Origin of the sequence: Mycobacterium branderi (genome assembly GCF_010728725.1) — a bacterium.
GTDB classification, from domain to species: domain Bacteria; phylum Actinomycetota; class Actinomycetes; order Mycobacteriales; family Mycobacteriaceae; genus Mycobacterium; species Mycobacterium branderi.
Window position 1 is genome coordinate 157,495 of sequence record NZ_AP022606.1, and the last position, 55,984, is coordinate 213,478.

Here is a 55,984-nt window from a genome sequence, read left to right on the forward strand (position 1 = left end):
CTGGTAAGCCCACACGCGGATGGCGCAGGTGATGCCATGCGAAAGCACTATCGGATAGCCGTCTTCCGGGCCGAATACCTCGGTGTGCAGACGAGTGCCATCGGGAGCCCGCACCAAAACCTCGCGGCTCGGCGGCAATTCGACCGGTATTGGCGCGAACGAACGCGGCGGTTGTCGATAACTCATCGCCGCTCCCCTCCCGTGCGGGCCGCACTCCTGAGTCTACCGAGTGGGCCGGCGGCTTCCGGACACCAAAAGCCGGCGCCTAGGCGATCTGTCGGCGGTCGGCGTCCACCTTGCCGAACACCATCTGCTCGTCGATGCGCCGCACCCGATGGTCGATCACATCACGCAGGAAGTGGTGGCTGACCACCCATGGACGCCGGGTGCCCGACTTCGGCAGCACATCCAGGGCGCGCAACACGTAGCCGGCCTGCAGGTTCAGCGTGGGCTGCTCGGGCATGTCGGTGTCGCCGAGATGCGGATAGGCGTGCGTGTAGCCGTGAGTCCTCATGTACTCCAACAACTTTGCGACCGATTGCGCGGTCAGGTCCGCACCCAGGGTCCACGATGCGTTCGTGTAGCCCACACACCAGGCCATGTTGGGGACGTCGTCGAGCATGTGGCGCTTGTAGACGAACCGGTCATGCGGGTTGATCTTTTCGCCGTCGAGGCTGAGCGTGATTCCGCCCAGCGCCTGCAACTGCAGTCCCGTCGCAGTGATGATGACGTCGGCATCGAGGTGCCGCCCGGACTTGCAGACGATGCCGGTGGCGTCCATGTGGTCGATGTGGTCGGTGACGACCTCCACGCGCCCGTCGCTGATCAGCTTGTACAGGTCGGCGCCGACGATGAAGCACATCCGCTGATCCCACGGGTCATACGGCGGGGTGAAGTGGGTGTCGATGTCGTAGCCCTGCGGCAGATTGCGTTCGGCGATGCGCCGCAGTAGTCGCTTCATGTACTCCGGCGCCCGGCGCGACACCTCCCACAGCAGCACACCGACGAGTGCGTTGCGCCACCGGACGAGCCAATGGGCAACCTTGAGCGGCAAGAGCTTTCGGGTGAGGACTGCTGTCGGCTCGACCTTCGGCGCGGAGATCATGTACGACGGTGTGCGCTGCAACATCGTCACGTGCGCCGCCGTTTCGGCCAGGCTCGGGATCAGGCTGACCGCGGTTGCGCCGCTTCCGATTACCACGCACCGCTTGCCGGTGCAGTCGAGCGCCTCGGGCCAGTGTTGCGGATGGACCACCTCGCCGGTGAAGTCCTCGATGCCGGGGAAGGCGGGCCGGTAGGGGTTGTCGTAGTCGTAGTAGCCGGTGCCGAAGAACACGAACCGGCAGCGGTAGGTCTGCTCCTGGCCGTCCCGGTCGGCGCGGATCGTCCAGGTGTCGGTGCTCGAATCCCAGTCGGCCGAGCGGACATGGGTGTTGAACCGGATGTGCTCGGCGATGTGGTGCTTGCGCGCGGTGTCGGAAAGATACTGCCAGATGTGGGTGCCGTCGACGATCATCTCCGGCCGCGTCCAGGGCTCCCACGGGAAGCACAGCGTGTAGATGTCGCTGTCGGACCGCACACCCGGGTAGCGGAACAGGTCCCAGGTGCCGCCGAGCTGCTCCCGTCGTTCCAGGATCGTGAAGCGCAGCTGCGGGTTGCGCTCCCGGATCCGGTAGGCGGCGCCGATCCCCGAGATCCCGGCACCGATGATCACTACGTCGAAGAACGGGTCCATGGCAGTGGCTCCTCTCGCGTGACTACCAGACTAGGCCCGATGGTCCGGCTTCTCCTCGGGCTTTACAGCCCGCATCGGCGCCGGACTGGGTTCGATGGTCCGGCTTCTCCTCGGGCTTTACAGCCCGCATCGGCGCCGGACTGGGTTCGATGGTCCGGCTTCTCCTCGGGCTTTACAGCCCGCATCGGCGCCGGACTAAGTTCGTCTTGACGGAAAGAGGTGGCGATGCGCGCGGTACAGGTTTCCCGGCTCGACGGGCCGGAGGCGGTGCAGGTGGTCGAGCTCGACGAGCCCGGCGGTGACGGCGCCGTCGTCGTCGACGTCCATGCAGCCGGAGTGGCGTTTCCCGACGCGCTGCTGACCCGGGGGCTCTACCAGCACAAACCGGACCCGCCGTTCATTCCGGGCGGCGAGGCGGCCGGCGTGGTGCGCAGCGCCCCGGCCGGTGCGCCGGTGGCGGCCGGCGACCGTGTGGCGGCGTTGACGATGCTGTCCGGCGGCATGGCCGAGGTCATTGCCCTGCCGGCCGAGCAGGTGTTCAAGCTGCCGGACACGGTGTCGTTCGAGGCCGGCGCGGGGCTGCTGTTCAACGACCTGACCGTGCATTTCGCGCTGGCCGAACGCGGCCGGCTCCGTGACGGCGAGACGGTGCTGGTGCACGGCGCGGCCGGCGGCATCGGCACGTCGACGCTGCGGCTGGCGCCCGCCTTGGGGGCGGCGCGGACCATCGCGGTGGTCAGCACGCAGGACAAGGCCGACATCGCCCGGGCGGCCGGCGCCACCGATGTGGTGCTGGCCGACGGGTTCAAGGACGCGGTGCGCGAGCTGACCGGCGGGCGCGGCGTGGACATCGTCGTCGACCCGGTCGGCGGCGATCGCGTCACCGATTCGCTGCGGTCCCTGGCCCAGGGCGGCCGGCTGCTCGTGATCGGCTTCACGGGCGGCGACATTCCGACGGTGAAGCTGAATCGCTTGCTGCTCAACAACATTGATGCCGTCGGGGTCGGCTGGGGCGCGTGGGCGATGTCGCATCCGGGTTCTTTGGAGCGGCAGTGGTCGCAACTCGAGCCGCTGCTGGCATCCGGCGCGGTGCCGCCGCCGCAGCCGGAGGTTTATCCACTGGATCGGGCCGGCGAGGCGATCGCGGCGCTGGAAAACCGCACGGCCAAGGGCAAGGTCGTGCTGCGGATGCGGGATTAGACTCAGGCGAGGGTCGGGTGGCGGTGAGGTAGCGATGAACGTCATCAAAGTGCTCGTGGCTGGTGTGGTGAGCATTGGCGCCGTGGTCAGCGCGCCGGTGCCGGTCGCGTCGGCCCAGCCGTGTCCGGACGTCGAGGTGGTGTTCGCCCGCGGAACGGCCGAGCCGCCCGGCGTCGGCGGGGTCGGGCAGGCATTCGTCGACGCGCTGAACGCGCGGGCCGGCGGCAAATCGGTCAGCGTCTATCCGGTCAACTACCCCGCCAGCAGTGATTTCGGCGCCGGCATCGAGTTCGCCAGAACTTTCGTCGACGGGATTCGCGACGCCGGTGGCCACATCGAGTCGACGGCGGCGAACTGCCCTAACACCAGGATCGTGCTCGGCGGGTACTCCCAGGGCGCGGCGCTGGCCGGTCTCGTCACCTCGGCCGCGATTCCGAAAGAAGTGCCGGCCGAATACGCGTCATACGTGCCCAAGCCGATGCCGGCCGAAGTGGCCAACCACGTCGCCGCGGTGACGCTGTTCGGCACGCCGTCGAATCAGTTCCTCACCGAAAACGGCGCGCCGCCCATCAGAATCGGCCCGCTGTATGCGCCCAAGACGATCCAGCTGTGCGCTCCCGACGACACGATCTGCAATGGCGCGCCCAGCGCGCCACCCACCTTCGCGCATATGGCGTACCTGACGAACGGCATGACGGACCAGGCCGCAGATTTCGCGGTGAGCCACCTATAGATTTGCGGGGTGCTGGGACGACCACGGGTGGGCCGATTCCAGTTGGGACGCAACGCGAATCAGGACGTCTTCGCGGCCATAGGCGGCGGCCAGCTGGACGCCGATCGGCAGGCCCTCGGCGTTGCGGTGCAGCGGAAGGCTGATCGCCGGCTGCCCGCTCATGTTGAACGGCGGCGTGAACGCGGCGAACCGGCCGGCGCGGCGCATCGGCGCCGTCGGATGCTCGGGATCGTTCTCGAACTCGGTCAGCGGAAGCGGCGGCTCGGCCACCGTCGGGGTCAACAGCAGGTCCCAGCCGTCGGCCCACCACTGCTGCAGCGCCCGCCGGAATGTCCACACCGCGCCCTGCGCGGCGGCGTAGTCGACGGCGGTCAGTCGCTGCGCCTGCTCGGCGAGCGCCCAGTTCACCGGCTCGACGTCGTCCTTGGTCATCTCGCGGCCCAGTGTTTCGCCGAACCCGCGCACCGCCATCGCCATTCCCGTCGCCCACAGCGCCATGAACTTCTGGGGCAACGTGGTGTCGGCGAGGCATTGTGGCCACGCAGGCTCGACGATGTGCCCGAGGCCCTCGAGCATCGACGCCGCGGCACGCACGGCCGCGATGCAATCCTCGTGCAGGAAGTCGCCGCGCGGATGGACGTCGAGCAGGCCGATGCGTAGCCGTCCGGGGTCTTTACCGATTTCCTCGGTGTACGGCCGCTCCGGCGGCGGCGCAATGACGCTGTCGCCGATGCCCGGTCCGCGCACCGCATCGAGCAGGCCCGCGGTGTCGCGCACTGTGCGACTGACGCACAGCTCGACGCCTAGCCCCGCCTCGGCACGCACCGGGCCGACCGTGATGCGGCCCTGGCTCGGCTTGAGTCCGACGACCCCGCAGCACGACGCCGGGATGCGGATGCTGCCGCCGCCGTCGGAGGCGTTGGCGAACGGGACCATGCCGGCGGCTACCGCGGCGGCGGCACCACCGCTGGACCCGCCCGGCGTGCGGTCCAGTGACCACGGGTTGCGGGTCGGGCCCCAGGCCAGCGGCTGCGTGGTCGGCAAGCTGCCCAGCTCCGGGGTATTGGTCCGCCCGGCGATGACGAGGCCGGCCGCTTTGAAGCGGGCGACCAGCGTTGTGTCGGCGGTGTCGACTATGCGGGCTTCTTTGAGCGCGATGTTGCCGTTGGACAGCGTCTGGCCGGCGAAGCTGGTGTAGAGGTCCTTGAGCAAGAACGGGACGCCGCGAAAGGGGCCGTTGGGCAGGTTCGGATCGGCGGCCACGCGGCGGGCGTGGTCGAACCATTCGATGACGACGGCGTTGAGCGACGGGTTCGTCCGCTCGATCCGCTCGATCGCCGCCTCGAGCAGCTCGCCGGCTGTGACGTCGCCGTTGGCCACCAGCCTCGCCTGCTCCGTGGCATCCATCCAGCGCGTCTCGTCGGCAAGGCTGTTCATGGCTCACGGTTGTACCACGACGGGGGGCGCGCCAATGGCGCATGCGGCTCAGCGCCGAACAGCACGAACCTATTTTTGTGAGCGAGCGAATGCCGGAGCGACAAAGCGGCGCAAGATGGTCCGGTATCGCGCGAGGTCGACGTCCCCATCCCTGAGCCCTCGCATCATCATCAGCCCGACACTGGTCAACCACAGGTAGACGTCCGACCGAGGTACATCACGCGGCAGTTCGTTGTTGACGTAGGCGACGTCAAGGAAAGGGTCGAAAAACTCGGCCGAAACCAGCTCCGAATTCCGCGACTCGATGACTCGTTGGCCGAGGCCCGAACTCTCCGGGTCGACGATGTATCGCATCACGGGGTCGAGGACTGCCTCGCTCGCGGCATAAAGGAGTCCCTCAACGATCTGGTCCTGAAGGCTGGTCTGCCGGGACATGACTTTGTGTGCGCGGTCGCGCAGCATCCGTCCATGCCGAGTGATCAGCTCGATGAGTAGGTCGTCACGATCGCTGAAATAGCGGTAGATGCCCGGCCTCGACATGCCCACCTCGGAAGCAATGTCTTCCATGGTGGTCTTCCGGATGCCGTGGCGCTCGATGCAACGTTCGGCGCCGGCCAAGATCCGTTCGCGCGGATCGTTGTCCGCAGGGTCGGTCGACTGGTTACGCGCTCCTCGTGGCATGAGCTCATCGTACTAGACACCTGTGTCATCGTCTGACATCCCACGTATAGATGTCGCAGATCGTCGGCAGATATATATGGCTATGACCTTGACTTCTATTTACTGCGGCGGATAAGCTGACAAATAACGTAAAACGTCAGCCCGTCACACAGATGTCTTGGCTCACCCAGTCACCAGCGAGGGAGGCGCCATCATGACGATCAGTCGTTGCCGAGGGTCCTCGACAGACGGCGTCACTCCGGCGGGCGCTCCAGCAATTGCCGCACGGCGCCACGCCCTGCGAGCCGCGGCGGACGAGCGCGGCGTTCGGCTCCACGAGATGGACGTACCGGCAAGAACGGCCTAGGGCGGTAGCGATGTGGACCCTTATCACCAGCGACGGGCGGCGGCTAGCGAACATCCCATCGGAGGAAGACGCCCGCCGTACCGTCCATGCACTGGGAAGTACACAATGGCGCGGTCCTTTTTCTTGGGACGTGGTTGACAACGAAGGAAGTCGCTTCTCTGTCGAGATTCGACGTCGAAGCGGACGGGCCCGGCCATGATTGTCGGACGCAATCCGCGGACCCCAGTGATCGGCGATACGGTGCTGTCGCGGTCCCATCGTCGACGCGGTGTCGGCATCATCGTTGACACAGACGCGATTAGGTACAAGGTCTACTGGCGCGACGGGCGGGACACCCTCCGTTGGCACGCGCGCCACGAATTAACCATCCCGCGACTCGATTACGGACGGCGATGACTCTCACGCGTCCCATCTCAGCCTTCGGCGCCCTGAATCGGACGCACGAAAAGCCTTGGAGGGCAGTCCGATGCGATTCTGTATAGGCGACAAAGTTCGCGACGGTCTGCATGTCGGGACGGTGACCGACGTAGGCACCATGCTCATTCAAGTCAGGACGACTGCGGGTACGGCGCGGATGGTCTGTCCGTGGGAGCTCGTGAGGTTGCGCGGCCCATACGAGGGGCTCGGCTCCGACTTGCCGCCCGAGTGAAACACCGAGGAGTTGTGATCGCAGTGCGGAACATACAAGAAGCCAACCCAGCTGCAATCCCTACAATCACAGGAGCACCGGCCGTAGTCACCACCGTCGACGACGACGGCGGTTGGCGGATGAGCGTTTTCGGGGCTGACCGAGTAGAGATCTGCGGCGCGTTCAAACCTGTCGACCGTTCCTACTGGCTGATGTACGTCACTAAGCGGATCGTCGACGCCGTCGAACGGTCGCAAGCCACCTTGATCCCGCGTCGGATCCAGTTGCCTACCCAACAAGACGTCCGGCAGTGGCTCGAACTCATTGCCGGCCTGTATATGCAGGCGGCAGACCGGTGAACCAGCTAGACGTAAGGCGCGAGGCACTAGCGGCGAACGGGCATCACGTCTGCGGGACGCATTGCCCCACGGATATCGGATATTTTCGCCCGTCTCGTCGCGGCTACGTCGAGTTTGGCTCGCGCCAGGAAGAAGTTTGCGTGACCACGCGGGACGACGGACCCAGCATCGCTGGTCGGCTGGTGTCACTGATGTCGCGGCTGACCGTTAGGCCTGCTCTGGCACTGGGCAGCCATATACCCCATGTTCCCTGGCCCTTCGGTATCGTCGAATCTGCTTGCAGCGCCTTGGTTCCCGCCCCGAGCGCCGTCCGGACGACGGTGGCATTGCCTACTGCAACCGCGCAGCTACTCCGAGCGCCCGGCGTATTACCGGCGGATGACAGCCGACGAGTGGTGCTGTACTTGCATGGCGGCGCTTTCCTGGCCTGCGGAATGAACTCGCACAGCCGGATCGTTACCTCAATCTCCCGATATGCCGACTCGCCTGTGCTGGTGGTCAATTACCGGCTGATCCCAAAGCACTCCGTCGGGATGGCCCTCGACGATTGTCATGATGCCTACCGCTGGTTGCGACAAGAGGGCTACGAGCCGGAGCAAATCGTGCTAGCTGGCGATTCTGCGGGAGGCTACCTTGCCCTGGCACTAGCGCAGCGGCTACAGGCCGTCGGCGAACAGCCGGCGGCGCTGGTCCTGATCTCGCCGCTGCTGCAGCTGGCTAAGGAACCTAAGCAGGCACATCCCAACATCAAAACTGATGCGATGTTCCCGCCCAAGGCCTTTGACGCACTTGTCGCACTAGTCGCCAGTGCCAACGCCAAGCGCATCATCGACGGCAAGTCCGAAGAGCTCTACGAGCCACTCGACCACATAGAACCTGGCCTGCCGCAGACATTGATCCATGTTTCTGGATCGGAAGCACTTCTGCATGACGCTCAGTTGGCCGCCGCCAGGCTGAAAGCGGTGGGCGTACCTACCAAGGTGCACATCTGGCCGGGTCAGGTTCACGACTTCCAGCTCGTGGAGCCGCTGGTACCGGAGGCCACCCGCTCACTGCAGCTGATTGGTGAGTACATCCGTGCGGCCACATCACGAAACATGGTTCTCCAGGCCGAAGTTCAGGGAACCGACAGACGCCCACCCATGTTGTCCGTCTTCGCTCAGCGGCGTTATTGACGCCGGGTTCTGTTGTTGCGTTGGCGGAAAGGAGGTCCAGCGAGATGGCTCGTCACCGTCGAGTGCCTCCCACCGAGGAATCGTTGCGCCGCCCAGTAATTCGCGCGACGCGAATCCAATCGTTGAACGTTACTACGATCGCGCTTCTGATATTTGCTGGGGCCGTCGGCGCAGCGGTTCCACGATTCCTCACAGCCACAACGGCTTTGCACGGTACAACCGTTACCCCGATGGCGGCCGTTACAGGTGCCGGGAGTGGCCAGTCCGACCCAGCGGTGGTTGCGGTCAAGCGTTCGGCGATAGGTTTGCATGTCGCCACGACCACAGTCCCTGCACCACCCCCACCACCTATCGTAACGAATCCTACTGGCGCACTGGGTATTCCGACGACAGCGTTAGCCGCCTACCGCAATGCCGAGCACACGATGGCGGCGTCGGAGCCTAGCTGCGGCATCAGCTGGAGCCTGCTGGCCGGGATCGGGCGCATCGAGTCGGGACACGCCAACGGCGGTGCCACCGACGCCCACGGGACCGCGATCCGGCCCATCTACGGCCCAGCGTTGGATGGCACACTGCCCGGCAACGAGGTCATCGTCCAAACCAGCGCCGGCGGACAAACCAGTTATGCCCGTGCGATGGGGCCTATGCAGTTCCTGCCGGGCACCTGGGCGCGTTATGCATCCGATGGCGACGGCGATGGGGTGGCCGACCCGCAGAACCTCTACGACTCCACGCTGGCGGCGGCCCGATATCTCTGCAGCGGCGGGCCAGACCTGCGCGACCAGTCCCAGGTGCTCTCCGCGATTCTGCGCTACAACAACTCCATGCCGTATGCCCGCAACGTGCTGGGCTGGGCTGAGGCGTACGCCACCGGCGCGGCTCCGGTCGAGCTGCCACCGCTGACCGAGCCCGCGCCGCCGCTCGCCGATATGCATCTGGAGAATCCGCAGGGCATCGGTCCTAACCTGCCGCTCAATATCCATGGCTTGCCGTCCACCGATCCGCTGGCACAGATGCCCCTGATCGACATCGGTCAGCCCGCGACGGAAAGCCGGCCGCCGCTGTGGCCGCGGCAGTCATTGCCTCGGGAAGCGCCGAGCTGCACAGTAATCTGCATCGAGTCGCGCGGCCAGGCGCCGAAGCAGCCGCCGTGACCGGAACTACCGACCCGCGCTCATCGGCTCACCGCATCGCAATCGGCTCCAACAAAAAACCTGTAACAAACGGAGGCACGATCATGACCGTCAGCGCTAGCGAACCCATTGTCGCGCTGAACGCTCTGCGCTCCTGCCGTAGTCTGCTCCTCGAAATCAGGCGGGACGCACTCACAGCAGCGACGGCGTTATCGGGCGCCCGCGCTAACCGCGCTTGCGAACTCGCCGACAAGTTGGCCGATGCTCAGGCCCACTGCGAGCGCCTGGCCTTCATCGTCGAAGGCGACCTTCGCGCCGACGCCGCCACTCCGCCCACCGCTGGGCGGCAATCACCGGGCCGACCAGCGTTTCGCGGAAAGTCTTAGGGGAGGTTGGTTCGCCAATACAGTCCGACGAGAAAATCCGCGAGTTCGTCTGGCGTGACGTCAAGGAGTCCTTCCGCCCACGAGATCAGCAGTTCCGACGCGGCGCCCGAAACAGCGAATGCTCTCATACGCGACTCAACCGGGCTGCTCTCGAAGGGGCCCGGGTCGGTTCCTGACCATCTGAAAAAGTTCGCCGCAGCGCGGGTGAGGATCTCATTTCGACGCGAGCCGACCCGCCCGCCCCTACCAAGTGCCTCAACGAAAATGATCCGAATCATCCGAGGGTCGGAAGCTAAGGTATCCACCGCTGTCCGGAGCGCGGTCGAAACCCTCGCAATACTGTCATCGGGAGCTTCGACGACGGCGGCGTTGACGGCACACTCGACTGCGTCCATCGTGAGCTCGAGCACTGCGTCGAACAATGCTCCCAGATCGCTGAAGCTCTCGTAGAAATACCGCTCCGTCAGCCCGGCCTCAGCGATCACGTCTTTCGTCCGAACGGATTCGGAGCCGGGAGAACCGAACAAGTTCATACCGGCCTCGATCAGCTTTCGGCGTCGCTCAGCGACCCGCTCTTCAGCCGTCGCGCCGCCGTACACACGGCTCGTGCCCGAAGCCGGCATCTTCTCGCTCCTAATCGGTCACCTTTTTGACATAGCCTAGTGTCACCTCAGGTGTCCGATCGTAGCGACACCTCCAACAGCCTCCGTCGCGTAGAGCCACTCAGCATTCGGTTGGTGGCCATCCGACCCTGGACCAATCCACGCAAGCCCCAGGGGCTTGTCAGCCGCTGTTCCCGGTGGTGGCGGCTAGTGCTTTGAGCGCCCCGGCCCGGTCCTCCTCGAACGCCTGGTTCATTTGATCGACATTGAAGTTGACGGGTTTGTTGATTCCGGCGCGGAACTCGAAGTGCCTGATCAACTTTGGATCCACCGGCTGACCGTTGAACAGCTCGCCGGGTAGTGGGCTGACACGTTTGGCCGTCTTCTCCAATAGCGCCCGGTCCAACCCGTAGAAGTCAATGGCGTTCTCCCCCAAGATCGCTCGCGCCTCAACCTCGGGGACCGAACCCAACGTCGTACGAATCCAGTCGTGCGTGTTCGGCCACGTCCCCTCGAAATGCGGGAAATCACTACCGAACATCATCTTGTTCAGACCGACCTCATGGCGCACCGCCACGTCGCCATACCGCATCAGTGACGTCCCCACCGCGCAATGACGGGCCCAATACTCACTCGGCGTCAACTTCATCGAACCCGGCTCAGCCGCATGCGCCCGATCCAGATACTCCAACGTCGCCGGAACCCAATCAGCATGGATCTCCTGGAATGCGACCTTGAGCTTCGGGAATCGGTCGAACACCCCACCCCACATCAACTGCCACAACGGCCGACGTTCACCGAACGTCTCGAACAACTCGCTCAAAAACGAGTTCGTGCCGCCAGTCTCAGACTCGGCGTCCGGATCGAACTTGGGTAGCAGGCTGGGGTCGATCGCCGCCAACCCTTCCTTGTCCGCGGTGTCTGCTGCCCCGCCTTCGGTACGGCTGAACACGCTCCGCACCATTTCGACAACGCTACCCTGCGGGTTGCCGAAGCCGGCGTGGATGTGCACGACCATGCCGACGTCCTGGCACGCCGCCCACATCGGGTCCCACCAGGGGTCGTACAACGCCGGCAAATCGTCTGGCGTCCCCGGCATCATCGGCGGGAAAATCGCGTGGAATCCCGACTCCCGCGCTCGCACGATGTCAGCCACCCCGGCATCCCAGTCCGGCCACGGATAGATCAGCGGCACTCCCAACAAGCGCCCCGGAGCTTCCGAGCAGAACTCCGTCAAGAACCGGTTATGTGCACGGGCCCCCGCCACCCGCAACTCATGCGAACACCGCGAGTTCTGCACATCGCTGAATGGCACGAAACCTAGCGGCCCGAACGGATGCAAGAATTCGGCCACGATGCCCTCGGCCTCCACCTGCCGAAGTCGCCACACCGGATCGAAATAACCGATCTCGCCCGCTGCCGACACCACGCCACGCTTGTCGTAAATCTCGAGAGCGTCCGCTGGGGCTGGATACCCGGTCAGTTCGACGACTTTGTTGATAATCGCCACGTCAGCGAGGTAGTCACTCCATGAGTCGTGGTACTGCGGATCGAGATAGTCCTTGTACATCTTCGGCGGCAAAGACACATGCGAGTCCGCCGACACCATCGTCACCGGCCTCAACTCCGGGCGTGAGAGCGTGTCGGCGTCGGCATTCCGTACATCAAAACTGACCCGCATGATGAGCCGCCTTCCCTAATGCGATATATCTGACATATATACATGTCAGTTTGCTCCACGAAGCTCGTTCCGGTCAAGTACCCGTCCTGACTCAGAAGAGCCGGATGGCATCTGAGGAAAAGAGATCGATGCCGGGTTGCCCATCGGTGCCGATCGAACCCGCACCACAGTCATTGTGGATGCGCAGAATCGGCCACCAATGTCGGCGAGGGGCGGTAATCAGATGGTCCGGGTCAGGGACAGATATCGGTTTGCCTGCCATCGAGGTGGTGCCGACGACGCCAAAGCCTTGAAACGCCTGGGACGTCGCCGAAATCGTCGCCGAGCGCTTTTCGCATCGCCTCCGTGAAATTGGGATCCGTGTAGAACCGCTCGGACGCGACCAACCCGTCTTCGAAGGTGAGGATCGTCAGATCGTGGCTGACGACGTCGGGCTCAAAACAGTCGAAATGGACTGCGACCTCGATGATCATCGAGTTCGGCGCCGCACCTACGATCCGTTGATCGGCGGATAGGGGCTGAGGCCCGGCGTACATCCGTCGATACATCTCGCGAACCGCTTTTCTGCCCTCCAGGCGCCACCCGACGTTCATGAGTTCGTAGACAGGATGGGCGGCGACTGTTGCCATCGTTCCATCGAGATCCTGCTGCAATTCCATCAAACCGTGGCGGAAGAGCGCGGCCTGTAATCTCGCGACCTCCTCCGCGTCTACGGCGTCCAAACCTATCTCTGTGTGTTCCACAGTTTCCGACACAGTGTTCTCTCCTCGTTGACTTCTAAAGCCCAAGTTGCGCAGTGTCATGCATTTTTAGCGCTGGTCGCCAGCGCTTTGAGCGCCCCAGCCCGGTCTTCCTCGAACGCCTGGTTCATTTGATCGATATTGAAGTTGACGGGCTTGTTGATCCCGGCGCGGAATTCGAAGTGCCTGATCAACTTTGGATCGACCGGCTGGCCATTGAACAGCTCGCCATGCAGCGGGCCGATGCGCTTGGCCGTCCTTTCTAACAGCGCCCGGTCCAGCCCGTAGAAATCGATTGCGTTCTCCCCCAAGATGGCCCGCGCCTCAACCTCAGGAACCGACCCGAGGGTCGTACGAATCCAGTCGTGCGTGTTGGGCCACGTCCCCTCGGTGTGCGGGTAATCGCTGCCGAACATCATCTTGTTCAGGCCGATTTCGTGACGCACTGCCACATCGCCGTAACGCATCAGCGAGGTCCCGACCGCACAATGACGCTGCCAGTACTCCGTGGGTGTCAACTTCAATGGACCCGGCTCCGCCGCATGCGCACGTTCCAGATAGGCCAGCGCCGCCGGCAGCCAATCGGCATGAATCTCGGAAAACACCACCTTCAACTTCGGGAACCGGTCGAACACCCCACCCCACATCAACTGCCACAACGGCCGACGCTCTGTGAACGATTCGAAGAACGCCGACAAGAACGAGTTTTTGGTCTCGCTGTCGCCGGCGGGATCGAACTTCGGAAGCATGTCGGGGTCGATCATCGACACGTCATTCCCGTCCCCAGGCCCGCTGGTGTTGCCGAAGGCCTGCCGCGCCAACTCAGCAACCGCGCCCTGCGGGTTACCGAAACCGACGTGGATGTGCACCGCCAGGCCCAGGTCCTGACACGCCGCCCACATCGGGTCCCACCACGCGTCATAGAGCGGCGGCAAATCCCCCGGCGCTCCCGCGGTGTACGGCGGAAAGATTGCGTAGAAACCGCACTCGCGCGCCCACACCATGTCAGCGACCGCGGCATCCCAATCCGGCCACGGATAAATGAACGGCACCCCCAACAAGCGCCCCGGAGCCTCCGAGCAGAAGTCCGCAAGGAAACGGTTGTGCGCGCGCGCCCCCGCCATCCGTAACTCATCCGAACACCGCGAGTTCGTCACATCGATAAACGGCGCGGGACCGATCGGTCCGAGCGGATGCAAGAATTCTGCGGCGATTCCCTCGGCCTCCACCTGACGCAGCCGCCACACCGGATCGAAAAAGCCGACCTCGCCGGCGTTCTGCACTACACCGCGCTTGTCGTACACCTCGAGAGCCTCCGGCGGGAACGGATACCCCTGCAGATCCACGACCTTGTTGATAAGCGCCATGTCATTGAGGAAGTCGCCCCACGATCCGTAATACTTCGGATCCAGATATTCCTTGTACATCTTGGGCGGCAACGACACATGCGAGTCCGCCGAGACGATCGTGTATGGCCTCAATTCCGGACGCGACAGGGTGTTCGCATCAGCATTGCGTACATCAAAACTGGCTCGCATCGAGGACTCCTCCTCGCGTCGATGCATCTGACATAGCGTCATGTCAGCTTGCTGCGGCGGGAAGCGGGTGTCAAGCGTTATCCGTGATGTAGCGGGGTAACGTCAGCACCGCACGCAGGGGTTGCGCCGAGGAACCGCCGTAATCACCGCATTGTTAGAGCATCCGGATAGCTTCGGCGAGCAACTCAATTTGCCGAAACCAGTTCCCCACCAAGGTGACTGTCACCCGCTCAACTCCGGCCTCGCCTAGAGCGGCCAGCTCCTTGACGATCTCGGCCGGAGATCCGGTCGTCAACATCGCGTCGGCGACCTCGTACGGGAACCCATACATGCCAGCGGGGTCCGCCACGGCTTCCACAGCGGCGCGGCGATCGGGCATCGCCGGGTCGCCGGCGATCGAAGCCATCACAAACCCGGTGATGGTCGGCGTCGGCCGGCCCCTCCCCGCCGCCAGTTCCGTCAGCGTGTCGCGGACCCGAGCGATCTCGGCCGGCGGTAACGGCAGGCCGAACCAGCCGCCGGCGTCGACGGCCCGGTTCAGGGCCGGTGGCGATATTCCGCCCACCAGGATGGGTGGGACAGTGGCGCCGGGCAACAACCGGAATTCGACAGCATCCGGTCCCTGCGAAACACGGCCCGAGATCAGATCAGGGAGCGTCCGTAGGGCCGCATCGGTCAATCGGCCGCGCTCGCGTCGGGAAACGCCCACGGCCCCCCAAGATTTCGGGTGACGGTCCTCGCCGATACCGACACCGAGGATCACCCGGTCACCAGACAGGTACTGCAGCGAAGCGATCTGCTTGGCCACCCAGGCCACGGGACGCAGGGGAAGCACCATGACGCCGAAGCCCAGCTTGACCCGTTGGGTAGCGGCAGCCACCGAGGCAAGAACCGTGGTGCTCTCTAGGAAAGCCATCTGGCTGCCGGCAACCAATTGGTCGATCACCCACACCGATTCGAACCCGAGGCCCTCCGCCTGCCGGGCCGCGGCAATGACATCCTTGGGCACTTCCGCCGCCGGGCTAATGCTGGGCAGGAAAACCCCAATTTTCGGTCCAGACATGTTGTGCTCCTTGCCTTCTGGAAAGTCGTGGCGGATTAGTTGCAGGCCCGAAGCCGTCGACCGATTGCACCGGTTGTACAGAGCAGCCGGCGCCCAGCCCTGAGGTCCCGACGAAAGGTTAGCGTAATCAGACACTCAGCCATGTCAGATATGGTAACGTTCATCACACCTGCGGTGGGTGCCGATTTTCCGCACGAGCAGCCGTGGCGGTCAGGACCAGTCCTGCCGCGAATCTAGGTGTGGGAGGAAAGTAGTGACCGGATCCGTCGTCGCGCCGGAAGCGCGCCTGTCCCCAGCCCAGCGCCTTGAAGCCGGTCCCATGGTCGCCGACCTCGACACCTCGAAATGGCCGATGAAGCTTGATCCCGAACGCTACTGGTCGCAAGAATTCGCCGACCTCGAGCGCGACCGACTGTGGCCGCATGCCTGGCAGATCGCCTGCCACGAGTCTGAAATACCAGAGCCGGGTTACTGGTTCGAGTACACGCTGCTCGATCAGTCCTACTTGATCGTGCGCGGGAACGATAACGAGATCCGCGCTTTCGTTAACGCGTGCCGGCATCGTGGCAACGCGTTGTGCGAAGGGCACGGCCACTCCGCACGCTTGACGTGCCCGTTCCACCTTTGGCAATACGAACTCGATGGCCGCCTCCGCAGAATCTCCGACGAGAAGGAGTTCGGCGCCTGCGACAAAGCGAACCTTGCGCTGATCCCGGTCCAGACCGGCCTCTTCGGCGGATTCGTATTCATCAATCCGGATCACAACGCTCCGTCGCTCGACGACTATCTGGGGGATGACGTCAAGGCGCTGCTAGAGCCCTACCGGATGGAAGAGCTAATCCCGCTGGGCTTCAACGTAAGCCAGTCTCTGGCTGCGAATTGGAAGGTCGGCATCGAAGCGTTCATCGAGCAGTACCACGTGCACGCAATCCACCCCCAGGTCCTGACGACAAGCGACGACCAGCAGATGCACTACGGCTTCTTCGGCGACCACAACGTCTTCACCGTCGCCTACGCCGTCCCGAGCCCGCGCCTCGGCAAGGTCACGCCGGAGCGCATCGTCAAGGGTTTCGGTTCGATGGCCGAGGCGATCCAGGGCCCCGGCGCGCTAAACCCGATGGAAGAACTCGTCACGCCCTACCGCGACGAGGCCGGGAAAATCGCTTTTCCCCCGGGCATCTCGGTCCGGACCCTCTTCCAGCAGGCCAACCGGGCGGCGGCCGAGACCGATGGGCAAGACGTATCTGGCCTGACCGACAACCAGATGAGCGACGCCCACTCGTGGTTGCTGTTCCCGAACACAAGCATGGTTGTCCGCGCACGTGAAACGCTGCTTTTTCGGTTCCGCCCCGATCCCTCCGGCGACCCGAACCGCTGCATCTTCGACGTGGTCAACTATCAGTGGGTTCCCCCGAAGGATCGTGAAAAGCTTGCGACACCCCACAATTGGGTACCAGAGGACCACAGCCTCGGCCTCGTGCTTGACCAAGACAGGGAGCAGATTCCGCGTCAGCAGCGCGGCCTGCGCAACCGAGGGCTCAAGAAGGTCGTCTTCGCGCGCAACGAGGCCCGGATCGGCCACTTTCACCAAACGCTGAACCGATATCTCGGAATCGAGACGGCGAGTTAACGGTGCCATGAGCAAGGCCGGCCCGGATGTCGTGATCGTTGGGGCGGGTCACGCAGGTGGTTCAGCCGCCATCGCCCTACGGCAATACGGATTCACCGGACCCATCACCCTTATCGGCGAGGAGGTTTCCGTCCCCTATCAGCGCCCACCTCTGTCCAAAGCATGGTTGAAGGGCCAAGTCGATGCCGAGTCCCTGGCGCTGCGGCCGGCGAGTTTCTATCCCGAACACCACATCGATCTGCGCCTGAACCAGAAGGCGGTCAAGGTCGATCGCAAAACGAAAACCGTGCACACCAACACTGGTGGCACGGTCCACTACGAAAAGCTGATCCTGGCAACCGGCGCGCGAGCCAGGCCCCTGCAGGCGCCTGGCGCCGACCTCTATGGGGTTATGTCCCTGCGTAATTCGGTGGATGCCGAGATGCTGAAGGCCTCTTTGGGCAAGGGCAAACGCCTGGCGGTCATCGGCGGTGGCTACATCGGCCTGGAGGCAGCCGCTTCGGCGCGCGCCCTGGCCGCCGAGGCGGTGGTGATCGAGGTGATGCCCCGGGTACTCGCGCGGGTAGCCTGCGAACAGTTGTCGACCTTCTTTCAGGACTATCATCGCGACCGCGGCGTGAGGTTCGAGTTGAACGTGGGCGTCGCCGGGTTCGAGGGCGTGCGGGGTCGCGTCACCGGCGTCAAGCTGTCCGACGGACGGGTGATCCCTTGCGACGCCGCCCTGGTCGGCATCGGCGCCATTCCCAATGTGGAACTGGCGCAGGAGGCGGGCCTGGAATGCGCCGACGGCGTGGTCGTGGACGCGACGGCCCAGACCTCCGATCCTGACATCTTTGCGATCGGCGATCTGACCCGCCGTCCCATGCCGCTGTACGACTGCGACGTTCGTTTGGAGAGCGTCTCCAACGCCTTGGAACAGGCCAGGCAGGCAGCAGCAACCATCGTCGGCAAGCCGGCGCCACGGCCGGAAGTCACCTGGAACTGGTCTGACCAATATGACCTGAAACTCCAGATCGGCGGCCTTGCGCTGGATGCGGACTCGAGCCTGCTGCGCGGAGATCCCGCGAGCGGCACATTCGCCATTTTCCACTTGAAGGGTGACGTGATCCGCGCCGTAGAAGCGGTCAACGCCGCGCGGGAATTCATGGTCGGCAAGCAGTTGATCGCGTCGCAGACGCCGATTGTGCGTGAACGGCTTAGGGATACGACGGTTTCGATGAAAGAGATTGCTGCCCAAAGCGATCCGAGGACGGCGAGAGAGAGCACATGGCCAAGATCACCTATATCGAACACAACGGCACCGAGCATGCTATCGACGTAAAAGCGGGTTTGTCGGTCATGGAAGGGGCCGTGTTACACAACCTTCCTGGCATCGACGCGGAATGCGGCGGCGCTTGCTCCTGCGCCACATGCCATGTCTTCGTGGATGACGCGTGGCTGGCCAAAACCGGCGAGCGGACCGCCATGGAAGAATCCCTACTCGAGTTCGCCGAGGGTGTCGAGCCCAATTCGCGTCTGTCATGCCAGATCGAGGTCAGTGATGCCTTGGACGGACTGGTCTTGCGCATGCCCGAAAGCCAACAACACTAATTGCGCCCCGTTGACGACTCGGAGTCCGCTCTGAACCGAATTATCAGTCGGCCGACCGAGTCCCGGGGAAGACAACTTCGATACTCAGCACCTCCCAGCCGGGCGGCAGATCAGGCGGGATATCGAATTCCTGAATCAAAAACCTAGAAGTTGCTTCGTTCACGACATCGCGCCGTTCTTCGTTCGGAAGGTCCGCTGCATGAAAGCCGGGTCGATGATCATCCCGTGCACCTGTTGGTTGTGACTATGGCACAGCTGGTGGTAGGCAAACGATGTCTGCATCGCATTGACCCGCCCTTGGTTGTCCTGGGCGACGTTGACCGCCTCCTTGGCGAGTTGTAATGCAAACAACGGCTTTTCGGCGATCCGCGATGCCAGCTGTAACGAGAACGACTCCAGCTCGGCGAGGGGCACGACGTGGTTCACCATGCCGAGCCGATGCACCTCCGCAGCGGTGAGGAAGTCGGAGGTGAACAACATCTCCTTGGCCTTACGGACGCCAACTTCGAATGGGTGATTGAAGAATTCGGCGCCGGAAACGCCCATCGAGACTGTGTTGTCCTGGAACAGTGCATCGTCGGCGGCGACGATCAGGTCGCACGGCCACACGAGCATAAGGCCGCCGGCGATGACCTTGCCCTGCACGGCAGCGATGGTCGGCTTCGGGAGGTTGCGCCACCGCTCAGATAGCCCGATATACATCTCCTTCTCGAAAGCCATCTGCGATTCGGCACCGGCGCAACCAAAGCCGCACCACGTGCCGACGCGCTGATGGTCGGCCACCACTTGCAGCGCGTCGCGCTCGCGCAGATCGTGTCCGGCGGAGAAGTGCGGGCCATTCGCGGCGAGGATGATGACACTGACCGAATCATCCTGTGCGGCAAGGTCGAATGCGTCGTTGAGCTCGTACAGCATGCGCATACTCTGCGCATTCCTGGCCTCGGGCCGGTTCAGGACGATCCGGGCGATCTTCTCGGCCGGCTGCTCGTAGAGGAGCGTCTCGAACTCTGTCACGGTCAGCCCAGCCCGTCAGGACGACGCAGCCGGGAGACGATGTCGGCTGCGACGGCGGCGGCAGTGGAGGCAACGGTCTCGATGCGCTCGGGCGTAAGAGGCGGAACAAAGGCGCCAACCAAGCCCGTCGGTAGGTCGCTATGAGCTACAGGACGTCGGTGTGAGAACGTGTCGAACCCGGCCTTGCCGTGGTACGCACCCGAACCGCTCATCCCGATGCCGCCGAACGGTGCGGCGTGGTTGATATACGCCAACGCGAAGTCGTTACGCGAGACGGCACCCGACGTGGTGTTCAGGAGGAACCGCTGGAAATCGTCGGTGTCGGCGCCGTACCAGTAAGACGACAGTGGGTGTTCGCCGGCCGCGACGTAGGCAATAGCCTCGTCGACGTCAGAGTAAGTGTGCAACACCAGCACTGGACCGAAGATTTCCTCGGTATTGAGCTCGGCGTCGGCCGGGGTGTCGAGTAGCAGCGTCGGCGGGATGCGGCGGGATGTCGCGTCGGGCAGCCGGTCCTTCTCCTCCTCCGGCACGATCACGACCTCCACGGCGCCTTTGGATTTGGCGTCCTCGACGAGTCGGGTGATCCGCGCGTAATTCGCGTCGTTGACGATCGACACTACGTCGGGGTTGTCGACGAAGGTCGGAAAGTGCGTCAGCACCGCCTTCCGGTAGGCCTCGACGAAAGCCTGCTTGCCCGCCTTGGGGATAAAGGCGTAGTCCGGGCAGAGGCACACCTGGCCGTTGTTGACGAGCCGCGCGGCGGCGAGTCGTGTCGCAGCCTCGGCGATGTCGGCGTCGGGGGCGACGATCGCGGGGTTCTTACCGCCGAGCTCGAGCGTCACGGGCACGAGGTTCTTTCCGGCGGCAGCGGCAATGAGGCGTCCCACCTTCGGTGAGCCGGTGAAGAACAGGTGGTCGAACCGCAAGTCGGAGAACGCGGTGGCGGTCTGCAATCCGCCGTTGACGACGACGACCTCGTCGGGGCTCATCCGGGAGGCCACCGCACGGGCGAACACCGCTCCAGTGCGCGGCGTCATGTCGGAGAACTTGATCATGACCCGATTGCCGGCGGCGAGTGCTTCAACTGCCGGCACGAACACAAGCACGACCGGAAAATTCCACGGTCCGATCACTCCGACCACACCCTTGGGGCGCTTCTGGACGAAAGTCGGGATAGCACCGCCCATCGCCGGGGGCACCGGGGTAGGGGCCATCCACACCTCGAGGTTCTCTCGGGTGTTGGCAATCGTCTCCAGTCCGCCGAGGACGTCAAGCTCCATCGAGATGGTCGGAGGACGCCCGCCGAAGTCCGCGTCGAGCGCTTCGGCGAGTTGGTGGCCGTGCTCCAGGACGGCGGCGACAAAGCGGTCGATGCGATCGCGCCGCGTCGCGGCGTCGGGGATCGGGTCGAGGGCCTGGGCGGCCCGCTGGGCATCGAGCAGGCGTTGCAGTTCCTCGGGCGCGACGTCGACGATCGGTTCGGCGGTCATAGTCATTTGCTCAGCTCCTTCTGCGCAGGCGAACCATGCACTGCAATCTCTTTGGCCCACCGATAGTCGGCCTTGCCTGCCGGGCCACGGACCACCGCTTCGACGCGGACGATGGCCTTCGGCAGCTTGTACCGGGCGAGTCGCTGCTCGGCGTCAGCCAGCAGTTCCTCGTCGGTGGGGTTATGTCCTTCAAGCAGCTGTACGACTGCGACGATCTCGTTGCCCCACCGCTCGTTCGGCCGTCCGACGACGATGACGTCGCGGACCCCAGGGTGGGCGATCAGCGCGTCCTCGACCTCCTCGGCGAAGATCTTTTCGCCGCCCGAGTTGATGGTCACCGAGTCGCGACCGAGGAGTTCGATGCTGCCGTCGGCCCGTTGTCGCGCGCGGTCACCGGGCAGCGCCATGCGGCGGCCCTCGACCGTGGGGAAGGTGCGCTCGGTCTTGTCGCGGTCGCCGAGGTATCCGATCGGAATGGCACCGTGGCGAGCCAGCCAGCCGGTCGCGGGATCGCCCGGCTCGAGAATTCGTCGACGGTCCTCATCCACCACGCACGTGCCCGTTGCCGGCGTGAAAGCACCCGAGGTCGCCGGTGAGCCGCTTGTGCTCAGGTGCGACAACTGAGAGCCGGTCTCCGAGGAGCCCGCGACGTCGGCGATGACGACCTGTGGCAGGAGCCGCAAAATGCGGTCCTTGACCGATGCACTGGTAACCGCACCACCAACACCGACCAGCTGCAGGGAGCGTCCGTGGTAACCGCCGCGCTCGAACTCGTCGCACAACGGGGTCGCGAACGCGTTCCCCACGAGGTTCATGAGCTGCACGCCCTCCCGGTCGATCAGCTTCCATACCGACGCGGGGTCGAACCGGTCCACGACGTCCGGGAAAACAATGGTTCCCCCGCCAAGGACGCCGGCCAGGGCCATCCACTGGGCTGCGCCGTGCATGAGCGGAGGCAGTGGCAACACGACCGAGCCCGCGCTGGCAGCCACGAGGCCAACTCCCTCGGCCAGGGACGACACCTCGAACATCCCCGCCGGAAAGAATGCGCCCACGCCGCTTTCGAGGATCTCCGCCTGGGTCCACATCACACCTTTCGGCATCCCGGTCGTGCCGCCCGTATAGAGCAGGTAGAGATCATCGGGATCCGGCTCGGTCGGCGGAGCGTCGGCGCTGGCGGCCGCCAGGACATGCTCGTAGTCGAGTGCGCCAGGCAGCAACGCATTGCCGGATTCGTCGGCCACCTGGAGCAGTAGCGCCGGCTGCTCGCGCAAGGACGGGAGGACCGCGGCGAGTGTCGGTGCGAATCGCGCGTGGTAGATGATCGCGCGGGCGGAAGCGTCGTTGAGGAGATAGGCCAGCTCGGCTTCGACGTATCGATAGTTCACGTTGAACGACGCCGCGCGGGCGGCCGCAGCGCCCAGCATTCCCTCCAGGTACTCATTGCCGTTGTGCAGGTAGAGCGCGACGTGGTCCTGGCCCGACTCCCACGACTGCAACCCGGCGCGTGGCCGGTGGATCGTGATCCCGTGCGAGAGCAGGGTGTTCGCCAGACGATTGACTCGCGTCGCCACGTCGCGATACGTCAGCCGCCGTTTCCGGAACACGATGCAGTCGCGCTCGGGTAGCGCCGCAGCAACGCCGGCGAACAGCGCAGCGTGGTTGTATCGCATCAAATCTCCATCGACGGTGGACGATCGAAAGTCGCAGGCCCAGGCGACGCTGGCTGGGCGTGCGACTGGCATGTGGGCCGCGGCGTCACACGCAGCGGATGTCGACGAGGGCTTGACGTCTCTCGTCGCGCACGACGCGCAGGGCCTCTTTGAGGGCGCTGACGAGCTCGCCGCGGTGGTGGACCGTCGCGCCGTGGCCGCCCGACGCGATGCAGTAGGCCGCGAGGTCTGGCGACGGTGACAAGTTGGAGAAGCGGTCCTCACGCGAGCTGACCGCGGTGCCGTCCGGATAGACGAGCTCTGTCGCCATGTCGACTGCCGTCCAGTTGCTGTTGTTGGCCACGATCGTCAGCACCGGCAGGTTGTGCTTGGCGGCAGCGTGATGGCACGCCGCCGGGTTGGCGAACATGTACGCGCCGTCACCGAGGGTGGCGACCACGGTGCGGTCCGGCGCCGCGTATTGGGCGCCGAGCGCCGCGGGCAGGCCCCAGCCGAGTCCGCCCGAAGCGGGCAGGAAGTAGTACGTGCCGGGCTTCGTCCGATTCAGTAGGCAGGGAATCGACACGTACTCGTTGAACACGATGTCGTCCTCGTCGAGCAGTTCTCCGAGGACGGCCGAGATGGCCGCGGTGGTGATCGGTGCGTCAGCATCGCGCGAATTCTCTTGTCGCCGCTGCTCTTCGATGCCGTTGGCTCGCGCCGAGGCGACGGCACGGATGCTCTCGGCCCGGGCCGTATCGATGCGGTCGGCCCGGTCCTCGAGGGCCGCGATCAGCCGGGTCAGGAACGCGGCCGGAGTGGCGGTGATGTTGAGGTCGGAGCGGTGCGAGCGCATCGGATAGGTGGAGAACAGCGGATCGACGCCCACCTGGGCGATGAAGGTGTCCGCCGGCGGTGTTTCCCGCGCCTGGATCCACGGCACGTCGCACTCCAAAAACACGACGACGTCGGCCTTCTCGAAAACACCCGCGACAGTGACTCCGACCCGGTGCGGATGGTTGGAGGCGATATTCAGATAGCGGTGCCACGGGTCGGCGACGCCGATGCCGAACCGGGTGCACACCTCATCAAGCAGCGGTACGGACTCGATCTCCGCGCCGGCGGCTGTAGCGACGATGACGGGGAACTTCGCGGCGGCAAGCTTGTCGGCGAGCACCTCGACGGCGTCGGGGTCGGGGAACAGAGCGGTTTGTACCGGAGTCGGCGAGTGGTGCGGCAGCGGGTCGTCCACCGCCTCGGCGAGAACCTCGCGGGGCAGGGAGAGGTAGACGGGGCCGCGGGGGTGGGCGGCAGCGACGCTGAGGGCACGGTCGACGACGGCCTCGACGTGCCGCGGATCGCGTAATTCGTAGTCCCACTTGACGAATTCGCGCACCATGCTCGCTTGGTCGAACATCTCCTGGGACCAATGGATCGGCAGATCACGGGCACCGACAGCCCCGGACTCGAGGATGGGCGAGCGACCGGCGGTGACGAGCAGCGGGATGCGGTCGCGGGCAGCGTTGGCAACGGAGCAAACGGCGTTCCCGGTGCCGACGTTGACGTGGAGCATCAGCGCCTGCGGCCGCCCTGACACGAGGGCCGCGCCGTGGGCCATGCCGCCCGCGAGGTTCTCATGCGCACAGAGCACGGGCGTCGGCAATGTCGGTCCGCCGGCCTCTTTGTTGTCGGCGTAGGCCTCGACGATCGGCGCGAAGTCTGTTCCCGCATTGACGAAGAACGAGTCGATGCCGAGTTCGGCGAGCGCGGTGAGGTAACGGGTGGCAGCGGTCTGCGGCATGGTTTCTCTCTGTTTCGTGCTTGGACGGGTTAGACGGCGGGCCTGGCGCGCAGCGAGGGGATGATCGACGCGAGTTCGCGCCACTCGGCAAGCGGCAGATACTGGGCGTTCCCGGTCTGCACTTGCACGCACACGTGGTCGGCGCCGGCATCGAGGTGCGCCCGCACCCGATCCGCGATCTGTTCAAGCGAACCCCAGGCGACGATCGCGTCGACAAGCCGGTCGCTGCCCCCGTCGCTCAGATCGTCGTCGCCCCACCCCAACCGCCGAAGGTTGTTGGTGTAGTTGGGCAATGCGAGATACCGCGACATGAATTGTCGGGCGATCTGACGCGCCGCAGCCGGGTCAGTCTCGAACACGACGGTCTGCGCAGGGGCGAGCAGTGCGTCAGGACCGAGCGCGTCGCGGGCGACCGCGGTGTGCTCGACGGGAACGAAATACGTATGGGCACCTATACCGCGCTCGGCCGCCAGCCGCAGCATCCGAGGTCCGAGTGCCGCCAGTACCCGCTGCGGCGCCACCGGCGCTGCAGCGCCCCAGAATTCGCTGTTATCCATCGTGTCGAGGTAGTCGACCATCGTGCTGTACGGCTTGGTGCCGTACTGGCCTTGATGAGCCCCGTCGACCATCGTCTGATGACTCACCCCGATGCCCAGCAGGAACCGGTCCGGAAATGCCTCGTTCAGCGTGCGCCAGCCTGCATTCATCGTCATTGCGGTGCGCGCATGCAGGCTGGCGACACCTGTCGCCACCCTGATACGCGGTGCGGCGGACAGCAGGAGCGCTGCACTGGCGAACGGCTCACGAGCGATCGCCTCGGGGACCCACAGCGCCGCGAAGCCGAGATCATCAAGCTCGGCCACTGCCTGCTGGGCGCGGGCCATCGGCTGCACATCGAGCTGGAACGACCAGATTCCCAGCGGACCGAGGCGTGAAATAGGGCCCTGGTCAACCTCTCTCACGGCAAGAGCCACTCGGCATTCGTTCGGAAGAACTTGGTGGTGATCTCCTCGCCGAGGGGCTCGACCTTGGCGAGCATGTTCTTCATCGAGTCCTTCGTACCTTCGACGTGTGGGTAGTCGGTCGAGTAACAGAACACGTCGGCCAAGTCGGGATCGTCCTGGAAATACCGGTCGACGGGCTCGAAGTTGAACGGCGACACCCGGATGTTTCGGGCGAAGTACTCCGAGGGCTTCAACGGGAATTTCGCCGCCGCCGAGCCGGGGAACACCTTGATGTACATATCCATGCGCCGCGCGGCACATCCGACCCAGTGCGCCCCGACCTCCATCAAACCGAGCCGCAGCCGCGGGAATCGTTCGAACACCCCGCCGAGCACCATCGCGGACACATAGTTGTCAACCGCCATGTGCACCGTCGAAAACAGCTGGATGTTGGTATTCGGGATCTCCGGTGACTGGAACAGATCCTGGAATGTCTCGGCGATCATCCAGCCCGGGTCCAGGAAGGCGAACTCGGTGCCGATGTGCAGCGTCACCGCGATGTCGTTTTCCTCGAACAGACGCCACAGCGGGTCCAGCATCGAATGCGCCGGCGAGACCCCGCCGGGCGGAACGTCGGCCTGCAGGTACACCGCGCGAACACCCGCATCGACCAAGTCTTTTGCGGTTTCGATCATTTCGTTCACATCCTGCCGCGTGGGGACAATCCCGACGACCCGAATCCTGCCGTCGGCCAGGACTGCGTTGTCCTTGACCCACTCGTTGTATGCGCGCAAGAAGTCCTTGGCGAACTCCGGTCGTGACGTGCCCTCGAATACCGACATGTCACCGCCGAAGCGCATTTCGTAGGCGATGTCGTTCATGCCGCCGACGATCATCGCGGCGATGGCCGTGGTCGGGAAGACCAGCTGACGATCGATGCCCATCACGTCCAGAACCTCGACGCGGCGGCTGAGGTCGATCGCACTCGGTGCTGATGGCCCCTTGATCTTCCAGATGTCCTCGGGGTCAATGTCTTTCAGGTCACCCGCAATGTCCGTCTGGTGCATGTTGGTCGCGGTGGGGTCCGGACGGAGTTTGTCCGCGGATTCGAAAACTTTGCCCATGATTCGGCCGGGCTGGCCCAGGACGTCCTCGAGCAAGTGGCTCGGGATCATCTCGTGAGCGTCAACGTCGTGTGCAAGGAGCTTCATTGCAACCTCTCTAACTGTAAATTTGGTAGCCCCATCCCTGGCCTCCTCTGCCTCTAGCCACCGGCTTCATATGCGCCTCGCGGGCACAACTTCGTTTACACTGGCGCGCTGACCAACTGACTAGATAGATTGCTCTAGCGACTCCAGGGTAAACGCTCCTCTGCCGCCTCGTCAATACTTTAGGAAATCCATCATGTCAGATCAGGAAGGAAGCATGACGACTATCCCCGAATCCCATCGTGACCTTTTCGAGGCGCCGCTTGTCGCTTCGCTGTCTACCGTCGGCAGCGATGGGACTCCCCAGGTGACCGCGATCTGGTTCGTGGCCGACGGCGATACGGTCAAGGCGTCCCTGGTGACCGCGCGGCAGAAGTACAAGAACGTCGTCGCGCACCCACGGGCGACGTTGTTCATCATTGATCCGAACAATCCGTTCCGGACGCTTGAGATCCGCGGAACGGTGCAGGTCGACGAGGACCCCGAGCTAAAGCTTTTCGAGCGGGTTTTTCGGCACTACGGCCAAGACCCCGCGACGTTTCCCGCGCCTCGCGACGGGCGAGTCGCCATCACGTTGCTGCCCACTCACGTCGTGGCCCAGGGCTAACGGCCGGCATATGCGTAAAGCTGGCTCGACGAGTTGCGTCGAGCCAGCTTTACGCAGTGCTGCAAGGCTATTCAGCCGCGGGCGCCCCTGCGGGAGCCATTTCTTGCTGAGCCTTGACGATCGAGTCCAGCAGCGACGGCTGGTCGGTAGCGAAGTCCAGCTTTTCCATGCCCCCATACGGGTTCTCGAAGCTTGCAACCTCCTCCGGGGAGTTGTCGGCATAGACCTCCAACTCATTGCCGTCCGGATCGAAGAAATAGACGCTCTTCGTCACGCCGTGGTTGACGGTGTAAGCAATCTCGACGCCTTCATCCAGGAGGGTTTGGTACGCCTCGCGCAGGTCCTCTTCACTGCTGAGCTTGAACGCGAAATGCTCCATGCCGACGCGGTAGAACTGACTGTCGGGGGCCTCGGCACCGAGTTCGGCGATACCCAGTTCGTGGTGGTCGCGTCCGGTCGAAAGGAAGGCGACTGCCGGAGGGATTCTGCCCATCACCTTGAGTCCAAGGACCCGGGTGTAGAAATCAAGTGACTTCTCCAAGCTGCGGACCTTTATGACGACGTGCGCCACCCTCTCGATCTTGATCATTGCTTGAAACCTCTCCCATTCCGATTCCACTCGATGCGGCGGCGACGAGCAACTCTTAGCGGGCAGTCAGCTCTCGGCGCAGCGCGCTCCATGCACTGCTTCGTTGGCAGAGCAGCAACATGTAGCCTACTAGATCAATCTATCTACCTCAAGGCTGCGGATTCGCCTGCACCTTGCTGCCCACCGACATAGTGGGTCAGGGCTGACCCGACTGTCGCGATGTTCTGTTCTACGACAGCGGCTGGATCACTTGCCGCGCTTTTTCTTAGCCTTGTGGCCGTTGCCGGCCGCGGCGAGCCCGGCGGCAACTGCGTTTGCTGCCGCCCGCCCGGCGGTGTGCATCGGTACGGACGACCGCGTGGTGCGCGACAGCAGGACAGCGCCTTCGATCAGGCAGAAGATCTCCACCGCGACGTCGCGCGCACGGTCTACGCTCATCCCAGCGGCCGTGAAGCGCTGCTCAAGAACGTCCAGCCACGACTCAAACGCGTCGGCGGCAGCCGTTCGCATCAGCTCGTCGTTGTTGGCCACCTCCAGGGCGATCGTCGCGATCGGGCAGGCGTAGCCGTAGTCCGTCCCCTCGAGCAGCTCGGCCGCCTGGACGAAGGAATCCGCCGTCGCCTCGACGACGTCGGCTCCGGGCGGGTACACCGACTCGAGCAACTCCCGGTAACGCTCACCGCCGTAGGTGAGAGCGGCGGCACCGAGTTCCTGCTTGCCGCCGGGAAAGAAGTGGTAGAGCGACCCGTACGGCGCGGCGGCGGCCGCGAGGACGGCCTTGATGCCGGTCGCCCCGAAACCCTGTCGACTGAACAGCTCGGCCGCCGACTCGACGAGGCGGACTCGCGTTTCGGACGGCTTCCCAGTGGTTGACGCGGTGGAAGACATGTGCCCAGCCTACCTGCTAGATCAATCTGTTGCCTTGTGACCTTCGCCCGCTAGCTTGCCGCGTTGCCTGAAAATCCCGTGCATTCATAGGCCCGCCGGAATCTTCGCCGTCAATCGGCCCGACTTCAAGTCCTGTTCGTCTCTCGAAATCGCTTTCAGGACGCAGTACGCCATCAATGTTGTCCACACCCCGTGGAACGTTGCCACCACTACGCACGTGACAAACCCGTCCCATGCAACCGGTCCGACCAAGCCAAAAGAGAAGGTCTGGAGGCTGTTGGGCAAGATTGTCACCACTTGCGCCAAGGTGATCCACGCGAGCCAACGTGGGAAAAGTGCCGGAGTGTGCCTGTCTTGAAAGATGGCTATCGCGATGGCGATCAGCCACAGAATATACGGCGGCCAGGTGTAGTAGTAGAAAAACCAGGCGAGGTCGTTGAGAGTCAACGTGATCTCAGGGGCGATCTTGCCGGCACGAAAAGCGGCCACCGCGTACATAATTGACATGATCTCCACGACCATCGTGTTGATGGCCACGAGGACGAGTGTGGCAAACGTCAGGACCGGATATCGGGCGGACTCCATCCGCCAGACCCACAATGAAATGACAGCCTGCCACCACCCCCAGACAGCAAAAGCGATCATCATCAACAGGCAGCCGAGCTGAATCCTATCCGCGTTCTGGCTATAGATTTCGACGATGCGATTCGCGCTCCAGGTCGCATTGTGCGCCGGAAATACTCGGGCGAGAACCAGACCGGCGAACATCACCGGCACAGCCGCGATGCCACTGAATACGAAGCAGCGTTGAGTCCTGCCGTTGAGCCCATGGGGCTCCGCAACGTGACTCATCCGACGCTCTCCCCTTCCGGTTGCAACTCATACGGAGCTGACCCGCGGCCCGCGGAGCAAGGCGGCCCCGTCGCCGCCAGCCGGTTCCCCGTTGGCCGCCGCATCCCGACATGATAGATTGATCTAATGACTTCAGATAACCGCATCTTCGAACTTCGTACATACGAGGCAGTGCCGGGCAAAATCGACGCGCTCGTGAGTCGCATCGGGGATCACGCCGCGCCGCTGTTCGAAAAGCACGGTATGACCAACATCGGCTTCTGGGTGCAGACCGACGACGACGGCAAGCCCACCGACACCCTCATCTACGTCGTGGCGCATGCCAGCCGGGAGGCCGCCAAAAAATCCTGGGAGGCCTTTTGGGCGGATCCCGAGTGGACTGCCGCGCGGTTTAACGGCGAGCAGGTCACGGCCAGCGCTACGTCCGTGTTCATCGAACCCACGGAATTCTCGAAACTGCGCTGATGTGTGCGTGAAAGCTCCACCACCGCTGGGGGTTTCGCACTCCCCGTCTGACTGGCGACGAACCGGAGATTTGCCATGACCTCACTCTTCGATCTGACCGGACACGTCGCGCTAATCACTGGGGGTAACTCCGGGATCGGACTCGGCATGGCGCACGGACTCGCCCAAAGCGGCGCTGACGTTTGCATCTGGGGCACCAACGCCGACCGCAACGAGGCCGCTTCGCAGGAGCTCGCGACGCACGGCACACGGGTTCGGGCGATCCGGTGCGACGTGGGCGACGAGGACGCCGTGACTGCCAGCTTCGCCGAAACACTCGATTACTTCGGGAAGGTCGATTCCTGCTTCGCGAATGCGGGGATGCCCACCCCCGGCATTCGGTTTGTCGACACAAGTCTCGCGGACTTCCGGGCGGTCACCCGGGTAAATCTCGACGGTGCGTTCCTAACGCTGCGCGCTGCGGCGAAGCACATGGTGGAGCGCGGCGGCGGCGGCGTTCTGGTAGCCACGTCGAGTGTCTCGGCGATCGACGGGTACCCCCGCGGTCAGGCGTATGCGGCGAGCAAGGCCGGACTGACGGCGATCATCAGAGGCTGCGCCGTCGAGCTGGCGCGGTATGGGATCCACGCGCACTCACTCGTGGTCGGCTGGACCGAGACGCCTCTGATCTCTCGGGAAATGGGCAACCCGGCGTTCGCAGAGAACGTCATGAAGCGGATGCCACAGCGCCGTTGGGGTGCGCCGGACGATTTCGCGCGGATCGCGGTGTACCTGGCCGGCGGCGTCGGCGGATTCCACACCGGCGACGAGATTGTCATCGACGGCGGATACTCGATCTTCTGAGCACTGCTACTCGTCATTGGCGAAGTCGGCCACATCCGCTTCGAACGCGATGCCCGCGAGTCGGCGGAACTGGCTGCCGTGGAAGACGAGTGGCGCGGCCTTCGGATAGGCCTGCAGGCCTTGGATTTCAAGCAGCGCGACGGCGTGGTCGCCTGCCGGAACCTCACTGTACAGGGAGCATTCGAGCCACGCGGTGGCGCCACGGACGAACACCGCGCCTTCGGGCGTGCGATCCCAGGCGACGTCGGCGAAGCGGTCAGTGGTCTTCTGGGCGAGGCTCATGCATATGTTGTCTTGGCCCTGCGCCAACACGCTGATCCCCAACCGGGGCCGCTCACGCAGCCTCTGCCAGGTGGTCGAAGATGCCTGAAAGCACACAGAGACCAGTGGAGGGTCGAGGGACACTGACGTGAACGAGCTGGCCGCCATACCCACCGGAGCGCCATCGACCATCGCGCACACCGCGGTGACCCCTGAGGGGAAGCATCCGAACGCTCTGCGCAGCAGGCTGGGATCGGCGGTAGGCGACTCGAAAGCGATCATGGTCACTCGTCGAGAAGACGCGAGCTCACAGTCCCGCCGGATCGAAGAATTGCAGTTTCGGCTCGCCCTCGATCATGCCAGCGATCCGCTCCATGATCCCGGATTCCATCCGCCACTTGAAGTAGTTCTCATAGTCCTCGCGGCTATTCCACTTCTCCATGACCAGCAGATGTGCGGGATTATCCTGGTTCCGAACGAATTCGATGCATACACAACCTTTATACGGACGGGTGTCCGGAAGAATCTTCACCATGAAGTCACGGAAGTCGTCGTAGCGGCCTTCCTTGATCGTCAGTTCCATGATTGCCTGGACGGTCATTCGCAACTCCTGTTGTCGGTGCTACACCTACGTTGTGACCGGACTGATGCCCTGCGCCAGGATCTTCGCGGTGATGTCGGCGCCGTGACGGTTGTCGAATTCATCGAAAGTGGTTTGGATTTCGTTGTGCACAGCTTCGACCAGCGGCAGCCAATCGGCATGAGTAATGATCAGGAACTGCCCTTGCTGCATGGCTTCGACCACCTGCTCACCGACGCGGTTGGGATCGGCCCCCTGCGCCAGTAGTGCGTTGTTGCCTTCGACCACGGCAGTGTTCACTTCTTCGCCAAGCAGTTTCGCTTCGCCTGCGCCAGAGGTCTCACTGATTCGGGTGCTCACCGTGCCCGGGCAGAGCACCGAGACACCGATATCGGTGCCCTCGCATTCGCCACGCAGCACCATCGACAAACCGAAGCTGGCGAACTTCGCCGAGGAGTAGGCGCCGACGCGGATCATTGGCACGATCCCGGCCATCGAAGCGGTGTTGACGATGTGGGCGCGACCACCGCGGCCCTTGAAACGCGGCAGGAAGGTCAGCAGGCCGATGAACTGTCCTTCGACGTTGATCCGGTAGACCCAGCGCCAGACTTCAAGCGGCGTCTTGTCGAGTTCTCCACCGCCGTTGGCGCCCGCGTTGTTGCACAGGATCGAGATCGGGCCGAGGACCTCCTCGGCCCGATCGGCCGCAGCTGCCCACTGCTCAGCGTCTGTGACGTCTAGCGGCACTGCCATCACCGAGCCACCGGCATCGGTCAACTCCTGCTCGACCATGGCCAATCGAGTGGCGTCGATATCGGCGAGTGCCACCTTTGCGCCTGCTGCGACGAGCGCGCGGGCGATCCCGAGCCCGATCCCCGATGCCGCTCCGGTGACGAAAGCTGCTTGTCCTGCGGGCCAATTCGTTGTCATACGCTCACCTTAGCCTATCTGACATGTTACTGTGTCACATTAGCCCTGGGCTGATGCTGAATTAGTGTGTCCGCCTCATGACATCAGTGCGGTCAGGTCGCGGACGGGATCAGTGCCGTCCCAGTCGGCTGCGGCCGCGGCGGCGGCGGCGAACATATCGAGCACCAGACCGCTCCGCCCCATCAGTTCGGTCATGCAACCGGTCATTGGCCGGGTGTCCACATAGGCGACCGGCGTCTGGCCCGCGACCACTCCGGTCATCACCACCTCGAAGCCGTGTCGCTGGTAGTTGCGGCATTCGGCCTCAACGTCGTCGACAAAGCTGCAGAGATGATGGAGTCCGCTTTCGCCTTCCGCGTAGACGTCGCGGTACGGCGATGGGGCTCCACCATGTTGCTTGATGAGTTCAATCTGGACTGGACCGGACTGGGCAATCGCGCAACTCATGTCCACTGCAACCGGACTACCACGATGCGTCGCTTCGGTGAAGATCCCACCGACATGCTCGCCCACGTAGAACGGCCCAATCCCTGCCATCTGCCGCCAGTGTTGAACAGCGGCATCGAGATCATCTACAACCCAAGCTATTTGGCAAATCTGCTTTGCTGCGAGCACTTCGCGCCTTCCTTGCGTGTCGATGTGCGGAAACCCAGCCGATGGCCTGCCGTACCGCGTCCAAATTGACACGGCGAGTGACATCGCTTAGCGTCACTGTATTAGATCGTTCTATTTACTGCAAGGCCGGTTTCGACCGCCCGGGCCGATACCGTCTTTTGACGAGCCTGTCTTGGTCCACTGGAGCTGAAGTTGAGCACTGAAAGCGAAACTGCGCGAGTAGCACAAGCAGCGCGAAAAGTCGTACAGGAGTACAACCCCCACTCCGTTCCGCTCCCCGAGTTCTTCGCTGCTTGCTTCGACGCCGGCTTGTGCTGGGTGCATTTCCCCTTGGGGCTCGGTGGGCTCGGCGTATCCCGAGGACTTCAGGGCGTCGCGGACGCGATCCTGCATGAGACCGGCGTGCCCGCAGCGCATGAGCTGAACCTCATCGGCTACGGGATGGCTGCGCCGACCATCTGCGAGCACGCACAGACCGAGGAGCTGAAACGTAAGTGGCTCCGGCCGCTCGCGACCACCGAAGACATCTGGTGCCAGCTGTTCTCCGAGCCTGGTGCCGGGTCCGACTTGGCGGGGCTGGCCACATCGGCCATCCGTGACGGTGACGAGTGGATAGTGAAGGGGCAGAAGGTGTGGACCACGCTGGCCCACCGCGCCAGTTGGGCGCTGCTGCTCGCCCGCACCGACCCGAATGCCCCGAAGCACAAGGGCCTTACGTATTTCGTCGTCGACATGCGCTCCCCCGGCGTCGAAACCCGCCCACTGCGCCAGATGACCGGCCAAGCCGAGTTCAACGAGGTCTACCTCAACGGCGTCCGGGTCCCGGACGCGCACCGGCTGGGCGCGATCGGCGCCGGCTGGCAGGTCGCAATGACCACGCTGATGAATGAGCGCAACTCGATCGGCGCGAGCGGCACCCATCGCGGCGACGGCACGATCGCCGACGCCGTCGCGCTGTGGACCCAGCGCCCAGATCGCCACACCCCGGTGCGACGCGACCGCCTCACCCAGCTCTGGCTGCGCTCGGAGGCACAGCGGCTGACGTCGCAACGCTCCCGCGCCACCGCAACCGTGCGCGGCCCCGGCCCGGAGGGGTCAGTCGACAAGCTCGTCGGCGCCGAATTGAATCAACGGATTTACGAGTTCTGCATGGACCTCCTCGGACCTGAGGGGCTTCTCTACGACGACTACACGATGCGCGTGGTGAGCCCCGACGACGACCAAGGGCCCGTGCAGCAGCGCTTCCTACGTTCGCGCGCCAACACCATCGAAGGCGGCACCTCAGAGGTGCTGCGAAACGTTCTCGGCGAACGGATCCTGGGCCTGCCCGGCGATCTGCGTGCCGACTCCGGACCATGGCGTGAGGTGCCCCGTGGCTGACCAAAACTCAATCACAAGCGCACAATTCGTGTTCACGCCGGAGCAACAAGAATTGCGCACGGCGGTGCGCGGGTTTTGCGCCGAGCACTCCGACAAGTCCACCGTGCGCCAACTGATGGAGTCCACTCCCCCGTTCGACCAAAAGAGTTGGTTGCGACTCGGGTCGGAGCTCGGCGTCCTCGGGCTCGGCGTACCGGAGGAGCTCGGCGGCTCAGGGGGCGGCCTCGTCGACGCCGCGATCGCCGTCGAGGAACTGGGCGCAGCACTGTTCTGCGGTCCTGTCTTCGGCACCCTCGCGCTATCAATCCCCGCGCTCGTTGCCGCGCCGAAAACACCGGTGCGTGCCGAAACCCTCGGTCCGCTCGTCGCGGGCACTCGGACCGCCGCGTTCGCTGTCCCAGAACAGGCCGGACGCTTGGCAGTCGATGCTGTGACGTTGCGGGCCAACGGTTCTCGGGACACGTGGTTCATTTCCGGAACCGTTGAGCGTGTCGTCGACGCCGGCGCCGCAGACGACCTGCTCGTCGCCGCGACCGGTCCGGGCGGAGTCGCACTGTTCGTCGTCGATGCCACCGGGCCCGGGGTCGAGCGCACCGCGCTGTCCGCGTTGGACATGACCCGGCCGCAGGCCGCGATCCGGCTCGCCGACGCCCCCGCCCGACTCGTCGCCGGCCCGGAGGCCGCGCCGCGCATCTGCGAGCACGCCCTGCAGGTCGGTGCGGTGCTGCTGGCCGCCGAGCAGGTCGGCGGTGCCCAGCACCTGCTTGACCTGAGCGTCTCGTATGCCAAGGAACGCTTGCAGTTCGGGCGACCCATCGGTTCGTTCCAGGCTGTCAAACACAAACTCGCTGACATGCTGGTTGATCAGGAGCACGCCCGCTCCGCGGCCTACTACGGCGCTTGGGCACTGCAGGACGGCTCGGACGACCCCGCACTTGCATCGTCGATCGCGCAAGCGACCTGCTCGGCCGCCTTCACCCGCATCGCAGCCGACACCATCCAAGTGCACGGCGGCATCGGTTTCACATGGGAACATCAGGCGCACCTGTACTTTAAGCGCGCCTTCACGGACGCCGCCCTGCTGGGCTCCGCCGAGGAACACCGATCGCGGATCGCCGAATTGGTGCTCGACAACGCCACGCCGAGTTACGAAATCACCGTCGCGACCGGGTGAACGCCGGGAAGGTATACCAATGAGTTTGACACTCAAGGAAATGGAACATGTGCTGTTGGCTCACGAAATAGCCGAGCTGGAACAAGATATCGATGCCACGATGGCCACCGTCGTGCCCGATCCGCACTACGAACTTTCTTCGCTCGGGTGGATCATCGACGGCGAGGCCGCGGTGCGTGAGATGTACCGAAGGATCCTGCCGGTCGACCATCGAGATGTCGCTGCCGAGAAGCGGATTCATGCGGTAGCCGAGAACACACTGCTGCGCGAGGCCGTCATGTCCTTCAACGACCTCGAGGGCAAGCGGGTCAGTGGCCTGTACCTGGTCGTGCTGGCCTTTGATCCTGAATTGAAACTGATCTCGGGTGAGCGCATGTACATGGATCCCCTGTTCGCGCAGATGATGTCCGAGCAACTCGGCCCCGACTTTGCCGAGGTGTCCGGCGTGTCACGGACCGCTGATAGGTTGCCGATCATCGCCAAGCACGATGCCTATGCGTGGGCCCAATCCGAGGGGCGCACCATCGATCCGCACCGGAAGAAATAGCTCCTCGCGCAGTCATCGACTCTTCCGTTGTGCGGCAATGATTTCGGGGGCGGCAGTGGATACGGGTGTCCGTCGGGTGGGCAGACTACTTGATGGTAATCCCGCGACGAGCGGCCACCTCGTACGCATCATGCCTGTCGATCATCGGAGCGACATCGCTCAGCTTGGTGACACCAGGCACGTCGGCAAAGTCCGGACCGAGGTTTTCGGCCATCATCGCCGCAAAGTTGGTGTCCATATACATCCGCTCGCCAGAAATCAGCTTCTGCTCGGGATCGAAGGACATAACGACGATGTATCCGCCGGTAACCCGCTCGCCGGCAGAGGTGGTGAACGACACGTGCGCCTCGCGGACCAGCGTGTTATCCGCGATAGCATGCACTCGCATCTTGGCTGCCACATTCCGGCGCCGAGTGCCCGGCAGGATGCGGCTGTAGGCCTCCCGAACGGCATCATAGCCATCGAAGGCATATCCCAGGGTCGGAAGCTCATAGTGCGGATTGTCAACCAAGGTGACCATTGTGGCGTCGAGGTCTTCTTCCAACTCGCCCTTCTCGTGCGCGAGCAGGATTGCTTCCATTTCCTTCTTGCTCATGGCTTCCATGGCCTGCAGGGTCTCCTTTGATCCATCACTGGGCTGCGATCGCATCCATCGCCGACCTGGGTCGCGTCGCGGATGCCAGGCTTCCTCTCGGCATCGGCACTGCGGATCCCGACTCCAGATAACTAGGTAGATTGATCTATGCCGGTGACATTAGCCACTTTCTGGCATGTCGTCAACGTTCCCTAGCGGGGTTATCGACGTGCTGCCAGTCTCTTTTCCAGCGAAGAGGGTCGCAGACTCGCGGGTTTTCGCGACGTTGATTCGGTCGCTCGGTCGTGAGCCTCGCGGGGCTTTCATCTGTTCACGCTGCAACAGACCGTGCTTCAGCTGCGACCTGGACCTGTTCACCGGCGAAGAGTCTGTTCATCGCCTCGGACGCGGAATCCAAGCCGTGTACAACGTAATCTTTCCAACGCAACTGCCCGGATTCGATTCAAGAAGCCAGGTCGCCCTAGGCTTCGCGAGCACGCGAAAAATGGCCCAGGACAACGAATCCTGGATGGTCAGTCGGTTCATGAGGAACCCATGCGGGCCCACCCGCCGTCCAAACGGGCGACATAGGTTCCTCGCGACCAGTGACCGGATGCGGCGATTGACACCGTCGCGAAGTCACAGCTAGATTAGATAGAACAATCTATGCGGCTGCTGCCGTTTTGGCGGCGACGACTGCCGATCATTCGAACCGCTCGACAGCTGTCCCAAGCAGAAATGCCATCACGCATGAGGAGACGAGAGGTCTGATGGGGAATCTAGAAGGCAAGGTTGCGATCGTGACCGGATCGTCGCGCGGTATCGGAGCGGCAATCGCACGACGATTAGCGGCCGATGGCGCGGCCGTGGTGGTGAACTATGTGGCCTCTGCAGACAAAGCGCACGCAGTGGTCGAGGGTATTCAGCAGGCCGGCGGCACGGCGACCGCGATCCAGGCCGACATGGGTGACTGGTCGCAAGCCCAGGCGCTAGTTCAGAAGGCGGCAGCGGAGTTCGGCCGCCTCGACATCTTGGTCAACAACGCGGTACAGGAGGTGGGCAGAGAGCCCATCGAGGACCTCACCGAGGAGTTCACCTACAAGCAATTCGCGGTCATTGTGATCGGGCCGATTGCGGCCATGCAGGCGGCTGCGCCGCTGCTTCCCGAAGGCGGTCGCATCATCAACATCAGCTCGTGCGTCACGGTCCACCCGGTCCCGTGGAGCACCGTCTACTCGGGGACGAAGGCCGGCCTGGAAGGGGCGACCAGGTCGCTTGCCGCCGAGCTCGGGCCGCGGAACATCACCGTTAACTCGATCGGGGTTGGTTTCACCAAAACGGATTTGATCGGAACGAACACGAAAGAGCAGGACGATGCCTTGATCGCCCGCACACCGCTGGGCCGCATCGGAGAGCCCGAGGACATCGCCGACGCGGTATCGCTACTCGCGTCACCGGATGCGCGGTGGATCACGGGACAACTGGTGCTGGCGAGCGGGGGCATCGTTCCCTGACGCAAGTTCTAACCGGCGCGTCATCTACGCCGTGTGAATGAAACCCGTTTTGCCCCAAGGTAATGCACATCAGTGACGTCACCAAGCACGTATCGGCGGCGACACACTGGCGGTGACCGGACCTGCCGGAACGCTGGGCGGCTATGCCATTCCAGCTGGCCAAGGTGGAGGGGCTCAGAGTCATCGCCGATGCGTCCGAAGCCGACGAGCAGCTCGTCCGCGAACTCGGCGCCGACCATGTCATTCGCCGCGGCAAGGATTTTGGCAGCCAGGTCCGCGAGATCGGTCCAAGGCGGCGTTCGCGGCCGTTTGGTTCTGGAGTTCTGATGCCGGGGAACGAGTCCGCGGAGTCTGTGGTGTGTGACTTCATGGCTGCGTGGCGGCGTTGGCAAGTAGACGAACTCGCCGGCTTCCTCGGCGATGACGCAGTTTGGGTCGACGGCTACAACGTCGAAATCATCGGCGCGTTCGACGTTGACCAGCAGCGGGCTAATTGTCCGATGGCGCGACTACTACGACTCCCGAACGCTCGAGGCCAGCATCCGTAACCACCCATGCGCGCGTCGCGCGAGTTCACGCTGTTGACGAGCCCGCGATTTGGTGACTAACCTATCCACTAGATCAATCTATCGGCTCGCACATCCACTGTTTTCCATGACAGCGGCGTGTGTGGAGCCGACGGATCGACCGAGGTTGGTGACCGATCTGGCCCGACTGTAGGACGGGAGAAACGTCTCGCTCACGACCGGTTGCACCGCAGGCCCGCTGGCCGGCCGCGTCGCTGGGCGTCCGATCAAGGAAGGTGTCATGTCCGATTCTTTCAACGCTTTCGTTTTGAACAAGGGAGAAGGCGGTTTCAGCGCCGGCGTGCAGCAGCTCACGCTCGACGATCTGCCTGCGGGCAACGTCACTGTGCGCGTGCAGTACTCAAGCGTCAACTACAAGGACGGACTCGCCTGCCTCCCCGAGAGTCCCGTGGTGGCCACGTACCCGATGGTGCCGGGCATCGACCTGGCCGGCACCGTCGTCGAATCCAGCGATCCGCGCTTCACCGCCGGCCAGGAGGTGCTCGCAATCGGTCGTGCGCTGGGGATTTCGCAATTCGGCGGCTATGCCGAGTACGCGCGCCTGTCCGGAGATTGGGTTGAGCCACTTCCGGCAGGTCTGACGCTCAAGGAAGCAATGGCTCTCGGGACGGCCGGGTTCACCGCGGGCCTGTCGATTCAACGGCTGGAGGACAATGGGCTCAAACCGGGCGACGGGCCCGTACTGGTGACCGGCGCGACCGGCGGCGTGGGCAGCGTTGCGGTGAACATGCTTGCCGGCCTTGGCTATGAGGTCGCCGCTAGCACGGGAAAGGCGGCGGAGCACGAGTATCTCCAGAAGTTGGGCGCCAGCAAGATCCTCAGCCGCGAGGATGTCTCAGGGCAGAGCGATAGCCCCCTGGAAGCCGAACTCTGGGCTGGCGCTGTTGATCCGGTGGGCGCCGACACCACGGCGTACCTGCTGCGCACCACGCGTTACGGCGGTTCGGTCGCGACCTGCGGGCTCACCGGCGGCTTCGCGATCGGCACCACCGTGCTGCCGTTCATCCTCCGTGGGGTGAACCTGTTGGGGATCGACTCCGTTCAGTGCCCAGCCGACGTGCGCGGTGCGGTGTGGAAGCGCCTGGGATCAGACCTCAAGCCGAAGAACCTGGCGGAGAGCATCTCTCACGAGATCGGACTTGACGAGATCCCCGCGGTGACTGCGAGCATCCTCGGCGGTGCGGTGAAAGGTCGAACGATCGTACGGCTCTAGGCGACATGCATGCAGCCGGTGTTCGTGACGGCATCCGCCCAGCAAGATTTCGACAATTTGACCCAATCTGACAAACAGGCCCGTCAGAATGGGAGTTCGGCAGAGAGGAACCGTTAATGGCAACAACACTGACGTTGGAGCAGATGGAAGAGTTGCTCAGGCTCCACGAGGAGGCTGAGTTCAATCTCGACCTCGATGCAACGATGGCAACGCTCGTCGAGAACCCCGTTTACGAGTTGCCCTCGCTCAACTTCTACATCGAGGGCCGGGAAGCCGTCGAAGAGCTCTATCGGCGGATGCTTCACGGCGGAGACGTGCGGAACTTCTGGGCGGATAAGCGCACGCACGCAATCTCCCCGAGCAGCCTTATTCGCGAGGCGTGGGTGTACTTCGACACCGATGAGGGAGTCCGTACCACCGGCAGCTACAACGTCGTGATGGACTTCGAAGGCGACAAGATCGCCGGCGAGCGGATGTTCATGGACGCCAGTTTCACCAAGACAATGGCCGCGGTTCTCGGGCCTGATTTCGCTGACGTTCCAGGCGTTTACCCCCTGAACCAGAAGCAGCCGCCACCCGTGCCGCGCCTGGATCGGGCGGCCGCGCACGCAGCCAACTCGAATCACTGATCCCACAGCACCCGCCAAATACCGCGGGAACTCGTCGAAATACCGCCGTATGGCGGATGATTCACTTGGTATCCAGCCGCACGGTGGAGGCATGAAGGCAGTCGTTTGTAGCGCGGGACAGCTCGAAGTCACGGATATTCCCAATCCCAGGCCGGGACCGGGGCAGGTTCTCGTCAACGTGTCGCATTGCGGGATATGCGGTTCGGATCTGCATGCCCGCGTGCACACCGACCAACTAGCCGACATGGCCACGACTGTCGGTTATGACCAAATGCCGCGGTACGAGGACAAGGTGGTGTTCGGCCATGAATTCTGCGGCGAGGTGGTCGAATACGGGCCGGACACGCTTTGCCGCTGGAAGCCGGGCACGCCTGTGGTGGCGATGCCCATGTGCCGCAACGGGCGCGACGTACAATTCATCGGGGCCTCGACGGAGGTGCCGGGTGGGTACGCCGAGCAGATCGTCGTGCAGGAATCGATGACGTTCGACGTGCCGAACGGCTTGCCGGCCGCACATGCGGCGCTGACCGAGCCAATGGCAGTCGCGTGGCACGCGGTGCGCCGCAGTGGAATCAGAAAGAAGCAGAACGCCTACGTCATCGGCTGCGGTCCGATCGGGTTGGCTGTGATCGCGATGCTGAAGGCGGCCGGCGTGCGGGCCGTCGTCGCATCCGACTTCTCTCCGCGGCGCCGAGAGTTGGCCGCGCGCTTGGGAGCTGACATTGTGGTCGATCCACGCAACGCGGACCCGTTCTCGTCGTCGCCGCGGCCGAACCGGCTCAACAACGTCCGGGATCTACTGAACCTCGGCTTCGACACCATGGAGAAGTTGCGCTGGATCCCGAATCTGCCTTGGTGGTATGCATTTCGCGTCGCACACAAGCTGGAAATCGGCCCTTCGGGGCCAGTCGTCTTCGAATGTGTGGGCGTGCCGGGCATGATCGACAACCTGCTCGCGACCGTGCCCATGATGAGCCGCATCATCGTGGCGGGTGCCTGCCTCGAACCCGACACGTTCCGCCCCGGAATGGCCATCAATAAAGAGATCGACCTCCGCTTCTCCACCGGATACGACCCCGGCGAATTCCGCGACACGCTACACATGCTCGCCGATGGAACAGTCGACCCCGCGCCCCTCATCACCGGAACGGTCGGATTCTCAGGTGTGGAAGCAGCGTTCGCCGCCCTGGGTAACGCCGAGGAGCACGCCAAGATCCTGGTCGACCCCGCCAGCACGGCCACGATGCCGTAGCCGGGATCTAAACACTCACGCGGGGCAACGACGCCTGCGCGATGGGACTCAGTCGATGCCCTCTTCGAGCACAGCGGTGATGCTCTTCACGTGTCGAGAATTCTTGCGACCCAGTCGTTGCGCGCAGCGGCCGCGGCATGCGCCAGTGCCGTGTGCGGTGCGATCAGATCGAAGCTGTGGAACCCTCCTGGCCACACATGCAGCTCGGCCTGGACACCGGCACACCACAGGCTTGTCGCGTAGGCGACGGCTTCGTCGCGGAACACCTCCGACGAGCCGCAGTCGATGAAGGCCGGCGGCAGGCCGGAAAGATCGGTCGCACGCGCGGGTGCAGCGTAAATCGACACGTCATCGGTACCGCGGCGATCTCCCAGGAGAGCAGTCCAACCCGTCACGTTGCTCGCCCTGATCCAGATCCCTTCGTCGTAGCACTGCATGCTCGACGCGGTCTGGTCACGGTCGTCGAGCATGGGGCACATCAATACCTGGCCAGCGAGCTTGGGCCCGTTGCGATCACGCGCCAGCAGCGCATTACCGGCGGCGAGTCCGCCGCCCGCACTGGTGCCGGCGATGATGAGGCGGTCGAGATCGATTCCCAGCTCGGCGGCGTGCTTGGCCGTCCAGAGCAGGCCGGCGTAGCAGTCCTCGACCGGGTAGGGGTCCGGGAACTCCGGGGCGATCCGGTATTCGACAGTGACGGCGACGGCATCGTGCGCGACGATCGACGGCATGATTTGCCCGACGCCGGCCATGCGGTTGCCGACGATCATCCCGCCGCCGTGGATGTGGTAGATGCCGGGGCCGACGTCGGACTTGTCGGTCCGCGCGATGACGGAGGCGACGAGCTCCGCACCCTCGTAGCCGCGGATCGTGACATCGCGCCGGACGAGGCCGGCTGCTGTCAGCTCGTCGTCGGTAATGATCCCCGGCGGCTGCGCATTACGCAGCTCCGCGATCGTCTCAAGGGTGGCCTCGGGTATCTGGTCGCCGATCGCGGCGAGGACTGTCTGCAGCTCAGGGTCGAACGGCGGTCGGGGGCCGAGCCCGCGCATTCTGGGCCTCCTCAAAAACTCGGCGCGGCTCCGCCATTCGCTCGGACCGCGCACACAGTCGCATTACTTCATTTGTCCTGTGCTAGATCGCGAGCCGACGCAATGATTGCACGCACGGTGCGCCGACATCGCCCGCACTCCGATCCGGCGCCACATTCCCGTGCAACTTCCTTCGATGTCGACGCACCCGCAATGACCGCCTCGGCAATGGTTTTCGTCGTGGCTCCTGTACACAGGCAGACATACATCAGCGGTCCGCTAAGCCTCAGCCCGGACCCGCATGACACCTCGCAGCGTTCCCAGAAACAATGGCGGATATGCGCCGAATCCCGCGCCATGCATCCATTCCGCAACGTCGGGATCGGTTTGCTCGATCAATCGCTTCGCCTTCGTGGCGTCGTCTACCTGATGGAGAACCATGACCTCGCGATCGTCGTCGAACGCTTGATACACCCAAAGTTTCTGCACCCCGGCCGCTTCGATCTGCTCAAGCGTGCGATGAATGTGCTTGAGCAGGGTCGCAACGTCGTCGACCAACGCGATCACGGCGACGACCACGCCGGCGGGTTTGCCCTGCAACGGCGCATGTATCTCAATCTTCTCGACGATTTCGCCGACGAACACCGCCGGGATGTCCTCAACCCCGCCCGAGTCGAACCACTCGAAGACGACAGGTGAGCGCAACAGCTCCGCACGGGGAACCTTGTTACGGACCCCGATAGTCACGAAGACCCGGCCCTGCGTCTGGACCGACTCATACATCACGACGTGGTGCGCGCCGATGCTGGCAAGATCCGACTCACGCTTGACAAGCTCAGACCACGCGTGGCCGGGATTGCTCACACGGTAATCCGATGCGAGGACCAAGGACACTCTAGTAGCCACCTATTCGCGTGAACTGCGTCGAGAGGTGAAACACCTTCGGTGAAAGCCCATTTGATCTACGGAAGAGGCTCGTAAGGGGGCGGCCCGTCGCGATCGTCGCACAGCTCGCTCACTGCGAGGTCGACGATCGTGTTGGCTTGCTGTTCAGTCAGGCCATAGGGTGGATGAAGGGCGGACTGGTATACAGCTTGCTCTACCCACCGCGTTGGGGGCTTGCCTTGGGCCCTGAGCGCACACACTTCATAGCCCCATTCCTTGACCTCGTAATCGCCACCGCGGGTACTGATTCCGGCGTCCTTCAGTTTCTGGAGATAGGACTTACCGTCGGCGTTGGCCGGTGAAATCCCGATAATGCCGAACAGTGCCATCAGTGCGCCCGCCAACGCTACGCTGACAGCCCACCCGCTCCTGGTGCGAACCATCACCTGTCTCCGACGACTTGCCCGATACCGCCGACGTCGCTGATTTTCCAGCCGTTGGAGGGATCTATCGTCACGCTGTAGGTGGCCGTAGATTGCAGGTTCTCGGCGGCTTGGACCGTCTTGGTCATAACGCTGACGAACGCATCGACGACGTAGACACCTTTGTCGTGTGACCTCACTTTGGCGGCAATGGGTTTCGCCGAGGACGACCACTGCAACGGAAGCAAAATCTGCTCCATGGCGTTCGCGGCATCGGTGAGTTTCTTGCCCAGCTCAGGCGTCGTTCCCTCGACCAACGCACGTTTCCACGGTGCCAGGTCCTTGTAATCCATGATCGCGGCTCGCACCGCGTAGTCAAGAGCCACTTGCTCGGCATGCTGGTCCTCGCGTGCCTGCTGTACCTGCACATCGAGTTTGCGGTTCGCACCGATGTACAACCACGTCATCACACCCAATGCCGCGACGAGGCCAACGATGGCTAGCCCCAGCGACAAACCCCGAACAGATATGGAGATGCGCCGCTCCGTGCGGGTAGTCGCACCTTTCTTGGCGACGTTGGCGTCGCGATCGCCGTGCTCCTGATTGTCGGTAGCACCGCTGTCCGGATTCACATTGTCGTCGTCGGCATCCGCCGGTGCGGCCTCTGCGATCGACTCGGTGATGTTCATATCCTCACCCGCTTTCGTGGTGTTCTTGTCGGAGTCTTCAGGGTTCGGGCACATCAGCTGCTGGCCTCGGGAGCGTCACGTGCAGCTCGATTGCGCCATCAGGGGGGGTTGCCGCCAACAGGTTGGACAGAATCTGACTGCTGTCGATGTTGCGGAGGGCGCTCGCTATCGCCTGGACGTTCGGGGTGAGTGGTTCGGTAAGAACTCGCAAGTCAGCCCCGCGATCGTCCAAAAACTGTTGAATGCGTTGCATGAACTTGCCAAAAATGTAAGTGTCCCCCGGTTGGTCATCGCGTAAGGCAAAGTTCGCTCCGGCCTGCCACAAAAAGTGAATGAGCGGGCCTAGGGCGTTGACGTCTGGTGCGGCGCGAGCAAGCAAGGAACCGACGAAACCGGCGTGCTCCAGCAGACTCTGAAGGTTTTCCAGCGCTTGTCTGCCGCGGCCGTTGAGTCCTGCGGTGGTGTTGTGGAGGACCTGGCTCGCACGCTCCAAGTTGGGGAGGACGGTGTACGGATCCGGCAGGCCTGCGTCGGCTTCGTTGACCACCTTCTGAAGCTGACCGGGGTCAAGCTGGTGCAGCGTCCGGCCCACTGCGACTCCCAGTTCCGAGATCGATCTCGGCGCGACGATCGATTCTGCTGGAATGCGCTGACCGTCAGTGAATGTGGCTCCGCTGGATTTCCGCGGTTCGAGTTCGAGGTAGGACTCGCCGAGCGCGGACAGGTTCTCCAGCCGAACGACGGTGTCCCGGGGAACTTTGAATTTGTTGTCAAGGAAAAAGTGGATGGTGGCGTGCGAAGTCGACGTCTCGACGCGCTCGACCTTTCCTACCGGAACTCCACGCAGCAGGACGTTGGAGCCGACGACGAGGTTGCTCACGTCGGCGACGTCCATCACAAGGTTCGTCCGATCCTCTGGCGGAGCTACCCGGATGCCCAGGTGCGCAACATAAGCCAGGAAAGCGGTGACCATGACACTGAACACGACGAATACCGCTGCGACTCTCATCATCACGGGACGGCTCCTAGCATCCGCAGCACCTGTTCCACGTTGCCCGACAGCTCGCGCCCGTCGGGGCCGACGATCGAGGTGATGTTTATCGCCGGATTCTTTTGTTGCGGAAGGAAATAGTCCAAGATGAATCTCCGCCAGCGTGGGTACTCGGCCTCCACAGCCTGCTTCGACCCTTGCACCGCTGTCATGGCATCAGCAAGGGATGAGAACGCCGGAACCATGTAGTATCCGCTGCTGTAGATCGTCCCGACCGACGGCAGCAAGTTGCCGATCTCGCGAGAAACAACCGTGGATCGCTGGAATCCCCGTACACCCTGCGGGGTGAACCAGAAGCTCAGTTGTGGCGCCCATCGGGCCGACGCATTCGACGTTTGTTCCAGCCCGGTGAGCATGTCGTCGACGGTGCCGACATTGTCGGATAGTTGGTTGAGGTCAGTCGTTACCTGCGATACCACTCTGCGCACTTCATCTTGCGGAGGAGTAATCCGGTTGAGCCGGACGAGCGTGTTCTGCCCACGCTGTATCGACCCACTGCCGATGAAGTTCGCCAAATTGGCAATGGTGTCCTCCAGCTGAGGTGGAGAGATTGTCTGTCGCAAGGGAATTCGTTCTCCGGCAGCTAGTGGCCGGGTTGGTGCTGCACCCCCGACCGGAGGCTCCAAGGCCAGGTATATGTCGCCGAGGACCGTGGCCTGTTGAAGCACCGCAGACGTGTTGGACGGAACCTCGACTCCTTCTTGGATGCGTGCCGTCACATCCACATGGGTGCCGGCTACAGCGACCTTGCTCACCTCTCCCACGGTTGTACCGTCCATGACCACTTTCGCCCTGTCTGGCAAATTGAGCACGTTGGCGAACTCGGCGACGATGTCATAGCCATCGCCATATGTGTGGCCCGGCACCGGTAGCGCATCGACAGAAAGGGCATCCAGCGACGAGCACCCGGTGGCGCCCAGGCCGCAGACCATCGCCCAGATCACCGCTTGGAGTCGAAGTCTCATCGCCGCTGAGCCTCCGTGAGTACGTATTGCAACAGTGCGACATCGACCGCGTAGGGTCGGCCGCCGACGTCTGCGCAGCTACCAGGAGCTGAGGCGTTCATGACGCCGCATGCCAGCAGACCGTTCGGTGTCGGTATCCGGTACAGCGGCGGACGCCAGGTAAGCACACTGAACGAGTGGTTGTTGAGGTGTTTCGCGATGCCTCCGGCGACCGCTCCCGGTGGCTCACCGTTGGCGCCGCTGATCATCCGCGGCACAAAATTGAGCATGTTGGCGAGGCCCTTGTAGTGCGGGCTGAAGATCCGCATTAACTCGCCCGTCTCATCCAGGGCATTCTGCAACTCGGGTCCTAGTTCCAGCTCGATGTCCTTGACGGCGGCCAAGAGGTCGGCAACGGGCGCGTCAAATTCCCCGGCGCCGTGCAGAGACTTCACCAAGTTAGGCGCTATCACCGGCAGGTCGATGATTTCTTGCTTGAGAGGCGCACGATTGGCGCGCAGCATCGATGTCAGTTCGGCGATGTTGCGGGTGATTTCGCCCATTTGGGAAATCGCCTGGTCTGGGTTGTCCAGTAGCCGCGACGACCGAACCAGCAATTGATTAGCGCGATCTCCCTGGCCCGCCATCGCTTCGTCGATGCCGCGCAACGCATCGGCGATATTCGTCGAGCCTTCCGGGTTGACAGTGTTCACGAAGTCGGTCGCCGAACCGATGATCCTCGAGATGCTTAGCGGGGTAGCATTCTGATTCAGTGGAACGCACTCGCCGGGCTTGAGTTTCGGACCACCTGTGTAGTTCCCTACGAGTTCGAGCGCGCGGTCTGCCAAAATGGAGGGCGATCGGGTAACCGCCCGCACTCCTGTCGGCACAGGTCGTCTCCCGTCAAGCGAGAACACGACCTTGACCTCTGTATCGCGCGGCTCGATCTTGCGGATCTCGCCGATCGGATATCCCATCTGCGTGACGTGGTTGCCCACATACAACCCCACGCTGTCGGGCAAGATCGCGCAGTACTCATGCGCTGCCGAACCTGAGGCAGTCGCACATGAGGTGGCGCCGAGGACGGATGAAATCACCGCAGCCACACCAATGAACCGACGGTTGCTAAGGCCCAGAGGCCACATCAGCAGCGCCTCCCCTCGATCGGAAAACATAGGTCTGTCGCGAGGAGTTCTTGCGGCGTTCCGGCATTTTGCCAATCCAGAGTCGTTTGCAATCGCCCCCGGATGCGGCGTAGCACGCGCACGACAACACCGTTGCGGTCGGCGATCGTTTGGATCTCGCCCAGTATCCCGCGGACCCTGTTGAGGAAGTCTTGCCGGTGTTCGAAGTAGAACGGGATGATGGGGTAGATCTTGTCCACGATCTTGCCTAGGCCGGCGAGCGATGAGGCAAACCCGTCGCCGTAAAGAACAAGCGTCTCTTCGAGTATGGCGATGCGGGAGATCAGGTATTCGAGCAGTTCCCGGTTGCCGTTCATCGTCTGGAGGTACTCATTGGACATTTCGAGGATGCTGGTCAGTTGGCCGCGCTGGCGTTCCAGGACCTCGCTGGTACTGTTGCCGGCGTCGAGAACCTTGGCGAGGATTTCGGAGTTGCTTCCGGTCAGGCCCTGCTGAATCTGGTTGAGCGATTCGTTGATCGGCCGGGGCGCGACCTGGTCGGTAATCTTTGTCGCGTCCGAAAGGGTCCGAATCAAGCTGTACGGCATGGTAACTCGGTCAATCGGGATTGGGCGCCTACCCAAAGGCCGATCACCAAGCGGCACAAGCGTAACGAAATACCCGCCGACGACTGTGAGCATCCGGACTTCGACCTGCGTCTGGTCGCCTACGAACACGTCGTCTTTCACGGAAAGCTGGACCCGGGCGTGCTGGGATTCCAGTGAAATGTGCTTGACCTCACCGACGTCGATGCCGGCGACACGCACGGAATCACCAGGTTTCACCGAGGCCACATCGTCGGTGTAAAAGGTCACGAGCTGACGGTGCGGTGGTGAGATGTATAGCTCGGCAACGACCAAAGCGACGATCGTCGTCAGGCAGATGGTTACGACGCCCCAGAACAATGGGCTACGCAAAGACCTTGTCACTGACGGCATATGACCACCTTCCGTCCATTGAGGAGCACATCCATAGGAAGGGGTAGTACGGCCGGGCCTTTGGAACACGGGACGGGGGTGCCTGCAGCTGTTGGCTCCGGGATGTTCTCCCACACCACCGGTATGCGCTTGATGCCGTCGATTTCGTTGTAGACGTTGGTGAACGCTTTGTCGAGCGCTTTCGCCGGGTCCCAACCAGGCTTGTAGTTCGGCGCCGTCCACTCCCCCGAGTTGAGTCCTAAAGCGTCGAGGAGGCGAGCCACCTGACCCGTGAACTCTGGGCCGTAGACCTGCGACTTACGGAACTCGTCGAGAACTGTCATAGCCGCATCGACATTGATCCTGACCTGGTCCAAAATCGTTGGCAGCGCATCGGATTTGCCACGTACACCTTCGGCGACCCGCTGCAGATTGCGCATGAGCGTCGCGATCACCGCCTCGCGGTCGGAGACCAGTGCCGTCAGTCTCTTGATGCTCGCGAGCATCGGGCCGAGGCCATTGCCGTCGCCCGCCAGGAAGGTGGCGACATTTTCGGTGAAGGTGTTGATTTCGCTGGGGTCTAGGGTGGCCAGGACCGGCTGAAGTCCGTTGAACAGCTTGGTGATGTCGAAGGAGGGTATCGTCATCGATGTTGGAATGCTGGCCATTTCATCTGACACCGCACCCTCGGCGGGGTCGATCACGTCGATGTAGCGCAATCCGGTGAGAGCCTGAAATTTCACCGCCAAGCGACTCGTGGGCACGATGCTGTAGCGGCGCTGCATGGTGAACTGAACCCTCGAGAGGGTGCGTCCGTTGGACCTGTTGAGGGCGAGCGACTGCACTTTGCCGACTCTGACACCGCGAACCCGCACGTCCGCCCCTTCGTGCAGACCCGACACATCGGTGAACTCTGCGGTGAAGCTACGGGTCTCGCCCGCGACGGGTTGCCTGATCTCATTCGAGATGAGGATCAACAGCATCCCGCTGACCACGATCGCGAGACCGAACTTCCACACCGCCCCAAAGTGTTTCATCATTCGGCCCCTCCCAGTACCAGGCTGAGTGGCGCCGCCACCCCGGGCAGCTCATCCAGAACGATCCGCACCTGTAGTGCCCGTTGGTCTCCGGAGCCCGCATACATGCGTTCCAGCCGGGAGCGCAGTTCGCCTAGCTTCTCCGCAATATCTGTCGGTTGCAAAAGTCGTGGTACGACGTCGGCCATGATCCGGGTCTGGTCAAGCAATGGGAACAGGTCGTAGGTGTGCGACTTCTCCAGGTCGCCGATCTTGGAGAAGAGGTCGAGTCGGGCGGCATTGAAATACTCTCGATACCGCCCAAACGCGAACTTGTCCGGATTGGTGGCCAAAAGGTGGCTTGCCTCCTCGTAGTTCTTCAATTGTTCGGGGGTGTAGTAGCGGAGGTACGGATTGTTCGCGCGATCCTTGGCCGGGTCGAAATCCAAACCGGTGGAAGCGTTCATGAGGTAGTTGTTTCCGACATTGAGCGTCGCGTCAAGGAAGGAGGGCAGACCCACACTGATCGCGGCCGTATTCCGCAAAAGCTGCTCGGTACTCACCGTCTGGACGTCCGTAACGGTTGTTGAAACGAGAATCATTGTTTCGAATAGTGGATTGAGCGCATCGGTGTAGCGGGTAGCACGGTCGATGACACTGATCAGCTGCGGCGTGACGACTTGGTGCGACAGCTCACCAAGGCGATACAGCAGCGTTTGGAGGGTGAAGTTTCCCGCCGGCATGACACTGATCGAGGCGCCGCTGCGCAGGATCTGCCCGCGGTCTGTGGGAATCAAATTGACGCCAGTTACGCCGAAGTAGTTGGCGGGACGGAAGTCGATGCCGACGGCGTCCGTCAATCCCTTGGTGGGGCCATTTTGCAACTCAACGTCCATGCGGACGCGATTGCCGGCAAGTTTGGCGATGTTCTTGACCTCACCCACCTTGACGCCGTGCAAGATGACCGCGGTGCCATCGACGACGCCCTGCCCGACGTAGGGCGTTTCGATGGCAACCGAAATGGTGTTCTTGGCCGGCTGCCCAGCCGGGTTGATCGCGGTGTGGTACAGCAGCAGAGTTCCTGCGACGACGAGAACGAACCCGGCACCGATCCAAGTCAGAATGCGCTCGTGTCGTTGTTCGTTGACCCGAAGTAGCGTCGTCGTCATGATCGAAACCTCTACCCGGTGAACACAAATGTTGGCTTGAGGCCCCAAAAGGCCACCGTGAGGACAAAGTCCAGCACCATGATGGCAACCAGGCTCGCACGTACCGCGCGCCCCGAGGCCACACCCACACCGACCGGTCCACCAGACGCGAAATAGCCGTAGTAGCAGTGGATTATCGTCACCGCAGCACAGAAGGCCGCCGCCTTCAACGTGGAATACATGAGGTCGGTCGGTGACAGGAATTGAACGAAATAGTGCTTGTAGGTTCCAGCGGGCGACCCGTAAATCGCGGTAATCATGCCGTTGGAGATAAAGAAACTCACCAGCAGCGTCAGCGCGTATCCGGGTATCACAATGAGCAGGGCGCCGATGAAACGCGTCCCCACCACGTACGGAATAGGTCTCAAACCTATCGCGTCGACGGCGTCGATCTCCTCGGCGATGCGCATCGCACCGATCTCGGCGGTCATGCGGCAGCCAGCCTGCGCGGCGAAAGCAATCCCGGCGACCAAGGGCGACATCTCCCGGACGTTGGCCAGACCGCCCACAATTCCTGAAAGCGCACCAAATCCCAAGATGTTCAACGTCGCCCAGGCCTCAATCGCGATCGACGCGCCGATCGCCATGCCAAGGATGGTCAGGACACTTACCACTCCCCCATCGACAACGAGAGACCCTCGGCCAAAGGCCAGGCTGATCATCCGAGCCAGAGTCTCTTTGCGGTAACGCTTGACGGTCACCGGCAGCAGGTAGATGACCTGACCGACGAAGAGAAGAGCTCCGCCCATCGTGTGCAGGGGCGCCTGAAGAACCTGCACGAATCGCTTGATGAACGGAAACTGGTCGAAGTATCGCGATGGCGCCGCTGCGTTGGTGATCACTAGGCCACCGCCATGGGGAAGAACATGGCCTGCACCTGCGTGATCACCAGATTCGCCAGGACGATCCCAACCACGTTCACAACGACCGCTGCATTCACCGCGTCGGCCACACCTCGCGGTCCGCCCTTGGCCTCAACACCTTTCAGCGACGACACGATTCCCACGATCGCTGCGAACACGACCGCTTTAGCGATGGCGAACCAGACGTCGACCATCTTGGCGAACGCACCGAACGACGCCCAGAAGCTCCCACTCGTCACATCGCTGACCGTGATCGCAAGCATGAACGACGCGATCACCGCTGAGGCAAGAATGACGGCCATCAGTACGGGAGCGAGGACAATCAACGCGACAAACCGCGGCACAACCAAAAACCGAACTGGGTCAACTCCCATCACGCGCAACGCGTCGAGTTCTTCACGAATCGCCCGTGCACCCAGGTCCGATGCGATCGCCGACGCCGCGGCACCGCCCATCAGCAAGCCTGCCGTAAGTGGCGCCCCCTGACGGACGACCCCGACCCCGCTCGACGCCCCCACGATCGACGCTGCCCCGACCTGGTTGATCAAACCCGACGTCTGGACAGCCACCATCCCGCCGAAAGGAACGGCCATTAGAAGTGCCGGCAGCGCGGTGACCTTATACAAAAACCAACATTGGTGAATGATTTCGCCTACGGGCAACCGCAGCGATATTGCGTCCTGGACGATGTAGCGGACCACCGCCGCCACCATCAGGACCGCACGGCCGGTGGTTGCAGCACTGTCCACTGGTGCCCTCGTCAAGCGCGGCAATGCCACGCGTGGGCGACCGGACGTCGGAGTCGCCGTCAGTGCCGTCACGTCGCTTCGCCCGCGACCGTCGCCGGCTGTGAGGTGAAGTTCACCAGTGCTGGTGGCTATCATCTGTTTGCTGGCTCGTTCCCTGTCATCTGGCGGTCGGGATAAAGCGACCGGTGCATACACCCGTGGTAAACGCGGGCGAGTGTGACGACCCTCTCAGTCGTTCGCAGCATCTTACCGCACTGCTTTGTCAGATTGTCAACGGTCGGATCGGATTGAATCTGCAATGCAGATGGAGCACTCGACCTGCGTTGGCTGTGGTCTGACCGCGGTTTACCCGCCATTTGCGAAGTACCCGCGGGTTATTGCTACGCGCCCGCTGATGCGGCCTAACCCTCGCCGGAGCCACGAGAGTGACGGTGGATGTCAATAACTCTCGACGGCGCCTGGGCAGCCATCGCCGTGGCCACCTCCCCCGCCCAGGACCGGCGACGAAGCCACGGAGCTTTGCTGAGGAGCGGACAGACACGCACACAGATGCCCAGCGCCGTCGATTCCGTGCAAGCCGGCTTAGTCGCCTGTTAACACGATGGCCGCCGTGGTGTTACCGCTATGGGGGTCGGTCACAACGTCGGCACCGTATCGGGTGTAAGAGCAATCAGGGATGGTATCCCAACCAAATAGCGCGGCCCCGTAGATGGCCTTTTGCTGAGCGTCTGCGAATTGGTTGACGTTTGCGAAGCCGGATAGCAACTTAGCCTTGCCCGCCGGGTAGGACAATTGGCGCAACGCCGGCATCGGATCCTCCATGGGCTGGTACCGCGCCGTGTGGTTGGCGTAATTCTGCGTCTCGAGGTTGGCACGCTGAGCAATCCGCTCGAGGACGGGATCGGATTGCAACGGAGGACAGCCACCACGTTTCGCCGCCACCGCCGATCTCAAGTCCGCGGTTGCATCGGCAGACGCCAAGGGCGCCAACACAAGCGACGCCACGGCGACCATCGTCGCAACAACAACCACGCACCGAGGCGTCATCTCCATCCGCCCCCGCCCGCTCGACACTGAAAACACCACTCCCTCAAGCACTTACCGGACTCCTTAGGCAACCTGCCAATGGCCCCCATCATCGCGGTAGAAAAAATAGGTCGGGCAATACTGCGGCCTGGGGTCAGCGGGACATGGCTTGCCGTCATAGGTGGTGCTCGTGGTGTGGACAAAGCTGGTGGGTGGCAACGCACTCGACGTCAGCCCCTGCGTGATCGTCACCGATACGATCGCCAGCACGGGATACATCAGGCTGGTACCCGGGTCAGGGTGGCCACAACGCACACCCCCTTGGATGGGTTGCCGGCGTGGGACACACCATGGTTGTGGCGGAGGGTTCGGGTGCATCGTCGGCTGACCCACAATGATCGGCCCGGGGAATTGCACATCGACCGTGAAATCCGGCGGCTGCCCCGCATTGTAAAGATCGGTGAGCGCCTGCTTGACCTCCCAGTCAGCAGGAGGCGCCCCCAGTTCGCCGACGTTGGCATTGGACCTAGTCGCACCGAGTGCCGTCACTGTGACGAAGCATGTGGCGATTAAAGCCGTCACAACTACGAGCCGACGCGCAAGCGAAACCCGCTGCGCACACGCGCGACTGATGAACAGGAAAAGCGCGGCTACCACCACTCCTCCTCTGAGGTCAAGACCCTGGAAGCCTGCTGGTCTTGTCTGGATCCAGCCGTATCCCGCGGCGTCAGACATGGCCATCTGACAACAGTGTGCAACCATATGGGAAGGTAACACACTGATGCGCATCACGGCGTAAAAATTTTGTCCCGAGGTGGCATCGGGATCACGGACAGCGACGACGAGGCGGCCGACTAGATGCAGTACACGCTCACCCGTAACTGGTTCACCGCCTCGCCGGCGCGGCCGAACCTTCCGACCAGCACGGTCGGAGGACGCATCTAATGGCGTCGGACAAGGCGCCCAACCAAGCGATTCTGCGCCCGCCATCCATCAGGCGCGCCACTACGGGGTCGTCGCTGTTTGGCGGCAACGTTGCAGATACGCCAACGGCAGCCATTGATGACGTCGACCGCGCGCTGGTGCGGCACCTTCTCGCCGACAGCAGAATGTCCAACCGCCGCCTGGCCCAGCAAGTGAGGATCAGCGAATCGGCAGTGAGCACCCGGCTGCGCAAATTGATGGACAGCGGTGCACTGGTCTTCACGGCAGTAATCGACTGGGAAAAGGCCGGTTTCGAATGGTGGGTCATTCTCCTGATCAAAACGCGCAAACGTTCAGCGGTCGACGTCGCCAGCGACATCGGCGGCTTGGCGCAATGTGCGTCGACGGCAGTGGTGTTGGGGTCGCACGACTTGATCGCCTATCTCTTGGTCAGAGACCGCGCCGAACTCCGAGAAGTGATCGACAAACTCGGTTCCATCGACGGGGTCGCCGAACTTGACGTTGAGCTTGCCACCGACACCCAAGTGTCCGCATTAGGAAGACGGCTGTACCTCGCCATGGACCCCACACCGATCCGGCTGCCGGCTCCGTGCATCGAACTCGATGATCTCGATCTCTCGATTCTGCAGGCGCTCATCGACGATGGTCGCCAATCCAGTCGCAACATCGCCCGCAAATTTGGGGTGTCGGAGGGGACGATCCGCGCCCGCATCAGTCGAATGACCGAATCGGGTCTGGCGCGCGTCGTGGCAATGGTCGAGCCAGTCGCGTTCGGGCTGGCGGGT

The 55,984-nt window shown here is 63.1% G+C and carries 58 protein-coding genes and 1 pseudogene (2 of these 59 running past the window's edge); 21 read left to right on the top strand and 38 right to left on the bottom strand.

Annotated elements, in window-relative coordinates:
• Both G6N47_RS01010 and G6N47_RS01015 read right to left on the bottom strand, forming a co-directional pair.
• On the bottom strand, nucleotides 1–186 hold the start of the coding sequence (locus tag G6N47_RS01010) for an alpha/beta fold hydrolase (RefSeq protein WP_083129802.1). Its footprint begins 771 nt before the window's first position; the window shows 186 of its 957 coding nt (coding positions 1–186); its start codon is at nucleotides 184–186; the stop codon falls past the left edge of the window.
• Nucleotides 187–265: 79 nt separating this feature from the next.
• Nucleotides 266–1,735, bottom strand: a complete 1,470-nt coding sequence (locus G6N47_RS01015; protein WP_083129803.1) for a flavin-containing monooxygenase — start codon at nucleotides 1,733–1,735, stop codon at nucleotides 266–268.
• A gap of 225 nt (nucleotides 1,736–1,960) precedes the next feature.
• Between G6N47_RS01015 and G6N47_RS01020 the strand changes: the two genes are divergently transcribed.
• Both G6N47_RS01020 and G6N47_RS01025 read left to right on the top strand, forming a co-directional pair.
• Nucleotides 1,961–2,935 carry an NADPH:quinone oxidoreductase family protein gene (locus G6N47_RS01020; protein WP_083129804.1) on the top strand — a complete coding sequence of 325 codons (975 nt, stop codon included), beginning with the start codon at nucleotides 1,961–1,963 and terminating at the stop codon, nucleotides 2,933–2,935.
• 34 nt (nucleotides 2,936–2,969) lie between these two features.
• Nucleotides 2,970–3,668, top strand: coding sequence for a cutinase family protein (locus G6N47_RS01025; protein WP_083129805.1), 699 nt, complete (start codon nucleotides 2,970–2,972; stop codon nucleotides 3,666–3,668).
• On the opposite strand, the gene G6N47_RS01030 is transcribed toward G6N47_RS01025, so the two are convergent.
• Together G6N47_RS01030 and G6N47_RS01035 are read right to left on the bottom strand one after the other, a co-directional pair.
• On the bottom strand, nucleotides 3,663–5,105 hold the full coding sequence (locus G6N47_RS01030) for an amidase (protein WP_083129806.1): 1,443 nt from the start codon (nucleotides 5,103–5,105) through the stop codon (nucleotides 3,663–3,665). The two genes, G6N47_RS01025 and G6N47_RS01030, sit on opposite strands and share 6 nt — an antisense overlap.
• A 69-nt stretch (nucleotides 5,106–5,174) precedes the next feature.
• Nucleotides 5,175–5,786 (bottom strand): TetR/AcrR family transcriptional regulator, encoded by a 612-nt coding sequence (locus G6N47_RS01035; RefSeq protein ID WP_083129807.1) that lies wholly within the window; start codon nucleotides 5,784–5,786, stop codon nucleotides 5,175–5,177.
• 1,018 nt (nucleotides 5,787–6,804) lie between these two features.
• On the opposite strand from G6N47_RS01035, the gene G6N47_RS01045 reads away from it, so the two are divergent.
• The 4 genes and pseudogenes from G6N47_RS01045 to G6N47_RS29490 all read left to right on the top strand — a co-directional run bounded on the left by G6N47_RS01045 (nucleotide 6,805) and on the right by G6N47_RS29490 (nucleotide 9,813).
• A complete protein-coding gene (locus tag G6N47_RS01045; RefSeq protein ID WP_139799296.1) occupies nucleotides 6,805–7,119 on the top strand; it encodes a hypothetical protein in 315 nt (104 codons plus the stop codon).
• 74 nt (nucleotides 7,120–7,193) lie between these two features.
• Nucleotides 7,194–8,294 carry an alpha/beta hydrolase gene (locus G6N47_RS01050; RefSeq protein WP_372517511.1) on the top strand — a complete coding sequence of 367 codons (1,101 nt, stop codon included), beginning with the start codon at nucleotides 7,194–7,196 and terminating at the stop codon, nucleotides 8,292–8,294.
• A gap of 44 nt (nucleotides 8,295–8,338) precedes the next feature.
• Nucleotides 8,339–9,445: pseudogene (locus tag G6N47_RS01055) on the top strand (lytic transglycosylase domain-containing protein); the annotation flags it as partial.
• The gene (locus G6N47_RS29490; protein WP_232080089.1) at nucleotides 9,445–9,813 is read left to right on the top strand and encodes a hypothetical protein; all 369 of its coding nucleotides are present in this window, start codon (nucleotides 9,445–9,447) and stop codon (nucleotides 9,811–9,813) included. The pseudogene G6N47_RS01055 and the gene G6N47_RS29490, both read left to right, overlap by 1 nt.
• On the opposite strand, the gene G6N47_RS01060 is transcribed toward G6N47_RS29490, so the two are convergent.
• The 5 genes from G6N47_RS01060 to G6N47_RS01080 form a co-directional block, all read right to left on the bottom strand.
• Entirely contained in the window at nucleotides 9,810–10,436 is a 627-nt protein-coding gene (locus G6N47_RS01060) for a TetR/AcrR family transcriptional regulator (RefSeq protein ID WP_083129812.1), read from the bottom strand. The two genes, G6N47_RS29490 and G6N47_RS01060, sit on opposite strands and share 4 nt — an antisense overlap.
• Nucleotides 10,437–10,596: 160 nt before the next feature.
• Nucleotides 10,597–12,096 carry an amidohydrolase family protein gene (locus G6N47_RS01065; protein ID WP_083129813.1) on the bottom strand — a complete coding sequence of 500 codons (1,500 nt, stop codon included), beginning with the start codon at nucleotides 12,094–12,096 and terminating at the stop codon, nucleotides 10,597–10,599.
• A gap of 233 nt (nucleotides 12,097–12,329) precedes the next feature.
• Entirely contained in the window at nucleotides 12,330–12,899 is a 570-nt protein-coding gene (locus tag G6N47_RS01070; RefSeq protein ID WP_139799297.1) for a nuclear transport factor 2 family protein, read from the bottom strand.
• The gene (locus G6N47_RS01075) at nucleotides 12,896–14,401 is read right to left on the bottom strand and encodes an amidohydrolase family protein (protein ID WP_211281491.1); all 1,506 of its coding nucleotides are present in this window, start codon (nucleotides 14,399–14,401) and stop codon (nucleotides 12,896–12,898) included. The genes G6N47_RS01070 and G6N47_RS01075 overlap by 4 nt, the downstream gene beginning before the upstream one ends.
• Before the next feature lie 127 nt (nucleotides 14,402–14,528).
• A complete protein-coding gene (locus G6N47_RS01080; RefSeq protein ID WP_083129816.1) occupies nucleotides 14,529–15,437 on the bottom strand; it encodes an LLM class flavin-dependent oxidoreductase in 909 nt (302 codons plus the stop codon).
• A 253-nt stretch (nucleotides 15,438–15,690) separates the two neighbouring features.
• Between G6N47_RS01080 and G6N47_RS01085 the strand changes: the two genes are divergently transcribed.
• From G6N47_RS01085 to G6N47_RS01095, 3 genes are read left to right on the top strand one after another with little or no spacing between them, the layout of a single operon-like run.
• Complete coding sequence (locus G6N47_RS01085) at nucleotides 15,691–17,067, top strand: aromatic ring-hydroxylating oxygenase subunit alpha (protein ID WP_139799298.1); 1,377 nt, start codon at nucleotides 15,691–15,693, stop codon at nucleotides 17,065–17,067.
• Between the two features lie 7 nt (nucleotides 17,068–17,074).
• Entirely contained in the window at nucleotides 17,075–18,388 is a 1,314-nt protein-coding gene (locus G6N47_RS01090; RefSeq protein ID WP_083129818.1) for an NAD(P)/FAD-dependent oxidoreductase, read from the top strand.
• The gene (locus G6N47_RS01095; RefSeq protein WP_083129819.1) at nucleotides 18,334–18,657 is read left to right on the top strand and encodes a 2Fe-2S iron-sulfur cluster-binding protein; all 324 of its coding nucleotides are present in this window, start codon (nucleotides 18,334–18,336) and stop codon (nucleotides 18,655–18,657) included. The genes G6N47_RS01090 and G6N47_RS01095 overlap by 55 nt, the downstream gene beginning before the upstream one ends.
• Nucleotides 18,658–18,816: 159 nt before the next feature.
• Here the strand turns inward: G6N47_RS01095 and G6N47_RS01100 are convergent, their stop codons facing one another.
• From G6N47_RS01100 to G6N47_RS01125, 6 genes are all read right to left on the bottom strand, one after another.
• Entirely contained in the window at nucleotides 18,817–19,671 is an 855-nt protein-coding gene (locus G6N47_RS01100) for an enoyl-CoA hydratase (protein WP_083129820.1), read from the bottom strand.
• A gap of 2 nt (nucleotides 19,672–19,673) precedes the next feature.
• The gene (locus G6N47_RS01105) at nucleotides 19,674–21,170 is read right to left on the bottom strand and encodes an aldehyde dehydrogenase family protein (RefSeq protein ID WP_083129821.1); all 1,497 of its coding nucleotides are present in this window, start codon (nucleotides 21,168–21,170) and stop codon (nucleotides 19,674–19,676) included.
• Entirely contained in the window at nucleotides 21,167–22,837 is a 1,671-nt protein-coding gene (locus tag G6N47_RS01110; protein ID WP_083129822.1) for an acyl-CoA synthetase, read from the bottom strand. Before G6N47_RS01110 ends, G6N47_RS01105 begins: the two co-directional genes overlap by 4 nt.
• Before the next feature lie 85 nt (nucleotides 22,838–22,922).
• Entirely contained in the window at nucleotides 22,923–24,617 is a 1,695-nt protein-coding gene (locus G6N47_RS01115) for a thiamine pyrophosphate-requiring protein (protein ID WP_083129823.1), read from the bottom strand.
• Nucleotides 24,618–24,646: 29 nt separating this feature from the next.
• Nucleotides 24,647–25,579 (bottom strand): TIGR03620 family F420-dependent LLM class oxidoreductase, encoded by a 933-nt coding sequence (locus G6N47_RS01120; protein ID WP_232080090.1) that lies wholly within the window; start codon nucleotides 25,577–25,579, stop codon nucleotides 24,647–24,649.
• Complete coding sequence (locus G6N47_RS01125; protein WP_083129825.1) at nucleotides 25,576–26,772, bottom strand: amidohydrolase family protein; 1,197 nt, start codon at nucleotides 26,770–26,772, stop codon at nucleotides 25,576–25,578. The genes G6N47_RS01120 and G6N47_RS01125 overlap by 4 nt, the downstream gene beginning before the upstream one ends.
• A 214-nt stretch (nucleotides 26,773–26,986) precedes the next feature.
• On the opposite strand from G6N47_RS01125, the gene G6N47_RS01130 reads away from it, so the two are divergent.
• Nucleotides 26,987–27,376, top strand: a complete 390-nt coding sequence (locus G6N47_RS01130) for a PPOX class F420-dependent oxidoreductase (protein ID WP_083130456.1) — start codon at nucleotides 26,987–26,989, stop codon at nucleotides 27,374–27,376.
• Between the two features lie 67 nt (nucleotides 27,377–27,443).
• Here G6N47_RS01130 and G6N47_RS01135 read toward each other — a convergent pair whose 3' ends face one another.
• The 3 genes from G6N47_RS01135 to G6N47_RS01145 form a co-directional block, all read right to left on the bottom strand.
• A complete protein-coding gene (locus G6N47_RS01135; RefSeq protein ID WP_083129826.1) occupies nucleotides 27,444–27,965 on the bottom strand; it encodes a VOC family protein in 522 nt (173 codons plus the stop codon).
• Between the two features lie 246 nt (nucleotides 27,966–28,211).
• Nucleotides 28,212–28,853: a TetR/AcrR family transcriptional regulator gene (locus tag G6N47_RS01140; RefSeq protein ID WP_083129827.1), complete on the bottom strand. Its 642-nt coding sequence runs from the start codon at nucleotides 28,851–28,853 to the stop codon at nucleotides 28,212–28,214.
• An 84-nt stretch (nucleotides 28,854–28,937) separates the two neighbouring features.
• A complete protein-coding gene (locus tag G6N47_RS01145; protein WP_139799299.1) occupies nucleotides 28,938–29,705 on the bottom strand; it encodes a hypothetical protein in 768 nt (255 codons plus the stop codon).
• A gap of 126 nt (nucleotides 29,706–29,831) precedes the next feature.
• On the opposite strand from G6N47_RS01145, the gene G6N47_RS01150 reads away from it, so the two are divergent.
• A complete protein-coding gene (locus G6N47_RS01150) occupies nucleotides 29,832–30,170 on the top strand; it encodes an NIPSNAP family protein (RefSeq protein WP_083129829.1) in 339 nt (112 codons plus the stop codon).
• Between the two features lie 75 nt (nucleotides 30,171–30,245).
• Entirely contained in the window at nucleotides 30,246–31,013 is a 768-nt protein-coding gene (locus G6N47_RS01155; RefSeq protein WP_083129830.1) for an SDR family NAD(P)-dependent oxidoreductase, read from the top strand.
• Nucleotides 31,014–31,019: 6 nt separating this feature from the next.
• Here G6N47_RS01155 and G6N47_RS01160 read toward each other — a convergent pair whose 3' ends face one another.
• From G6N47_RS01160 to G6N47_RS01175, 4 genes are all read right to left on the bottom strand, one after another.
• Complete coding sequence (locus G6N47_RS01160) at nucleotides 31,020–31,556, bottom strand: flavin reductase family protein (protein WP_083130457.1); 537 nt, start codon at nucleotides 31,554–31,556, stop codon at nucleotides 31,020–31,022.
• A gap of 25 nt (nucleotides 31,557–31,581) precedes the next feature.
• Nucleotides 31,582–31,875 carry a putative quinol monooxygenase gene (locus tag G6N47_RS01165; protein ID WP_083129831.1) on the bottom strand — a complete coding sequence of 98 codons (294 nt, stop codon included), beginning with the start codon at nucleotides 31,873–31,875 and terminating at the stop codon, nucleotides 31,582–31,584.
• A 27-nt stretch (nucleotides 31,876–31,902) separates the two neighbouring features.
• Complete coding sequence (locus G6N47_RS01170; protein WP_083129832.1) at nucleotides 31,903–32,784, bottom strand: SDR family NAD(P)-dependent oxidoreductase; 882 nt, start codon at nucleotides 32,782–32,784, stop codon at nucleotides 31,903–31,905.
• A gap of 75 nt (nucleotides 32,785–32,859) precedes the next feature.
• A complete protein-coding gene (locus G6N47_RS01175) occupies nucleotides 32,860–33,399 on the bottom strand; it encodes a VOC family protein (protein WP_163659512.1) in 540 nt (179 codons plus the stop codon).
• Between the two features lie 192 nt (nucleotides 33,400–33,591).
• Between G6N47_RS01175 and G6N47_RS01180 the strand changes: the two genes are divergently transcribed.
• From G6N47_RS01180 to G6N47_RS01190, 3 genes are read left to right on the top strand one after another with little or no spacing between them, the layout of a single operon-like run.
• Nucleotides 33,592–34,779: an acyl-CoA dehydrogenase family protein gene (locus G6N47_RS01180; protein WP_083129834.1), complete on the top strand. Its 1,188-nt coding sequence runs from the start codon at nucleotides 33,592–33,594 to the stop codon at nucleotides 34,777–34,779.
• Entirely contained in the window at nucleotides 34,772–35,953 is a 1,182-nt protein-coding gene (locus G6N47_RS01185; RefSeq protein WP_083129835.1) for an acyl-CoA dehydrogenase family protein, read from the top strand. The genes G6N47_RS01180 and G6N47_RS01185 overlap by 8 nt, the downstream gene beginning before the upstream one ends.
• 40 nt (nucleotides 35,954–35,993) lie before the next feature.
• A complete protein-coding gene (locus G6N47_RS01190; protein WP_232080091.1) occupies nucleotides 35,994–36,500 on the top strand; it encodes a hypothetical protein in 507 nt (168 codons plus the stop codon).
• Between the two features lie 85 nt (nucleotides 36,501–36,585).
• Here the strand turns inward: G6N47_RS01190 and G6N47_RS01195 are convergent, their stop codons facing one another.
• Nucleotides 36,586–37,104: a hypothetical protein gene (locus tag G6N47_RS01195; protein WP_083129836.1), complete on the bottom strand. Its 519-nt coding sequence runs from the start codon at nucleotides 37,102–37,104 to the stop codon at nucleotides 36,586–36,588.
• 653 nt (nucleotides 37,105–37,757) lie between these two features.
• On the opposite strand from G6N47_RS01195, the gene G6N47_RS01200 reads away from it, so the two are divergent.
• From G6N47_RS01200 to G6N47_RS01220, 5 genes are all read left to right on the top strand, one after another.
• Nucleotides 37,758–38,588, top strand: coding sequence for an SDR family NAD(P)-dependent oxidoreductase (locus G6N47_RS01200; RefSeq protein WP_232080092.1), 831 nt, complete (start codon nucleotides 37,758–37,760; stop codon nucleotides 38,586–38,588).
• A 143-nt stretch (nucleotides 38,589–38,731) separates the two neighbouring features.
• Nucleotides 38,732–39,136, top strand: a complete 405-nt coding sequence (locus G6N47_RS30250) for an MDR/zinc-dependent alcohol dehydrogenase-like family protein (RefSeq protein ID WP_372517491.1) — start codon at nucleotides 38,732–38,734, stop codon at nucleotides 39,134–39,136.
• 259 nt (nucleotides 39,137–39,395) lie between these two features.
• On the top strand, nucleotides 39,396–40,388 hold the full coding sequence (locus G6N47_RS01210) for an acrylyl-CoA reductase family protein (RefSeq protein ID WP_083129838.1): 993 nt from the start codon (nucleotides 39,396–39,398) through the stop codon (nucleotides 40,386–40,388).
• A gap of 143 nt (nucleotides 40,389–40,531) precedes the next feature.
• Complete coding sequence (locus G6N47_RS01215; RefSeq protein WP_139799300.1) at nucleotides 40,532–41,017, top strand: nuclear transport factor 2-like protein; 486 nt, start codon at nucleotides 40,532–40,534, stop codon at nucleotides 41,015–41,017.
• Between the two features lie 91 nt (nucleotides 41,018–41,108).
• A complete protein-coding gene (locus G6N47_RS01220) occupies nucleotides 41,109–42,269 on the top strand; it encodes a zinc-binding dehydrogenase (protein ID WP_083129840.1) in 1,161 nt (386 codons plus the stop codon).
• An 86-nt stretch (nucleotides 42,270–42,355) separates the two neighbouring features.
• Here the strand turns inward: G6N47_RS01220 and G6N47_RS01225 are convergent, their stop codons facing one another.
• The 15 genes from G6N47_RS01225 to G6N47_RS01295 form a co-directional block, all read right to left on the bottom strand.
• Complete coding sequence (locus G6N47_RS01225; RefSeq protein ID WP_083129841.1) at nucleotides 42,356–43,321, bottom strand: alpha/beta hydrolase fold domain-containing protein; 966 nt, start codon at nucleotides 43,319–43,321, stop codon at nucleotides 42,356–42,358.
• A gap of 68 nt (nucleotides 43,322–43,389) precedes the next feature.
• Nucleotides 43,390–43,569, bottom strand: a complete 180-nt coding sequence (locus G6N47_RS01230) for a (2Fe-2S)-binding protein (RefSeq protein WP_083129842.1) — start codon at nucleotides 43,567–43,569, stop codon at nucleotides 43,390–43,392.
• 10 nt (nucleotides 43,570–43,579) lie between these two features.
• Nucleotides 43,580–44,164, bottom strand: a complete 585-nt coding sequence (locus G6N47_RS01235; protein ID WP_232080093.1) for a fatty-acid--CoA ligase — start codon at nucleotides 44,162–44,164, stop codon at nucleotides 43,580–43,582.
• 98 nt (nucleotides 44,165–44,262) lie between these two features.
• On the bottom strand, nucleotides 44,263–44,574 hold the full coding sequence (locus tag G6N47_RS01240) for a DUF732 domain-containing protein (protein ID WP_163659514.1): 312 nt from the start codon (nucleotides 44,572–44,574) through the stop codon (nucleotides 44,263–44,265).
• A 53-nt stretch (nucleotides 44,575–44,627) separates the two neighbouring features.
• Nucleotides 44,628–45,296, bottom strand: a complete 669-nt coding sequence (locus tag G6N47_RS01245; RefSeq protein WP_083130459.1) for a hypothetical protein — start codon at nucleotides 45,294–45,296, stop codon at nucleotides 44,628–44,630.
• A 37-nt stretch (nucleotides 45,297–45,333) separates the two neighbouring features.
• Nucleotides 45,334–46,308 carry an MlaD family protein gene (locus G6N47_RS01250; RefSeq protein WP_232080293.1) on the bottom strand — a complete coding sequence of 325 codons (975 nt, stop codon included), beginning with the start codon at nucleotides 46,306–46,308 and terminating at the stop codon, nucleotides 45,334–45,336.
• The gene (locus tag G6N47_RS01255; protein ID WP_139799364.1) at nucleotides 46,308–47,279 is read right to left on the bottom strand and encodes an MlaD family protein; all 972 of its coding nucleotides are present in this window, start codon (nucleotides 47,277–47,279) and stop codon (nucleotides 46,308–46,310) included. The genes G6N47_RS01250 and G6N47_RS01255 overlap by 1 nt, the downstream gene beginning before the upstream one ends.
• 29 nt (nucleotides 47,280–47,308) lie before the next feature.
• On the bottom strand, nucleotides 47,309–48,397 hold the full coding sequence (locus G6N47_RS01260) for an MlaD family protein (protein ID WP_232080094.1): 1,089 nt from the start codon (nucleotides 48,395–48,397) through the stop codon (nucleotides 47,309–47,311).
• Nucleotides 48,398–48,435: 38 nt separating this feature from the next.
• A complete protein-coding gene (locus tag G6N47_RS01265) occupies nucleotides 48,436–49,413 on the bottom strand; it encodes an MlaD family protein (RefSeq protein ID WP_083129848.1) in 978 nt (325 codons plus the stop codon).
• Nucleotides 49,401–50,432 carry an MlaD family protein gene (locus tag G6N47_RS01270; protein WP_083129849.1) on the bottom strand — a complete coding sequence of 344 codons (1,032 nt, stop codon included), beginning with the start codon at nucleotides 50,430–50,432 and terminating at the stop codon, nucleotides 49,401–49,403. The genes G6N47_RS01265 and G6N47_RS01270 overlap by 13 nt, the downstream gene beginning before the upstream one ends.
• Entirely contained in the window at nucleotides 50,429–51,577 is a 1,149-nt protein-coding gene (locus tag G6N47_RS01275) for an MlaD family protein (protein WP_083129850.1), read from the bottom strand. Before G6N47_RS01275 ends, G6N47_RS01270 begins: the two co-directional genes overlap by 4 nt.
• A gap of 11 nt (nucleotides 51,578–51,588) precedes the next feature.
• Nucleotides 51,589–52,365 carry an ABC transporter permease gene (locus G6N47_RS01280; protein WP_083130460.1) on the bottom strand — a complete coding sequence of 259 codons (777 nt, stop codon included), beginning with the start codon at nucleotides 52,363–52,365 and terminating at the stop codon, nucleotides 51,589–51,591.
• A 92-nt stretch (nucleotides 52,366–52,457) separates the two neighbouring features.
• Nucleotides 52,458–53,192: an ABC transporter permease gene (locus G6N47_RS01285; protein ID WP_372517512.1), complete on the bottom strand. Its 735-nt coding sequence runs from the start codon at nucleotides 53,190–53,192 to the stop codon at nucleotides 52,458–52,460.
• A 618-nt stretch (nucleotides 53,193–53,810) separates the two neighbouring features.
• Nucleotides 53,811–54,326 (bottom strand): hypothetical protein, encoded by a 516-nt coding sequence (locus tag G6N47_RS01290; RefSeq protein WP_139799301.1) that lies wholly within the window; start codon nucleotides 54,324–54,326, stop codon nucleotides 53,811–53,813.
• A gap of 12 nt (nucleotides 54,327–54,338) precedes the next feature.
• Complete coding sequence (locus G6N47_RS01295) at nucleotides 54,339–54,995, bottom strand: hypothetical protein (RefSeq protein WP_139799302.1); 657 nt, start codon at nucleotides 54,993–54,995, stop codon at nucleotides 54,339–54,341.
• 203 nt (nucleotides 54,996–55,198) lie between these two features.
• On the opposite strand from G6N47_RS01295, the gene G6N47_RS01300 reads away from it, so the two are divergent.
• Nucleotides 55,199–55,984 carry the 5' portion of an Lrp/AsnC family transcriptional regulator gene (locus tag G6N47_RS01300; RefSeq protein WP_083129854.1) on the top strand. It continues 282 nt past the right edge of the window, so 786 of the gene's 1,068 nt are visible here — the first part of the coding sequence; its start codon is at nucleotides 55,199–55,201; its stop codon lies beyond the right edge, outside the window.

Excerpts from the sequence above, each read along its gene's own strand:
- G6N47_RS01015 (WP_083129803.1), bottom strand. The coding sequence starts at position 1,735 with ATGGACCCGTTCTTCGACGTAGTGATCATCGGTGCCGGGATCTCGGGG.
- G6N47_RS01020 (WP_083129804.1), top strand. The coding sequence starts at position 1,961 with ATGCGCGCGGTACAGGTTTCCCGGCTCGACGGGCCGGAGGCGGTGCAG.
- G6N47_RS01025 (WP_083129805.1), top strand. The coding sequence starts at position 2,970 with ATGAACGTCATCAAAGTGCTCGTGGCTGGTGTGGTGAGCATTGGCGCC.
- G6N47_RS01030 (WP_083129806.1), bottom strand. The coding sequence starts at position 5,105 with ATGAACAGCCTTGCCGACGAGACGCGCTGGATGGATGCCACGGAGCAG.
- G6N47_RS01035 (WP_083129807.1), bottom strand. The coding sequence starts at position 5,786 with ATGCCACGAGGAGCGCGTAACCAGTCGACCGACCCTGCGGACAACGAT.
- G6N47_RS01060 (WP_083129812.1), bottom strand. The coding sequence starts at position 10,436 with ATGCCGGCTTCGGGCACGAGCCGTGTGTACGGCGGCGCGACGGCTGAA.
- G6N47_RS01065 (WP_083129813.1), bottom strand. The coding sequence starts at position 12,096 with ATGCGGGTCAGTTTTGATGTACGGAATGCCGACGCCGACACGCTCTCA.
- G6N47_RS01070 (WP_139799297.1), bottom strand. The coding sequence starts at position 12,899 with ATGACACTGCGCAACTTGGGCTTTAGAAGTCAACGAGGAGAGAACACT.
- G6N47_RS01075 (WP_211281491.1), bottom strand. The coding sequence starts at position 14,401 with ATGCATCGACGCGAGGAGGAGTCCTCGATGCGAGCCAGTTTTGATGTA.
- G6N47_RS01080 (WP_083129816.1), bottom strand. The coding sequence starts at position 15,437 with ATGTCTGGACCGAAAATTGGGGTTTTCCTGCCCAGCATTAGCCCGGCG.
- G6N47_RS01090 (WP_083129818.1), top strand. The coding sequence starts at position 17,075 with ATGAGCAAGGCCGGCCCGGATGTCGTGATCGTTGGGGCGGGTCACGCA.
- G6N47_RS01095 (WP_083129819.1), top strand. The coding sequence starts at position 18,334 with ATGGCCAAGATCACCTATATCGAACACAACGGCACCGAGCATGCTATC.
- G6N47_RS01105 (WP_083129821.1), bottom strand. The coding sequence starts at position 21,170 with ATGACTATGACCGCCGAACCGATCGTCGACGTCGCGCCCGAGGAACTG.
- G6N47_RS01110 (WP_083129822.1), bottom strand. The coding sequence starts at position 22,837 with ATGCGATACAACCACGCTGCGCTGTTCGCCGGCGTTGCTGCGGCGCTA.
- G6N47_RS01115 (WP_083129823.1), bottom strand. The coding sequence starts at position 24,617 with ATGCCGCAGACCGCTGCCACCCGTTACCTCACCGCGCTCGCCGAACTC.
- G6N47_RS01125 (WP_083129825.1), bottom strand. The coding sequence starts at position 26,772 with ATGAAGCTCCTTGCACACGACGTTGACGCTCACGAGATGATCCCGAGC.
- G6N47_RS01130 (WP_083130456.1), top strand. The coding sequence starts at position 26,987 with ATGACGACTATCCCCGAATCCCATCGTGACCTTTTCGAGGCGCCGCTT.
- G6N47_RS01135 (WP_083129826.1), bottom strand. The coding sequence starts at position 27,965 with ATGATCAAGATCGAGAGGGTGGCGCACGTCGTCATAAAGGTCCGCAGC.
- G6N47_RS01140 (WP_083129827.1), bottom strand. The coding sequence starts at position 28,853 with ATGTCTTCCACCGCGTCAACCACTGGGAAGCCGTCCGAAACGCGAGTC.
- G6N47_RS01145 (WP_139799299.1), bottom strand. The coding sequence starts at position 29,705 with ATGAGTCACGTTGCGGAGCCCCATGGGCTCAACGGCAGGACTCAACGC.
- G6N47_RS01150 (WP_083129829.1), top strand. The coding sequence starts at position 29,832 with ATGACTTCAGATAACCGCATCTTCGAACTTCGTACATACGAGGCAGTG.
- G6N47_RS01155 (WP_083129830.1), top strand. The coding sequence starts at position 30,246 with ATGACCTCACTCTTCGATCTGACCGGACACGTCGCGCTAATCACTGGG.
- G6N47_RS01160 (WP_083130457.1), bottom strand. The coding sequence starts at position 31,556 with ATGATCGCTTTCGAGTCGCCTACCGCCGATCCCAGCCTGCTGCGCAGA.
- G6N47_RS01165 (WP_083129831.1), bottom strand. The coding sequence starts at position 31,875 with ATGACCGTCCAGGCAATCATGGAACTGACGATCAAGGAAGGCCGCTAC.
- G6N47_RS01170 (WP_083129832.1), bottom strand. The coding sequence starts at position 32,784 with ATGACAACGAATTGGCCCGCAGGACAAGCAGCTTTCGTCACCGGAGCG.
- G6N47_RS01190 (WP_232080091.1), top strand. The coding sequence starts at position 35,994 with ATGGAACATGTGCTGTTGGCTCACGAAATAGCCGAGCTGGAACAAGAT.
- G6N47_RS01195 (WP_083129836.1), bottom strand. The coding sequence starts at position 37,104 with ATGGAAGCCATGAGCAAGAAGGAAATGGAAGCAATCCTGCTCGCGCAC.
- G6N47_RS30250 (WP_372517491.1), top strand. The coding sequence starts at position 38,732 with ATGCCATTCCAGCTGGCCAAGGTGGAGGGGCTCAGAGTCATCGCCGAT.
- G6N47_RS01210 (WP_083129838.1), top strand. The coding sequence starts at position 39,396 with ATGTCCGATTCTTTCAACGCTTTCGTTTTGAACAAGGGAGAAGGCGGT.
- G6N47_RS01215 (WP_139799300.1), top strand. The coding sequence starts at position 40,532 with ATGGAAGAGTTGCTCAGGCTCCACGAGGAGGCTGAGTTCAATCTCGAC.
- G6N47_RS01220 (WP_083129840.1), top strand. The coding sequence starts at position 41,109 with ATGAAGGCAGTCGTTTGTAGCGCGGGACAGCTCGAAGTCACGGATATT.
- G6N47_RS01225 (WP_083129841.1), bottom strand. The coding sequence starts at position 43,321 with ATGCGCGGGCTCGGCCCCCGACCGCCGTTCGACCCTGAGCTGCAGACA.
- G6N47_RS01230 (WP_083129842.1), bottom strand. The coding sequence starts at position 43,569 with ATGTATGTCTGCCTGTGTACAGGAGCCACGACGAAAACCATTGCCGAG.
- G6N47_RS01240 (WP_163659514.1), bottom strand. The coding sequence starts at position 44,574 with ATGGCACTGTTCGGCATTATCGGGATTTCACCGGCCAACGCCGACGGT.
- G6N47_RS01245 (WP_083130459.1), bottom strand. The coding sequence starts at position 45,296 with ATGAACATCACCGAGTCGATCGCAGAGGCCGCACCGGCGGATGCCGAC.
- G6N47_RS01250 (WP_232080293.1), bottom strand. The coding sequence starts at position 46,308 with ATGATGAGAGTCGCAGCGGTATTCGTCGTGTTCAGTGTCATGGTCACC.
- G6N47_RS01255 (WP_139799364.1), bottom strand. The coding sequence starts at position 47,279 with ATGGTCTGCGGCCTGGGCGCCACCGGGTGCTCGTCGCTGGATGCCCTT.
- G6N47_RS01265 (WP_083129848.1), bottom strand. The coding sequence starts at position 49,413 with ATGCCGTCAGTGACAAGGTCTTTGCGTAGCCCATTGTTCTGGGGCGTC.
- G6N47_RS01270 (WP_083129849.1), bottom strand. The coding sequence starts at position 50,432 with ATGATGAAACACTTTGGGGCGGTGTGGAAGTTCGGTCTCGCGATCGTG.
- G6N47_RS01275 (WP_083129850.1), bottom strand. The coding sequence starts at position 51,577 with ATGACGACGACGCTACTTCGGGTCAACGAACAACGACACGAGCGCATT.
- G6N47_RS01280 (WP_083130460.1), bottom strand. The coding sequence starts at position 52,365 with ATGGGCGGAGCTCTTCTCTTCGTCGGTCAGGTCATCTACCTGCTGCCG.
- G6N47_RS01285 (WP_372517512.1), bottom strand. The coding sequence starts at position 53,192 with ATGGTGGCGGCGGTGGTCCGCTACATCGTCCAGGACGCAATATCGCTG.
- G6N47_RS01295 (WP_139799302.1), bottom strand. The coding sequence starts at position 54,995 with ATGGCCATGTCTGACGCCGCGGGATACGGCTGGATCCAGACAAGACCA.